The sequence below is a fragment of the Actinopolymorpha singaporensis genome (assembly GCF_900104745.1).
Lineage (GTDB): Bacteria > Actinomycetota > Actinomycetes > Propionibacteriales > Actinopolymorphaceae > Actinopolymorpha > Actinopolymorpha singaporensis.
Genome location: NZ_LT629732.1, coordinates 224,143 through 281,813 on the forward strand (window position 1 = coordinate 224,143; position 57,671 = coordinate 281,813).

The 57,671-nt window shown below is 72.1% G+C and carries 43 protein-coding genes and 1 riboswitch (2 of these 44 only partly in view); of the genes, 23 read left to right on the top strand and 20 right to left on the bottom strand.

The features are described from left to right. Positions 1-425: the 3' portion of a phosphotransferase enzyme family protein gene (locus tag BLU27_RS01110; RefSeq protein WP_241827714.1), read on the top strand. The gene continues 565 nt to the left of window position 1, outside the view; only the last 425 of its 990 coding nucleotides appear in the window; its start codon lies beyond the left edge, outside the window; it ends in the stop codon at positions 423-425. 121 nt (positions 426-546) lie between these two features. Continuing rightward, positions 547-1,326, top strand: a complete 780-nt coding sequence (locus tag BLU27_RS01115) for an SDR family oxidoreductase (RefSeq protein ID WP_092656978.1) — start codon at positions 547-549, stop codon at positions 1,324-1,326. Positions 1,327-1,328: 2 nt separating this feature from the next. Here BLU27_RS01115 and BLU27_RS01120 read toward each other — a convergent pair whose 3' ends face one another. The 4 genes from BLU27_RS01120 to BLU27_RS01135 form a co-directional block, all read right to left on the bottom strand. Next, positions 1,329-4,094 carry a helix-turn-helix transcriptional regulator gene (locus tag BLU27_RS01120; RefSeq protein WP_241827715.1) on the bottom strand — a complete coding sequence of 922 codons (2,766 nt, stop codon included), beginning with the start codon at positions 4,092-4,094 and terminating at the stop codon, positions 1,329-1,331. Continuing rightward, entirely contained in the window at positions 4,061-4,333 is a 273-nt protein-coding gene (locus tag BLU27_RS01125; RefSeq protein WP_157728135.1) for a hypothetical protein, read from the bottom strand. The genes BLU27_RS01120 and BLU27_RS01125 overlap by 34 nt, the downstream gene beginning before the upstream one ends. Before the next feature lie 230 nt (positions 4,334-4,563). Next, a complete protein-coding gene (locus tag BLU27_RS01130; protein ID WP_092649734.1) occupies positions 4,564-6,948 on the bottom strand; it encodes a glycoside hydrolase family 65 protein in 2,385 nt (794 codons plus the stop codon). Beyond that, positions 6,945-7,679 carry an HAD family hydrolase gene (locus tag BLU27_RS01135; protein WP_092649735.1) on the bottom strand — a complete coding sequence of 245 codons (735 nt, stop codon included), beginning with the start codon at positions 7,677-7,679 and terminating at the stop codon, positions 6,945-6,947. Before BLU27_RS01135 ends, BLU27_RS01130 begins: the two co-directional genes overlap by 4 nt. 140 nt (positions 7,680-7,819) lie before the next feature. Here BLU27_RS01135 and BLU27_RS01140 point away from each other — a divergent pair, with 140 nt between their 5' ends. Then, on the top strand, positions 7,820-8,869 hold the full coding sequence (locus BLU27_RS01140; protein WP_092649737.1) for a zinc-dependent alcohol dehydrogenase family protein: 1,050 nt from the start codon (positions 7,820-7,822) through the stop codon (positions 8,867-8,869). Positions 8,870-8,983: 114 nt separating this feature from the next. Here the strand turns inward: BLU27_RS01140 and BLU27_RS01145 are convergent, their stop codons facing one another. Further along, positions 8,984-12,307: a tetratricopeptide repeat protein gene (locus BLU27_RS01145; RefSeq protein ID WP_092649739.1), complete on the bottom strand. Its 3,324-nt coding sequence runs from the start codon at positions 12,305-12,307 to the stop codon at positions 8,984-8,986. 358 nt (positions 12,308-12,665) lie between these two features. Beyond that, a riboswitch (ZMP/ZTP riboswitch) is annotated at positions 12,666-12,757 on the top strand. 21 nt (positions 12,758-12,778) lie between these two features. On the opposite strand from BLU27_RS01145, the gene BLU27_RS01150 reads away from it, so the two are divergent. Then, positions 12,779-14,290 carry a glycine hydroxymethyltransferase gene (locus tag BLU27_RS01150; RefSeq protein WP_092649740.1) on the top strand — a complete coding sequence of 504 codons (1,512 nt, stop codon included), beginning with the start codon at positions 12,779-12,781 and terminating at the stop codon, positions 14,288-14,290. A gap of 90 nt (positions 14,291-14,380) precedes the next feature. Then, positions 14,381-16,996, top strand: coding sequence for a DEAD/DEAH box helicase (locus tag BLU27_RS01155; protein ID WP_092649742.1), 2,616 nt, complete (start codon positions 14,381-14,383; stop codon positions 16,994-16,996). A 31-nt stretch (positions 16,997-17,027) separates the two neighbouring features. Here BLU27_RS01155 and BLU27_RS01160 read toward each other — a convergent pair whose 3' ends face one another. Continuing rightward, positions 17,028-17,807 carry a 6-phosphogluconolactonase gene (locus BLU27_RS01160; protein WP_092649744.1) on the bottom strand — a complete coding sequence of 260 codons (780 nt, stop codon included), beginning with the start codon at positions 17,805-17,807 and terminating at the stop codon, positions 17,028-17,030. A 96-nt stretch (positions 17,808-17,903) separates the two neighbouring features. Further along, positions 17,904-18,422, bottom strand: a complete 519-nt coding sequence (locus BLU27_RS01165; protein WP_092649745.1) for a DUF6790 family protein — start codon at positions 18,420-18,422, stop codon at positions 17,904-17,906. 352 nt (positions 18,423-18,774) lie between these two features. On the opposite strand from BLU27_RS01165, the gene BLU27_RS01170 reads away from it, so the two are divergent. Next, positions 18,775-20,544 carry a PLL family lectin gene (locus tag BLU27_RS01170; protein WP_092649747.1) on the top strand — a complete coding sequence of 590 codons (1,770 nt, stop codon included), beginning with the start codon at positions 18,775-18,777 and terminating at the stop codon, positions 20,542-20,544. 33 nt (positions 20,545-20,577) lie between these two features. On the opposite strand, the gene BLU27_RS01175 is transcribed toward BLU27_RS01170, so the two are convergent. Next, a complete protein-coding gene (locus tag BLU27_RS01175; protein ID WP_092656980.1) occupies positions 20,578-21,219 on the bottom strand; it encodes an O-methyltransferase in 642 nt (213 codons plus the stop codon). Between the two features lie 294 nt (positions 21,220-21,513). Next, positions 21,514-24,732 (bottom strand): bifunctional cytochrome P450/NADPH--P450 reductase, encoded by a 3,219-nt coding sequence (locus tag BLU27_RS01180; protein WP_092656982.1) that lies wholly within the window; start codon positions 24,730-24,732, stop codon positions 21,514-21,516. A 100-nt stretch (positions 24,733-24,832) separates the two neighbouring features. Between BLU27_RS01180 and BLU27_RS01185 the strand changes: the two genes are divergently transcribed. Then, entirely contained in the window at positions 24,833-25,462 is a 630-nt protein-coding gene (locus tag BLU27_RS01185; RefSeq protein WP_172804841.1) for a TetR/AcrR family transcriptional regulator, read from the top strand. A 201-nt stretch (positions 25,463-25,663) separates the two neighbouring features. Here BLU27_RS01185 and BLU27_RS01190 read toward each other — a convergent pair whose 3' ends face one another. Beyond that, a complete protein-coding gene (locus BLU27_RS01190) occupies positions 25,664-27,157 on the bottom strand; it encodes an NAD(P)/FAD-dependent oxidoreductase (protein ID WP_157728137.1) in 1,494 nt (497 codons plus the stop codon). A gap of 211 nt (positions 27,158-27,368) precedes the next feature. On the opposite strand from BLU27_RS01190, the gene BLU27_RS28695 reads away from it, so the two are divergent. The 3 genes from BLU27_RS28695 (at position 27,369) to BLU27_RS01205 (ending at position 32,674) form a co-directional block, all read left to right on the top strand. Next, positions 27,369-28,139, top strand: coding sequence for a YoaK family protein (locus BLU27_RS28695; RefSeq protein WP_157728138.1), 771 nt, complete (start codon positions 27,369-27,371; stop codon positions 28,137-28,139). A 221-nt stretch (positions 28,140-28,360) separates the two neighbouring features. Next, positions 28,361-29,833 (top strand): glutamate synthase subunit beta, encoded by a 1,473-nt coding sequence (locus BLU27_RS01200; protein WP_092649755.1) that lies wholly within the window; start codon positions 28,361-28,363, stop codon positions 29,831-29,833. A gap of 210 nt (positions 29,834-30,043) precedes the next feature. Beyond that, positions 30,044-32,674, top strand: coding sequence for a Tex family protein (locus BLU27_RS01205; RefSeq protein WP_277869269.1), 2,631 nt, complete (start codon positions 30,044-30,046; stop codon positions 32,672-32,674). Between the two features lie 96 nt (positions 32,675-32,770). Here the strand turns inward: BLU27_RS01205 and BLU27_RS01210 are convergent, their stop codons facing one another. Next, complete coding sequence (locus BLU27_RS01210) at positions 32,771-33,442, bottom strand: ribonuclease FAU-1 family protein (RefSeq protein ID WP_157728139.1); 672 nt, start codon at positions 33,440-33,442, stop codon at positions 32,771-32,773. Positions 33,443-33,767: 325 nt separating this feature from the next. Here BLU27_RS01210 and BLU27_RS01215 point away from each other — a divergent pair, with 325 nt between their 5' ends. From BLU27_RS01215 to BLU27_RS01225, 3 genes are all read left to right on the top strand, one after another. Further along, the gene (locus BLU27_RS01215) at positions 33,768-35,579 is read left to right on the top strand and encodes a M15 family metallopeptidase (protein WP_092649759.1); all 1,812 of its coding nucleotides are present in this window, start codon (positions 33,768-33,770) and stop codon (positions 35,577-35,579) included. 3 nt (positions 35,580-35,582) lie between these two features. Next, entirely contained in the window at positions 35,583-36,359 is a 777-nt protein-coding gene (locus BLU27_RS01220) for a hypothetical protein (RefSeq protein WP_092649761.1), read from the top strand. A gap of 158 nt (positions 36,360-36,517) precedes the next feature. Next, entirely contained in the window at positions 36,518-37,981 is a 1,464-nt protein-coding gene (locus BLU27_RS01225; RefSeq protein WP_172804842.1) for a M15 family metallopeptidase, read from the top strand. A 78-nt stretch (positions 37,982-38,059) separates the two neighbouring features. On the opposite strand, the gene BLU27_RS01230 is transcribed toward BLU27_RS01225, so the two are convergent. Both BLU27_RS01230 and BLU27_RS01235 read right to left on the bottom strand, forming a co-directional pair. Beyond that, on the bottom strand, positions 38,060-40,189 hold the full coding sequence (locus tag BLU27_RS01230; RefSeq protein WP_092656986.1) for a prolyl oligopeptidase family serine peptidase: 2,130 nt from the start codon (positions 40,187-40,189) through the stop codon (positions 38,060-38,062). An 8-nt stretch (positions 40,190-40,197) separates the two neighbouring features. Further along, positions 40,198-40,983, bottom strand: coding sequence for a TetR/AcrR family transcriptional regulator (locus tag BLU27_RS01235; RefSeq protein ID WP_241827716.1), 786 nt, complete (start codon positions 40,981-40,983; stop codon positions 40,198-40,200). 179 nt (positions 40,984-41,162) lie between these two features. On the opposite strand from BLU27_RS01235, the gene BLU27_RS01240 reads away from it, so the two are divergent. After that, a complete protein-coding gene (locus tag BLU27_RS01240) occupies positions 41,163-41,594 on the top strand; it encodes a YrdB family protein (protein WP_092649766.1) in 432 nt (143 codons plus the stop codon). A gap of 9 nt (positions 41,595-41,603) precedes the next feature. Here BLU27_RS01240 and BLU27_RS01245 read toward each other — a convergent pair whose 3' ends face one another. The 7 genes from BLU27_RS01245 to BLU27_RS01275 all read right to left on the bottom strand — a co-directional run bounded on the left by BLU27_RS01245 (position 41,604) and on the right by BLU27_RS01275 (position 47,900). Beyond that, the gene (locus BLU27_RS01245; protein WP_157728140.1) at positions 41,604-42,395 is read right to left on the bottom strand and encodes a VOC family protein; all 792 of its coding nucleotides are present in this window, start codon (positions 42,393-42,395) and stop codon (positions 41,604-41,606) included. Between the two features lie 165 nt (positions 42,396-42,560). After that, positions 42,561-43,586 carry an aspartate-semialdehyde dehydrogenase gene (locus tag BLU27_RS01250; protein ID WP_092649770.1) on the bottom strand — a complete coding sequence of 342 codons (1,026 nt, stop codon included), beginning with the start codon at positions 43,584-43,586 and terminating at the stop codon, positions 42,561-42,563. A gap of 74 nt (positions 43,587-43,660) precedes the next feature. Beyond that, positions 43,661-44,239, bottom strand: coding sequence for a hypothetical protein (locus tag BLU27_RS01255; protein ID WP_092649772.1), 579 nt, complete (start codon positions 44,237-44,239; stop codon positions 43,661-43,663). Continuing rightward, on the bottom strand, positions 44,236-45,630 hold the full coding sequence (locus tag BLU27_RS01260) for a DUF58 domain-containing protein (protein WP_241827717.1): 1,395 nt from the start codon (positions 45,628-45,630) through the stop codon (positions 44,236-44,238). Before BLU27_RS01260 ends, BLU27_RS01255 begins: the two co-directional genes overlap by 4 nt. A gap of 10 nt (positions 45,631-45,640) precedes the next feature. After that, on the bottom strand, positions 45,641-46,627 hold the full coding sequence (locus tag BLU27_RS01265) for an AAA family ATPase (protein ID WP_092649774.1): 987 nt from the start codon (positions 46,625-46,627) through the stop codon (positions 45,641-45,643). Next, entirely contained in the window at positions 46,624-47,142 is a 519-nt protein-coding gene (locus BLU27_RS01270) for a hypothetical protein (protein ID WP_092649776.1), read from the bottom strand. The genes BLU27_RS01265 and BLU27_RS01270 overlap by 4 nt, the downstream gene beginning before the upstream one ends. Continuing rightward, entirely contained in the window at positions 47,139-47,900 is a 762-nt protein-coding gene (locus BLU27_RS01275; RefSeq protein WP_157728141.1) for a DUF4129 domain-containing protein, read from the bottom strand. The genes BLU27_RS01270 and BLU27_RS01275 overlap by 4 nt, the downstream gene beginning before the upstream one ends. 238 nt (positions 47,901-48,138) lie before the next feature. On the opposite strand from BLU27_RS01275, the gene BLU27_RS01280 reads away from it, so the two are divergent. The 9 genes from BLU27_RS01280 to BLU27_RS01315 all read left to right on the top strand — a co-directional run. Further along, positions 48,139-49,086, top strand: a complete 948-nt coding sequence (locus BLU27_RS01280; protein ID WP_092649778.1) for a carbohydrate kinase family protein — start codon at positions 48,139-48,141, stop codon at positions 49,084-49,086. A gap of 249 nt (positions 49,087-49,335) precedes the next feature. Further along, on the top strand, positions 49,336-51,129 hold the full coding sequence (locus BLU27_RS01285; protein ID WP_157728142.1) for an ABC transporter substrate-binding protein: 1,794 nt from the start codon (positions 49,336-49,338) through the stop codon (positions 51,127-51,129). 299 nt (positions 51,130-51,428) lie between these two features. Continuing rightward, positions 51,429-51,593 carry a hypothetical protein gene (locus BLU27_RS29460; protein WP_172804843.1) on the top strand — a complete coding sequence of 55 codons (165 nt, stop codon included), beginning with the start codon at positions 51,429-51,431 and terminating at the stop codon, positions 51,591-51,593. A gap of 32 nt (positions 51,594-51,625) precedes the next feature. After that, on the top strand, positions 51,626-52,864 hold the full coding sequence (locus BLU27_RS01290; protein WP_092649782.1) for an FAD-dependent oxidoreductase: 1,239 nt from the start codon (positions 51,626-51,628) through the stop codon (positions 52,862-52,864). A 112-nt stretch (positions 52,865-52,976) separates the two neighbouring features. Continuing rightward, the gene (locus BLU27_RS01295; RefSeq protein WP_092649784.1) at positions 52,977-53,774 is read left to right on the top strand and encodes an SDR family NAD(P)-dependent oxidoreductase; all 798 of its coding nucleotides are present in this window, start codon (positions 52,977-52,979) and stop codon (positions 53,772-53,774) included. Positions 53,775-53,776: 2 nt separating this feature from the next. Continuing rightward, positions 53,777-55,054, top strand: coding sequence for an enolase C-terminal domain-like protein (locus tag BLU27_RS01300; RefSeq protein ID WP_092649786.1), 1,278 nt, complete (start codon positions 53,777-53,779; stop codon positions 55,052-55,054). Positions 55,055-55,067: 13 nt separating this feature from the next. Then, positions 55,068-55,847, top strand: coding sequence for a Gfo/Idh/MocA family oxidoreductase (locus BLU27_RS01305; protein WP_092649788.1), 780 nt, complete (start codon positions 55,068-55,070; stop codon positions 55,845-55,847). An 87-nt stretch (positions 55,848-55,934) separates the two neighbouring features. After that, positions 55,935-57,431, top strand: coding sequence for a DNA-3-methyladenine glycosylase 2 (locus BLU27_RS01310; RefSeq protein WP_277869270.1), 1,497 nt, complete (start codon positions 55,935-55,937; stop codon positions 57,429-57,431). Continuing rightward, positions 57,428-57,671 carry the 5' portion of a methylated-DNA--[protein]-cysteine S-methyltransferase gene (locus BLU27_RS01315; RefSeq protein WP_092649792.1) on the top strand. It continues 266 nt past the right edge of the window, so only the first 244 of its 510 coding nucleotides appear in the window; its start codon is at positions 57,428-57,430; its stop codon lies off the right edge, out of view. The genes BLU27_RS01310 and BLU27_RS01315 overlap by 4 nt, the downstream gene beginning before the upstream one ends.

Below are 57,671 nucleotides of genomic sequence, written 5' to 3' on the forward strand. Positions count from 1 at the left end.
AGCGCACCCACGGCGACTGCAACACCGGCAACGTGCTGGTCCGCGACCGACAGGTGAGCGGGTTCATCGACATCGACCATCTCCCGCTGGGACCAAGGGTCCGGGATCTCAGTTACTACCTCGCCAGCCGGCTGCACACCCACGTCAACCACCGGCAGGATGCCGAACGCCACACGGCCGCGATGCTCGCGGTGCTGGGCGAGTACGTCGCCGGCTACCACGAGACGTACCCACTCTCCGACCGTGAGCTCGCCGCCGTCGTACCGCTCATGCTGCTGGTCGAGATCGGAAGCGCCTCGTGGGCACTGCACGGGTGGAACCCGGACCTGGCGACCTACCGACGAAGCGCCACCACCATCACCTGGATCACTGATCACCTCGACGAGCTCACCGACGCCGCCGCACTGCCGTCAACCGGTGCCTGACAAGCGTTCGGGCAGTAGGGCAGCCGAGTCGCGAGGGCAGGTGACACAGAAGGTGGCCGGCCTCGAACGCGACGTCCGAATGCCGCCGGACTCCGGGCCGGCGCGCGGCCAGGATCGACGCATGTCCTTCCGCAGCAGTTCCTCGATCCACACAGGCCAGATCGCCCCGCTGACCGGAAAGGTGGCACTCGTCACCGGCGGCAGCCGCGGCATCGGCGCGGCCGTCGCGACCCGGCTCGCCGCGGACGGCGCCGACGTCGTCCTCACCTACCAGCACCGTGCCGACCGGGCCGCGGACGTCGTGGCCGCCATCAAGTCGGCGGGCCGCCGGGCACTGGCCGTCCAGGCCGACAGTGCCGACGCGGATGCGGTCCGCACGTCGGTGGAGGCGGCGGTCGCGGAGTTCGGCCGGCTCGACATCCTGGTGAACAACGCAGGTCTCGGCGTACTCGCTCCGCTGGAGAAACTCACCCTCGACGACATCGACCGGAGCTTGGCCGTCAACGTCCGCGGGCCGCTGGTCGCAGCGCAGGCAGCAGTGCCGCACATGGTCGAGGGTGGGCGCATCATCACCATCGGCAGCTGTGTCGCCGAGCGGGTGGCCTTTCCCGGCTTCGCCGCGTACGCCACGAGCAAGTCGGCACTGCTCGGGCTGACCAGGGCGCTGGCCCGCGAACTCGGTGGGCGTGGCATCACCGCGACGCTCGTCCACCCGGGTCCGACCGACACCGACATGAACCCCGCCGACGGTCCGGGAGCCGAGGCGCAGAGCGCGCTCACCTCGCTGGGGACGTACGGCGAGGCCGTGGACGTGGCGGCGACCGTCGCTCACCTGGCCGGTGAGGGAGGCCGCTACGTGACGGGTACGGCCGTCGCGGTGGACGGCGGGTTCGCCGGCTGAGCTCAGCGGAGGGCGCCGGCGACCTCGGTGCGCGACGTCAACTCCAGCTTGCGCAGGATGTTGGACACGTGGATGGCGGCGGTCTTCGGCGAGATGTACAGCCGGCGGGCGACCTCGGCGTTCGTCAGCCCGTCGGCGACGAGGAGGGCGACCTCTCGTTCCCGCCGGGTAAGGGTGCCCACACCGGTGACGGCCTCCGGGGCCGCGTCGGCGGCTGCCGCCAGACCGAGCTGTTCGCGCAGCCGTTCCAGCTGAACCACTCGCCAGCCACTCCACCTGCGCAGCAGGTCGGTGGCCGTCGCGACGTGGCGCAGCACGGCGTCCCGGTCACCCTCCGAACCGCCGGTACCTGTCGCCAGCAGGCATCGTGCGGCGCCGACGTGGGCGGTGGCCCGGACGTACCCCGGAAGGACGGGCGAGTCGGTCACCGCGCGGTAGCCGGCCGACGCGGCCGGGAGGTCTCCGCGCGCCTCGGCGACCTGGGCGTCGACCAGCGTCCGACTGTCGTCCCACAGGTCGGCGTCGAGCAGGTCGTCGACCAGTTTCTCCAGCCGGGCAAGGGGAAGTCCCACCTGCACCGCGGCGGAGACCAGGTCGTGAGCCTGTGATCCACTGCGCCACGCCTGCTCGGCCAGCGCGGCGTGCACGTCGTCCACGATCTGCTCGGCTGCGGCCAGGTCGCCGCGCCGGCAGGTCAGGTGGAACGTCAGCGCGGGCACCGTCAGCGCACGGACACCAGCAGCGGTGCGGAGTTCGGCGATCAGCGCCTCGACCCGGTCCAGCTCGCCCGCCTCGAGGTACAGCCCGGCGAGGAAGACCGCGTGGTACTCCGCCCGCCGTCCGCGCAGCTCGTACCCGCGTTCGCGCTCACGGCCGTGCTCGAGCGCCGCGATCGCCGCACCGAGCTCGCCGGACCGCAGTGCCAACCGCGCCTTGCCCTGGTAGTACGCCGCGACCGCGAGCTTCTCGAATCCGGCCCGCTCGGCCGCGGCCCGCATGCGTTCCAGCATCTCGGTGTGCTGGACCGGCCCGGGTGGAGGCGCCTCCTGGACGAGGTTGTTCAGCGTCCGGGCGGCGAGCACCCACTCGCCGAGCTCCTCGGCCTGGTCGGCCAGGCCGGACAGCAGTAGCCAGCCTTCGTGGCTGGTGCTCGACCGCTCGGTCAGCGCCATGCCCTTCTCCACCAGGGCGGCCAGCCGGACGCGCGGCAGGTCGAACTCCTCAGCCAGCGCGGCCGCGCGGTCGGCCCACTTCACGGCGTCGTCGAAGCGGTCCCGCAGCGTGCACGACTGCGCCACCGCGATCATCGCCCGGGCCTGGTCCGCGCCCGGTTGCAGCCGGCCGATCAGGTGCTTCACCCCGTCGGTGAGCTCCTCCATCTCGGTGGGCTGGTCGATCTCCCAGGCCAGCCGGATCAGCAGATAGTGGGCGTCGGCGCTCTCCCGCGCGGTGGTGGCGTTGTCGCGCCAGCGGCGGGCGTACTTCAGTGCGTCCTCGACCAGCCCGGCCAGCCAGGCGGCCTGCGCGGCGGCGGCCAGCAGGGGCACGTCGTCGCAGGCCTCGTCCAGCCCCATCTCGGCCAGCCGCAGCGCCTGGTACGCCGAACCGATGGCGAGGTACGACGCGGCGCCTCGCCGGGCGGCGTCCAGCATCTCGTCGTACCGCCCGGCCGCCCGGGCGTGGGCGGCGACCATCGCCGGGTCGGAGCCACCGGCCGCGAGCAGCGCCTCCAGCGCGGCCTCGTGCAGGCGCCGCTGCTGCCGGCCGAGCAGCCGTCCGGCGATCGCCTCGCGCACCAGCGAGTGCCGGAACCGGAACTCGTCCTCGCCGGCCTCGACCAGGACGCCGCACACGACCAGCTCCCGCAGCGCGGCGATCAGATCGTTCTCGCTGGTTCCGGTGACGGCGGCGAGCAGGTCGAACGGCACTCGCAGGCCGAGCACGGCCGCGGCCTCGGCGATCGCGACGACGGACGGCTCGAGGTCGTCCACCTGCTGGCGGAGCACCTCGGCGAGGCTCCACGGCAGCGGCTGGTCGGCGAGGGTGTCCAGGCAGGCGTCCTCGTGGCCGCGCAGGAGCTCCTCGATGAAGAACGGGTTGCCGCCGGTGCGCTGGTGCAGGGCGGCGATCACCCGGAACGGCGCGGGCATCCCGATGATCGCGGCGACCAGGGCCGCGGTCTCGGACTCGCTGAGGCGTTCCAGGGAGACGTGGTGGACGGGCCGGCGGCGTTCCAGCCGGGCCAGCAGGCCGGCCACGGGGTGCCGGCTGGTGACCTCCTCGGGCCGGTAGGTGCCGACGAGCAGCCGGGGGCCGTCCTGGTCGGCGAGGCGTTCGAACAACGCCGCGCTCTCGGAATCGGCCCAGTGCAGGTCCTCGAACACCAGCACGGCCGGCCGGCCGCCCACCAGGTCGGCGACCAGGGCGAGGCCGGCATGCAGGCGTTCGACCGGGCTGCGGGTCGGATCGGCGACGACCGCCCGCAGCTTCTCGTCCGCCGGGCGTCCGGACGGCCGGCCGTCCAACGCGTCGAGGAGCACTTCGTACGGGCGGGACAGGGAGCCGGGGACGGCGTTGCCGACGAGGACCTCGACGTCGGGGCCCAGCGTCGCCAGGAACTCCTGGATCAGGCGGGTCTTGCCCAGCCCGGGCTCCCCGGCGACGAGGGCTACCTGGGCGTGGTGGGAGGTCGCGAGCTGCGACAGGGTGCGCAGCTCACGATCCCGTCCCACCATCACCTGGCTGGCTCCGCCCCGAACTTTGCGCACCCCGCCAAGTTACCCGCAGGCTGCGGCTTGCGTGGGGGGCCGGTGCGTATGCCGGGATGGCCGCCGGCACCGTCGGCTTCGTCCGGGCCGGACCCCGAGGCGCCGGCCGCGGAACGCCGGCGGGCGAGCGCCCGGCGGTAGCTGCGGGCGAGGGAACGCCGGTGGTGCCGCTCGGCCTGGCCCAGCAGGTCCTGCTGGTGCTGCCTGGCCAGCTCGAGGACGACGTAGGGGTTGTGCATGATGGTGTCCTTCCGAACCTTCCGGACCGTCCGGGCCGTTCCGGACCGGTGTGACACCATCCTCGTTCGGTAAGGGCCGCCGGCCATCGGCACCGATTACCTATCTTCGGGCGGCAGGGGTTACCTAGAGACCGGCCGGACCCACCTAGGTGGGCCACCCGGCCGGCCCGCGGACCTAGGTATCCCCGCCCGGGTCCCTACGCCGACCCCGGCGGCGACGCCTGGAGCACCTACGACCAGGTCTGGCGGCGGCGCACCGGTTCCCGGCCCGGTGGCTGGCGGGGCCGCCGGTGCGAGGGCGGCGGCGGGATCGGCAGGGTGCGGCGTTCACCCGCCCGCAGTACGAACGGCTCGCCGTGGTGGGAGGTCGCCAGCTCCTGACCCCGCAGCAGCTCGTACGTCACCTCCTCCGAGGTGATCCGTACGCCGATCTGGCCGCCGCGCACACACAGCCGGAACGCGATGCCGGTGAGCTCCTCCGGCAGCCGGGGCGCGAAGGTCAGCTGCCCGTCGTGGTCCCGCACCCCGCCGAAGCCCGCGACCGTCGCGATCCACGCGCCCGCCAGCGACGCGATGTGCAGGCCGTTGTGCACGTTGCCGTGCAGGTCGTGCAGGTCGGCCAGGGCCGCCTCGGCGAGGTAGTCGTAGGCGAGTTCCAGGTGGCCGCACTCGGCGGCGAGCACCGACTGGGTGCAGGCCGACAGCGAGGAGTCCCGGACGGTCAGCCGCTCGTAGTAGGCGAAGTTGCGGGCCTTCTCCTCGGGAGTGAACGCGTCACCGCGCAGGTGCAGCGCGAGCACCAGGTCGGCCTGCTTGACCACCTGCTTGCGGTAGAGATCGAAGTACGGGTAGTGCAGCAGCATCGGGTAGTGGTCGTGCGGAGTGTCGGCGAAGTCCCAGACGGCGTGGTCGGTGAACTCCTCCGACTGGGGGTGCACGTCGAGGGACTCGTCGTAGGGAACCACCATCCGGTGCGCGGCGTCGCGCCAGCGCGCGGTCTCCTCCTCGTCGACGTCGAGCGCCCGGGCGACGTCGGGATGACGCTCGCAGTGCTGGGCGGCCATCCGGAGGTTGCGCTGCGCCATGAGGTTGGTGAAGACGTTGTTGTCCGCGACCGCGCTGTACTCGTCCGGGCCGGTCACCCCGTCGATCCGGAAGCCGGCGTGCACGTCGTGGTGGCCGAGCGACATCCACAGCCGGGCCGTCTCCACCAGCAACTCGATGCCGTACGCGCGTTCGAACTCCTCGTCCCCGGTGACCGCGAGATAGCGCGCGACCGCGTCGGCGATGTCGGCGTTGACGTGGAACGCCGCGGTGCCGGCCGGCCAGTATCCCGAGCACTCCTGGCCGTCTATGGTCCGCCAGGGGAACGCGGCACCCGCCTGGCCGAGCTGGCGGGCCCGGGCGCACGCCTTGTCCAGCGTGGAGTGCCGCCAGACCAGCGCGTCGCGCGCGGCGTCCGGCTGGGTGTAGGTGAGGACGGGCAGCACGTACGTCTCGGTGTCCCAGAACGCGTGCCCGTCGTAACCCGGCCCGGTGAGCCCCTTGGCCGGGATCGCCCGGGTCTCACCGCGGGCCCCGGCCTGCAGCACGTGGAACAACGCGAACCGCACCGCCTGCTGGAGCTCGGCGTCCCCGTCGAGCTCGACGTCGGCGTGGGACCAGAAGTCGTCGAGGTAGGCACGCTGCTCGTCAAGCAGTCCTTGCCAGCCGGTACGCCGCGCACCCGCCAGGGCGGCGTCCACCTGGGCGCGCAGGGCGGGAGTGGACCGCTGGCTGGACCAGCCGTAGGCGACGTACTTGGTCATCCGCAGCACGGTGCCGGGCAAGATCTGGGTGGCGACCGTCAGCCGGGCGAGGTCCGCCTCGGCCTGGATCTCCCGGCGCAGGTCGCACTCGGTGTCGAACTCGTGCTCCATGGCCGCGGCCATCCGCAGCTCCGAGCGCCGGGTGTGGTGGGCGAGGACCGCGTGGTCGCCGTCGGCCGAGATGAAGTCGGACACCAGCGGCCGGTCCAGGGCGGCGGCCACCCGCGGGTCGCCGGAGGGCACCTCGACGGGTTCGTTGGCCAGCAGGTCCGACTGGAGTACGACGTTCAGCGGGCCGTCCAGCGCCTCCACCTCGTAGTGGATCGCGGCCACCGCGCGCTGGGTGAACGACACCAGCCGCTCGGAGCGGATGCGTACCCGCCGGCCGGTCGGCGAGACCCACTCGGTGACCCGGCGCAGCGTGCCGGACCGGAAGTCCAGCGTGCGTTCGTGAAAGGGCGCCGCGCCGTAGCGCATGTCCAGCGGCTCGTCCTCGACCAGCAGCCGGATGATCTTGCCGTCGGTGACGTTGACGACGGTCTGGCCGTCCTCGGGATAGCCGTAGCCGGCTTCGGCGTACGGCAGCGGCCGGCGCTCGTAGAAGCCGTTGAGGTAGGTGCCGGACAGCCCGTGCGGCTCGCCCTCCTCGAAGGAGCCGCGGATGCCGATGTGCCCGTTGGACAACGCGAACGTCGACTCGGTCCGCTTGAGTGCCTCGAGGTCCAGGCCGCTCCAGCGCAGCTGCCACGGCGACACCTCGTAGCTGGGCCGCGCCCGCTCGCCGTCGCGGCTGTCGGCGGCGCTCATGCGTCCTCCTCCAGTAGGTCGGCGAGGTCCTTCACCACGACGTCGGCGCCGTGGGCGCGAAGCTCGTCGGTCTGGTCGGCGCGGTCGACCCCGACGACGTGGCCGAAGCCGCCGGCCCGCCCGGCCTGGACGCCGGCCAGGGCATCCTCGAAGACCGCCGCCTGGCCGGGCCTGGCCCCGAGCGCCTGCGCACCGGCCAGGAACGAGTCCGGCGCCGGCTTGCCGTTCAGGCCGCGCTCGGCGATCACGTTTCCGTCCACCAGCGCCTGGTAGTAGTCGGTGAGCCCGGCGGCCTCCAGCACCGTCTCGCCGTTGCGGGAGGAGGTCACCACGGCGACTGCGAGCCCGGCGTCGCGGACGGCCCGGAGATATCGGACCGAGCCGGGAAAGGGCTGCACGCCGCGTTCGGCGATCACCTGGCCCAGGAACTCGTTCTTGCGGTTGCCGACGCCGTTGACGGTGAGCTCGGTCGGCGCGTCGTCCGGGGTGCCCTCGGGCAGGGTGATGTCACGCGAGCGGAGGAACTCGCGAACGCCGTCCGCACGAGGACGGCCATCGACGTACTCCGCGTAGTCGTGCTCGGTGAACGGTGTGAACCCCTCGCCGTCGCGTGCCCGCAGGAACTCGTCGAACGCCTTCTTCCACGCCTCCATGTGCAGCTCGGCCGTCGTGGTGAGCACGCCGTCCAGGTCGAACAGGCACGCGGTGATCGTGTCCGGTAGTCCCAACATTCCCCCGACGCTACAGGCGAACCGGGGCATCCGGGTGTCAACCGGGCGCTGCCCACGCCCACCGAGGCGACTGCGGCGCAGCTGTGCGACCCTCGCAGACGCGGGGACCACCTGACACGAGGCCCAGTTGGAGGAAGCGCATGCGAGCTGCCGTCATTCACGGTAAGGGCGACGTCCGGATGGAGGACCGCCCCGACCCGGCCGTCCGCAGCGCGTCCGACGCGATCGTCAGGGTGACGGCGAGTTGCGTGTGCGGCTCGGACCTGTGGCCCTACCGGGGCGTCGTGCCCACCGTCGAGCCGCACCCGATCGGCCACGAGTTCGTCGGCGTTGTGGAGGAGGCCGGCGCCGAGGTCACCTCCGTGCGGCCGGGCGACTTCGTCATCGCGCCGTTCGTCGCCAGTGACGGCACCTGCCCGGCGTGCCGCGACGGGATCACCACGTCCTGTGACCGGCTCGGCTCGTGGGGCGGCGAGGACGCCGACGGCCTGCCGGTGGACGGCGGGCAGGGCGAGTACGTCCGCGTGCCCGAGGCCGACGGCACCCTGGTGGCTCTCCCCGAGGCGCCCGACGAGGCGCTGCTGCCCGGCCTGCTCACGCTGTCCGACGTGATGAGCACCGGTCACCACGCGGCGCTGGCCGCCCGGGTCGCGCCCGGCCGAACGGTCGTCGTGGTCGGCGACGGCGCGGTCGGCCTGTGCGGGGTGATCGCGGCCCGCCGGCTCGGCGCGGAGCGCGTGATCGCGATGTCCCGGCACCGGTCCCGGCAGGACCTGGCGAAGGCGTTCGGGGCCACCGACATCGTGGCCGAACGCGGCGAGGAGGGGGCCGCGAAGGTACGCGAACTGCTCGGCGGGGTGCTCGCCGACTCGGTGCTGGAGGCCGTCGGCACCAAGGGCTCGATGGAGCAGGCGTTCGCGGTGACCCGGCCCGGCGGCCAGATCGGCTACGTCGGGGTGCCCGCCGGTGGCGCGGAGCTGCCCATCCGGGCGATGTTCTCCGGCAACCTCAACGTCGCGGGCGGCGTGGCGCCGGCTCGTACGTACATCCCCGACCTCCTCCCCGACGTGCTGTCCGGCGCGATCGAGCCCGGGCGGGTGTTCGACCTCACGCTGGATCTGGAGAAGACGCCCGAGGCGTACGCCGCGATGGACGAACGCCGAGCTGTCAAGGTGATGTTGCGCCCCTGAGACCTCCTACCCGGTAGGGGAACCTCGCCCGCGGGCCCGGATGGGTGCCTGGTGTTGCCCGCGGGCGAGGCGAACCGGTCGGTCGGCTGTCAAGGCGAGTTTGCCCGGGCCTTCCTAGCGGCGCCCGTTCGGCCCTTCGTCCTCGCCGAGCCCCTCCTCCATGGCCTCGATGGTTCCCAGGTTGTTGTCGGTGCCCTCGACGTCGATGTCCGGCCCGGGTTCGCCTGCCCGGGCGCCGAGCGCCGCGGTCTCGCGCACCCGGTCGGCGCCGATCCGGGCCGCCGGGCGGGCGTTCACCGCACCACCCTGCCCGGCCAGTAACACCCGCAGGTGGCCGGCCGACACCGGTGCGATGTCGACGAACCCCGAGTCGATCGCCAGGTGGAACGCCGACCGCGCACCGGCCACATCGCCCTGGTCTCGCAGCAGCGTGCCCAGGTTGACCGCGGCCACCGACACCACGTCGGCGTGCCCGGAGTCCACCGCCAGCTCGTACGCCGACCGCGCGCCGGCCACGTCACCCTGCGCGTCCAGCAGCAGGCCGAGGTTCAGTGCCGCCATCGGCGCGACGTCGGCGTGCCCGGAGTCCACCGCCACCTGGTAGGCGGCCCGGGCGTCGTCGACCTCGGCCTCCTCGGTCAGCAGCACACCGAGGTTGTTCGCCGCCATCGGCGCCACGTCGGCGTGCCCGGACCGCACGGCCAGCTCGTACGCCGCGCGGGCGCCGCCCACGTCGGCCTCCTCGGTCAGCAGCACACCGAGGTTGTTCGCCGCCATCGGCGCGACGTCGGGGTGGCCGGAGTCGACCGCCCGCTGGAACGCCGTCTCCGCACCCACCAGGTCGCCCTGGTCCTTCAGCAGCGAACCCCGGTAGAGCGCCGCCATCGGCACCACGTCCACGTCACCGGAGTCGACGGCCCGCTGGTACGCAGCCTCCGCGCCCTCGGGGTCGCCCTGGTCCTTCAGCAACATGCCGAGGTTCAGCGCGGCGACCGGCATCACGCCCGGGTGGCCGGAGTCGACCGCCCGCTGGTACGCCGTCCGCGCACCCGCCATGTCGCCCTGCTCACGCAGCAGCGAACCCAGGTTCAACGCGGCCACCGGCACCACCTCGGCGTGGCCGGAGTCGACCGCCCGCTGGTACGCCGTCCGCGCACCCGCCATGTCGCCCTGCTCACGCAGCAGCGAACCCAGGTTCAACGCGGCCACCGGCACCACCTGGGGGTGGCCGGATCCCATCGCCCGTTCGTACGCCGTCTCCGCACCGGCGACGTCGCCCTGGTCCTTCAGCAACATGCCGAGGTTCAGCGCCGCCGACGGCACCACGTCGGTGTGCCCTGAGTCGACCGCCCGCTGGTACGCCGTCCGCGCACCCGCCACGTCGCCCTGGCCCCGCAGCAGCGAACCCAGGTCGTTCGCCGCCCGGGGCACCACGTCGGTGTGCCCGGAGTCGATCGCCTTCTGGTACGCACCGCGGGCACCGCTCACGTCGCCCTGCTGGCGCAGCAGCGCACCCAGGTTGTTCGCCGCCCGCGGCATCACGTCCGGGTGACCGGAGTCGATCGCCTTCTGGAACGCCGCCCGCGCGCCGGCCACGTCACCGCGCTCGCGCAGCAGCAGGCCGAGGTTGTTCGCCGCCCGCGGCGCCTCCTCGGCATGGTCGAGGTCGAGCACCTTGCGGAACGCGAGTTCGGCGGCGGACTGGTTGCCGCGCAGGCTCGCGCCGATGCCGATGTTGAACGCGTCATCGGGCGGAACAGCGGCGATGAGCTCCTGCCACATCGCGTCGAAGACCGGCCTGGCCTCCTGGCCGTGGCGGCCCTCCTCGACCGCGACCACGTAGTCCAGGATCTCCAGGGCACCGTCGGCGCTCTCCGGCGCCGGCTTTCCTCGCGCACCGATCCCCGCGCCGGCCGCCCCGCCGAACGACGTACCGGCCCCCGCACCGATGCCCGCACCGATCCCCGTGCCGATCCCCGGGATGGCACCGGGCGCCGCCCCGGCACCGCCACCGACGTAACTCAGCAGCGAGACCTCGGAGGCGACAGGTTCGGTGGCCCATGCCATGCCCTCCTCGAACAACGCGGTGGTCGGGTCGAGGTCGATGCGCACCCGGCGCAGGTACAGCGGGTAGAGACCGCGGAGTTCGGACTCGGTGAGCGGCCGGTTCAGCCCGGCCCGCCGCGCGTCCACCGCCGCCTGCACGATCGTGTAGCCGGCGGGTTCCCCGTCCCGGCCGGCGCGGAACTTCGCCACCAGCTGGTCCCCGCCGATCAGCGCCTCGCCGATGCTGGCGTTGATCTGCAGCTGCGGGTACAGCTGCTCGGCCTCCGCGCGCTCGCGTACGGTCAGCTCGAAGTCCAGCGGCACCTTCGTCGCCCGGCGCAACGCCGCCTTGGCGGTGGCCGCCACGTCGCCGGTGCTGTCCAGCACCTGGTCCCAGCGTTCGTCGGTCATGCTCGCCACGATCATCGCGTGCCGGGCAGCACGGTCCAGTGTGTCCGCGGACAGGTGGACCAGGTCGGCCGCGGTGACGTCGTCCAGCCACACCACCCACGGCTGACGGCCGCGGGGTAGCGCCTCCTCCTCGCGCAGGGCCTCGGCGAGTTCCTCGCCGCTGCCGGGTACGAACACGGCCGGGTCCCGGCCGCCGAGCACCGACCGCACGGCCTCGACCACCGTGCGCGACTTGCCGGCCTTCGAAGGACCGACCACGACCACGAACGGGAACGGCGGACCGTCGGAGTTCAGCAGTGCGGCCAGCCGGCCGTCCGCGGCCGGACGGCGTACGTACGGCGCCTGGCCGCGGTGGGCGTAGTGCGTCGGCGTCGGTCCCAGCACCGCCTCGGACAGCTCCGACAGCCGGGGGAACGTCCGCTCGGGAACCTGCGGCGCCTTACGTCCGCGCTCCCGCCGCTGGCCGGGCACTCGGGTGGCCGGCTGGGTCTGGGTGCGGGCACCGGAGCGGGCTCCGGGCGGCTCGCCCTGCCAGCCGCCGGAACGCTCGGCCGGTGCGCTGGGCTCGCCGCGCTCGCTCCACGGCCCCTCGCCCTCGTTCCAGCCGCCTTCGCCTTCACCGCCCTCCCGGCCCTCCTCCTGCCAGGGCCCCTCGGCGTCCTCCCGCCACGGAGCGTCGTCCTCCTGCCAGGGTCCGGTCCGTTCACCGGAGTCCGCCGGCCCGTCCGCGGCCTGCGCCCGGGCGGCGCGCACGCTCTCCGGCTCGGTCAGCCGCCCCACCCCGGCTATCACGAACGCGGCGACGGCGAGCAGGGCGAGCCCGCCCACCACCGGACGCTGCGTACCGGCCGTGATCGTCTCGATCAGGGCCGCCAGCACCAGGAAGACCAAACCGATCATTCCCAGCGAGCGGACCCACGTCCGCCCCTGCGACTCCTCCGGCTTGCCCGAGTCGCCGTGCTGTCCCTTCTGCGCCGCCACAACCTCACCCCCCGACGCTCGGAGCCTTCGGCCCCGCGGTCGGCGTACCGCCTCTGACCTGCGGAAACGGTTCCGCCCAGAGAAGTCCCTGAGACATTCCTCATCCCAGTGTCCACACAGGCGGGTGGATGAGGGCACAAACGCCGGAGAGGGCGCCGCCCAACCCGGGCCGAAGCGCATCCGGCCGTGGCGGACCGTCCCGGTCCGGGCGGGCACGGCCGTACATGGGGGCCTTGGAGGACATGGCCCGCCCGGGCGGATCGTCGCGACGTTGGTGGGCCAGCCAGCCTCGGCGCGGCCTGTACCCCTGTGTCCGGGTACGGGTGGCTGCACGCGGACGACCGGCCACGGTAGCCTCGGTGCAGGCCGTGACTGGCGCGTTGGGATGGGATCGACCATCGGGAAGCGGCCTCGTCGAAGGACGGAGTGCCGTGCGCCTGGGCCCCCTTCCGTACGCCACAGGAGGTCCCCATGAGCCCCGCGTCCGCCCCGGACAGCCCGAAGGACAGCCCCCAGAAGAGCCCGGCGAACAGCCCGGCGAACAGCCCGGCGAACAGCACCGAGTCGACCGCGTTCCGGAGCGCACTGGACGTGATCGCCCGGGTCGAGCCCCGGGTCGCCGCCGCGATCGGCGCCGAACTGCACGACCAGCGCGAGTCCCTGAAGCTGATCGCGAGTGAGAACTACGCCTCGCCGGCGGTCCTGCTGGCGATGGGCAACTGGCTCAGCGACAAGTACGCCGAGGGCACCATCGGGCGCCGCTTCTACGCCGGCTGCCAGAATGTCGACACCGTGGAGGCGCTGGCAGCCGAGCACGCCCGCGAGCTCTTCGGCGCCCCGCACGCCTACGCCCAGCCGCACTCGGGGATCGACGCCAACCTGGTGGCGTTCTGGGCGGTGCTGGCCAACCGGGTCGAGGCGCCCGCGCTGGAGAAGGCGCAGGTCCGCCAGGTCAACGACCTGTCCGAGCAGGACTGGTTCGAGCTGCGCCGCGAGCTCGGCAACCAGCGGATGCTCGGCATGTCCCTCGACGCGGGCGGCCACCTCACCCACGGGTTCCGGCCGAACATCTCCGGCAAGATGTTCGACCAGAGGAGCTACGGCACCGACCCGCGGACCGGCCTGATCGACTACGACGAGGTGCGCCGGGCGGCGCAGGAGTTCCGCCCGTTGATCCTGGTCGCCGGCTACTCGGCGTACCCCCGGCTGATCAACTTCGCGACGATGCGCGAGATCGCCGACGAGGTCGGTGCGACGTTCATGGTCGACATGGCCCACTTCGCCGGCCTGGTCGCGGGCAAGGTGCTCACCGGCGACTACGACCCGGTGCCGCACGCCCACATCACCACCACCACGACGCACAAGTCGCTGCGCGGCCCGCGCGGCGGGATGGTCCTGTGCCAGCCCGAGCTCGCCGACCAGGTCGACCGCGGCTGCCCGATGGTGCTCGGCGGCCCGCTGCCGCACGTGATGGCGGCGAAGGCGGTCGCGCTGGCCGAGGCCCGGCAGCCGGACTTCCGCGACTACGCCCAGCGGATCGTGGACAACGCGAAGGCGCTGGCCGAGGGGCTCACCAGGCGCGGGGCGAAGCTGGTCACCGGGGGCACCGACAACCACCTCGTCCTGCTGGACGTGTCGTCGTACGGCCTCACCGGCCGGCAGGCCGAGGCGGCGCTGCTGGAGTCGGGCATCGTCACCAACCGCAACGCCGTCCCGCAGGACCCCAACGGCGCGTGGTACACCTCCGGCATCCGGCTCGGCACCCCCGCGCTCACCACCCGCGGCCTCGGCACCGCCGAACTGGACGAGGTGGCCGGACTGATCGACACGGTGCTCGCCCAGACCAAGCCGGGCACCACCAAACAGGGTGCCCCGTCGAAGGCCTCGCACGTGCTCGACGAGGCGGTGGCCACCCGGGTCTCCCAGCAGGCCGCCGACCTGCTGTCGAACCACCCGCTGTACCCCACGGTCGACCTCGGCTGAGGCGCCGACCTCGGCCGGGGCCCGTGGCGGCCCACCCGCGCCCGGCGCGGGTGGGCCGCCACGCACGGCGTAGGGCACGATGGAAGCGCCATGTCGCTCACTGATCCGTTGTCCCCGCCGTCCACGTCCGCCCTTCCCACCCCCTCGCTGGCCGCCACGCAGCTGACGCGGCTGCACCCGCCGGCCGACCCTGCCGACACCGATCCGGACTCCCTCTACGAGGCCTTCGCCAGCTGGGCCGGCGAACGCGGGTTCACCCTCTATCCCCACCAGGAAGAGGCGCTGATCGAGATCGTCTCCGGCGCCAACGTGATCCTTGCCACCCCGACCGGGTCCGGCAAGAGCCTGGTCGCCGCCGGTGCCCACTTCGCCGCGATGGCACAGGGCAGACGGACCTACTACACCGCACCGATCAAGGCGCTGGTGTCGGAGAAGTTCTTCGCGCTGTGCGAGATGTTCGGCGCCGACAAGGTCGGCATGCAGACCGGGGACGCAAGCGTCAACGCCGACGCACCGATCATCTGCTGCACGGCGGAGATCCTCGCCAACATCGCGTTGCGCGACGGGCCGGACGCCGACGTCGGCCAGGTGGTGATGGACGAGTTCCACTTCTACGCCGAGCCCGACCGGGGCTGGGCCTGGCAGGTGCCGCTGATCGAGTTGCCGCACGCGCAGTTCGTGCTGATGTCGGCGACGCTGGGCGACGTCAGCAGGTTCGAGGAGGATCTGACCCGGCGGACCGGGCGGCCGACCACCCTGGTGCACGCGTCCGAGCGCCCGGTGCCGCTGGTGTTCTCCTACGTCACCACTCCCCTGCACGAGACGCTGGAGGACCTCCTCGGCACCCACCAGGCGCCGGTCTACGTCGTCCACTTCACCCAGGCGGCCGCGCTGGAACGCGCGCAGGCGCTGATGAGCGTCAACATGTGCACCCGGGCGGAGAAGGACGCGATCGCGGCGATGATCGGTCACTTCCGGTTCACCGCCGGCTTCGGCCGTACGCTGTCCCGGCTGGTCCGGCACGGCATCGGCGTCCACCACGCCGGCATGCTGCCCCGCTACCGCCGGCTGGTGGAGACGCTCGCCCAGGCCGGGCTGCTGAAGGTGATCTGCGGCACCGACACCCTCGGTGTGGGCATCAACGTGCCGATCCGCACGGTGCTGTTCACCGGCCTGTCGAAGTACGACGGGCAGAAGGTGCGGCTGCTCAAGGCGCGGGAGTTCCACCAGATCGCCGGGCGGGCCGGGCGCGCCGGCTACGACACGCTCGGCACCGTCGTCGTGCAGGCGCCCGAACACGTGGTGGAGAACGAGAAGGCGCTCGCCAAGGCCGGCGACGACCCGAAGAAGCGCCGCAAGGTCGTACGCAAGAAGCCGCCGGAGGGCACGATCGGCTGGGGCAGGCCGACGTTCGAGCGGCTGGTCGCAGCCGAACCCGAGCCGCTCACGTCCAGCTTCGCGGTCAGCCACGCGATGCTGCTGAACGTCATCGGCCGGCCCGGTGACGCGTTCGCGGCGATGCGCCACCTGCTCACCGACAACCACGAGGAGCCGGCCGCGCAACGCCGGCACATCCGCCGGGCGATCGCGATCTACCGCGCGCTGCTCGCCGGTGGCGTGGTGGAGCAGCTGGACGAACCCGACGAGACCGGACGGCGGGTCCGGCTGACCGTCGACCTGCAGTGGGACTTCGCCCTCAACCAGCCGCTGTCGCCGTTCGCGCTGGCCGCGATCGAGCTGCTGGACAAGGAGTCACCGACGTACGCACTGGACGTCGTGTCCGTGATCGAGTCCACGCTGGACGACCCGCGGCAGGTGCTGTCCGCCCAGCGCCAGAAGGCTCGGGGTGAGGCGGTCGCGGCGATGAAGGCGGAGGGCATCGAGTACGACGAGCGCATGGAGCTGCTGGAGGACGTCACCCACCCGCAGCCGCTGGCCGACCTGCTCGACGCGGCGTACGAGATGTACCGGCGCGGGCATCCCTGGGTCGCCGACCACGAGCTCTCGCCGAAGTCGGTCGTGCGCGACATGTACGAGCGGGCGATGACGTTCGTGGAGTACGTCGGGCTGTACGGCCTGACCCGCTCGGAGGGACTGGTGCTGCGCTACCTCGCCGACGCGTACAAGGCGCTGCGGCAGACCGTGCCCGAGGACGCCCGGACCGAGGAGCTGACCGACCTGATCGAGTGGCTGGGCGAGCTGGTCCGCCAGGTCGACTCCAGCCTGCTGGACGAGTGGGAACGTCTGCGCAACCCGTCCGAGGAGGAGCTGTCGGCCGGCGCTCCGGGCATCGGCGTCAAGGAGCCGTTGACGGTGACGTCGAACGCCCGGGCGTTCCGGGTGCTCGTCCGCAACGCGCTGTTCCGCCGGGTCGAGCTGGCGGCCCTGCGCCGCTCCGACGAGCTCGGCGAGCTCGACGCCGAGTCCGGGTGGGACGCCGGCGCGTGGGCCGCGGCCTTGGGGGAGTACTTCGCGGAGTACGACTCGATCGGAACCGGTCCGGACGCGCGCGGCCCGGCGTTCCTCGTCGTGGACACCACGACCGAGCCCGGCCGGTGGCTGGTCCGGCAGATCTTCGACGACCCGAACGGCGACCGCGACTGGGGCATCACCGCGGAGGTCGACCTGGCCGCCTCCGACGAGGCGGGCACGGCCGTGCTCACCGTGACCGCCGTCGGTCCCGCCACCGAACCGAACCGCGCCTGAACCGCGCCCGAACCGCGCCTGACCGCCCGGGTCAGCCGACCTGGTCGCGCAACGTCCCGGCCGACTCCTCGTCGAGGAAGAGCTGCGCGTGGCCGACGGTGCGCAGGATCGACGCCGGGCAGTCGGGCGTGACCGGGCCCTCCAGTGCACTGCGGACGGCGTCCGCCTTGCGTGCCTCCGGCGTCACCACCAGAACCGTCCGCGGACGGATCAGGGCGGGCACGGTCAGCGACAGCGCCCGCGTCGGCGTCTGCGCCAGCGACGGGAAGTGGCCCTCACCGACCTGCTGGCGCCGGCACGCCTCGTCCAGCTCCACCAGGTGGACCAGTTCGGTGGTGCCGAAGTCGGCGGGCGGGTCGTTGAACGCCAGGTGGCCGTTCTCGCCGATGCCCATCACGCACACGGCCGGGTCGAGGTCGGCGAGCAGCCCGGAATACCGGGCCAGCTCCTCCTCGACCGGCTCGTGGTCACCGCGGATGCCGTGGAACTCCCGCGGCGTGACGTACGGCAGCAACTGGTCGGCGAACCACCGTCGGAAACTCGCCGAATGGTCCGCGGACATACCGGCGTACTCGTCCATGTGCAACACGACCACCCGCGACCAGTCGATGTCGTCGCGTTCGCGCACGGCGCGCACGAAGCCGAACTGCGAGTTGCCGGTGGCCAGGATCACCGCCACCGCGTCCCCTGGTTCGACGGTGGCGAGTTCGGCGCGTACGGCCGCCGCGAAGCGTTCAGCAGCGGCGGCTCCGGCCGCCTCCGCAGTCGGAGCGACTGACACGGTGAGTTCGTCGTAGCGCAGCTGGCGCATGGTTTCCTTCCGGGCGTGGGGCTGCTCTCCGCGGGACCAAGGGCGCGTTCGGCACCTCCAAGATCCGCGAACCGGTCGCCCGCCGAGTCTGCCACGTCAGTCGGCGACCTTGGGGCCGGTCGTGGTCCGTCCGGCGGCCGGTTGGTGCCGTCGGTACTCGACGAGCAGCACCACCGCGACCAACGGCTGCAGCACGTCGACCGGAATGGCTCCCACGTTGGCCGTCGCGGTGTTGTCGTGCGCGATCAGCTGCATGACGTGCCCCACCGCGTCGCCCCAGTACACAACCGTGAGCGCGACGACGGCCGCGGTGAGCCAGCTGTCCCGCTTCCGGACGCAGCCCACGCCGAGCACACCGACCGCGATGTCGGCCCAGCCCACCCTCCACTGGAAGAAGCTCCGGGCGTACCCGACCGACGCCGCGACCTCGCCGGAGTTGGGACCGAGGTGGCTGAGTCCGCCGAAGATCGACCACACGCCGCCGCCCACCACGAACCACAGCAGCCACAGCTCGATCACCCGGGGGCGGGTGCGCCGCTGGGGCGAATGGTCCACCAGGGTGTGTACGAGGGCACCCACCACGATCGCGGCCATGGTGAACGTGAAGTACGCCATGCTCCGACCCTAGGAACTGCGCGCCCTGCGGCTGCCGACGTTCGCGCGTGCCGGGTGTCGGCCGGTCGGCGGTTGCCCGACTTCGCCATCAGGCCGGGCCTGACGTTCGGTTCACCAGGTTCGACAGGTTCGACAGGTTTGACAGGGTCGACGGGTTCGGCAGGTCGGCAAGATCGAGAGGTTCGGCCGTTCCGCCGTCTTTCTGCCGCGCGAGGCGTTACTGTCCGACTGTCCGGGATCGGACGGTTCACAGGGGTCGGTTTCGCCTCGTTCCGGTGTGGGCGCGGCGGTGTCGGAGAGTCGGTGCGAAGCCATGATGCGTGCGGTACGCGGATCTCTGCCAGGAGTGGGCGTGCGGGCCCGGGTCGCCGGTACGGCGGCCCTGCTGCTCGCGGGGGCGCTGAGCGTGGCCGCGGCAGGTACGCCCGCCGCGGCCGCGGGCTCGCCCCCGGCGTCGGCGGGTTCGTCCGTCACGGCGGCGGCGATTCCGCTTCCGTCGGCCGAACGCACCAGCCCGGCGGTCACGTCGAACGGTCCCGGCCGCACGGACCTGTTCAACACCTCGTCCGGTGGCGACCTACTGCAGCAGATCCGGTATCCGGGTGGCTCGTGGACGCGAACCCTCAATCTCGGCGGCGACCTCGCATCCCAGCCGGCGGCCGTCTCGTGGGCGCCCGGACGCATGGACGTCTTCGCCCGCGGCACGGACAACGCCCTGTGGCACCGCGCGTACACCTCCGGCGGCTGGCAGAGCTGGGAACGCCTGGGCGGCATCCTCACCTCGGCGCCTGCCGTCGCGTCCCAGGGTCCCGGCCTGCTGGACGTGTTCGTCCGCAACGTCGACAACGGCCTGTCCCACAAGGCGTTCGCGGCCGGCAGGTGGTCGGCGTGGGAACGCCTGGGCGGCGTCATGTCGTCCAGCCCGGCGGCCACCTCGTGGGGCCCGGGTCGAGTGGACGTGTTCGTCCGCAACGTCGACAACACCCTGTCGCAGAAGTGGTTCGGCGGCGGGCGGTGGCACTCCTGGGTGCGGGTCGGCGGTACCACCACCCTGCTGAACTCCCAGCCCGCGGCGGCCTCCCCGGGCACGGACCTGCTGGACGTCGCGGCGCGCGGCAGCGGCAACAGCATGCGGCTGCTGCGGTGGACGGGATCGGCATGGACGTCGTGGACGGCGTTGGGCGGCACGTTCTCCTCCGGTCCGACCGCGACCGACGGGGACGCGGCGGTGCGGGTCCTCGGATGGTCGCCGAACGGCTTCCAGTACGAGTCGGTACGGCCGAGGCCGACCGGCACCTGGAGCGCGTGGACCTCCGTGGACGCCTACGCCGCGTTCCGCAGGCTCGGCACCTGGGTGGACACCCTGGACTACGCCACCCTCGATCCGGCGTCGTCGGTGGCCGACATGCGCGCGCGTGACGTACGGACGCTCTACCTCGGCACCGCGCGGTTCAACAGCGCACGGGACTTCTTCGACGAGACCGAGATGGGCCAGTGGCTGGACGCCGCACACGCGGCCGGCATCCGGGTCGTCGGGTGGTACGTCCCCGGCTACGGCGACCTCGAACGCGACGTACGCCGCACCGTGGCGATCGGCTCCTACGTCAGCCCGGCCGGGCAGCGGTTCGACGCGGTGGGCGTCGACATCGAACGGTTCGGCTCCGACGGCGAGGTCACCCACGCCCAGTTCAACCAGCGGCTGGTCACCCACCTGCAGCAGGTGCGTACCCGTACGCCCGCGGTGATCGGGGCGATCGTGCCCTCGCCCTTCGGCACCGATCCCGGGAACCGCTGGGAGGGTTTCCCCTGGGCATCGATCGGGCCGAACAGCGAGGCCGTCGTACCCATGGCGCTGTGGTCGTTCAGGTCGAACTTCTCCGCGTCGCAGGTCTACACCTGGGTGAAGGACCAGACGACGAGGACGAGAGCGCTCACCGGCCGCCGGGTACACGTCGAGGGCGGAGTCATCGGCGAGGGCAGTACGCCGGTGACGCCGGCCCGCGTGCAGGCGTTCGTCGACGCGGTGCGCGACGGCGGCGCGGTAGGCGGGAGCCAGTACGACTACGCCACCATGACCGGCCACGAGGACCTCTGGCCGATCCTCGACCAGGTGAACGGCTAGTTCTGTCCTCGAGCCGGTGAGGCGGACTGTTGGTTATGTCCCCAGCCGGGTGGCGAGCAACAAGCCCTTGCCGACGGGCACCACCGTCGACTCCAGTTCGGCGGAGCGTTCCACCAGCGCACGGAACTCCGCCACCTCCTCGGGGTGGGAGAGCACGTTGTCGACGGCGAGCAGGCCTCCGGGGCGCAGCACCCGCACCGGATGCGGCCACCAGTGCGGGTACTCCGGGCGCTCGGAGTCGAGGAACAACACGTCGAGGCCCGCGTCGGGTAGCTCGGCCAGGACGGCGCCACCGTCGGCGGTCCTGAGTTCGACGGTCGCGGCCAGCCCGGCGGCCTCCAGGTTGGTGCGCGCCTGCGCCTGCACGGAGGCGTCGACGTCCACGCTCAGCAACCGGCCGTTTCGCCGGGCCAGCGCGGAGGCGAACCAGATCGCGGAGTATCCGTTCGACGTGCCGATCTCCGCCATCGAGGTGGCGCCCATCGACTGGAGCACCACGGACAGCAGGGTGGCTGCCTCGGGCTCGAGATTGCGGCGGCGGAGCAGTCGGTCCTCCTGCGCGGCGTCGTGGGCGAGCCCGTCCCGGTAGAGGGCGTCGAGCAGTTGCCTGGTGTCTGTGCCGGCGTCGGTGCCGGCGTTGGTGCCGGCGTGTGTATCCGCGTTGGTGTCCGACATCGCGCCATCCTCGATCTCGTCGTTCGGGGCTTTCCGACTGTCGGTGGCCAGGTCGTCCGCCCGCTTCGACAGTCCTCCGGTCAACAGTCACGTCCGGCAGGTCTCCCGTGACAGTTCGGGAGTGGCCGGGGCAGGACAGCTGTCATCGGCGGCAGCTCCGCAGCGCCGCGTCCTCCGCCCATAAGGACAGGGATCCGAACGCCGGAAGACCCGACAGTGAGCGGCCGAGGGCGCCGCATGACGCAACCGTTCACAGTTGCCACCTCGACGCCTCTCGGCGTGACTCACGTCTACTCAGGCGAAGACGTCCTGCTGGTAGCGGCCTGCCCGCTCGAGGTCGGCCAGCCACTCCTCGGCGCCCGCAGCGGCTTCGCCCGTGTTCCGGCAGAAGATCTCCAGCAGCGCCGCACGCACCGCCGGCGCCATCCGCGCTCCGTCGCCGCACACGTAGAAGTGACCGCCCTCCGCTAGCGCCGCCCACACCGCGTCGCCCTGTGCCAGCAGGGCATCCTGCACGAAGCGGTACGGATGATCGGGCACCGCCGAGTACGCCGAGTGGACGGTCACCACACCGGCCCGCTCCCACTCCGCGAACTCCGAGCCGTACAACCAGTCGTGCTCGGGGTGCCGGCAGCCGTAGAACAGCAACGCCGGGCCGACCAGTTCACCCGCCGCCGCCAAGGCGGCCCGCTCCTCGACGAAGCCGCGCAGCGGCGCGATGCCGGTCCCCGGGCCGACCAGCACCATCGGCGTGGCCGGATCGGCCGGGGGCTCGAACGCCGGAGCCGGGGTACGCACGTAGCCGTAGATCACGTCGCCGGGCTCCAGCCGCGCGAGGTACTGGGAGCACAGCCCGCGGTACTCGCCCGTTCCCGCCCAGGCCGGACCCTCCACCAGACCGACCGTCAACCTGGGCCGGCGCGGGTCGACCGCCGGCGAGGAGGAGATGGAGTAGAACCGCGGCCGGATCGGGCCTGCCAGCTCCAGAAACGCCGCGAGCGGCAACTCGACCGCGGGAAAGCGTTCCAGCATGCCGAGCACCGACACCCGCTTGGCGAGGATCTCGTCGGCGTACCGCTGCTGCGCCTCCGGCTCCTCACCGCACAGCGCCTCGATCTCGCGGGTCGTCCAGGGGCAACCGGTGTACCGGAGCAGGGTGCGCAGCTGCGCCCTGGTAGCCACCTCCTGCAGTTCGACGAACTCCGTGAGCAGCAGTTCGGCCGACACCGGTACGTCCACCGGCAGGTGCGTGCGCCGGCCATCCTCCTGGGACAGCCGGACCACCTGGTCGTGGCGTAGGCGCAGCTGACGCATCGCCCAGGCCACCAGCTCGGGATCGTTCTTCGCGAACACCGCCAGGTGGTTTCCGGTCCGGTACGTCATTCCCTCGGGGAGCTCGAGCACCACCGACCGGGCCGCCGGACGCGGCGCCTCCAGGGCGAAGTCCCACAGGCCGGTCGCGTCGCCGACCAGGTCCTCGCTGCTCACGACCGTGAGTGGGACGGCCTGCTCGGACACCACCGCCGGCCGGATGTCGGCCTCGGTGAGCACCTCCAGCCGGTAGCGTGGTCCGTCCGCGGCGCTGGCGTCCGCGCCGTACTCCTGTGCCAGCGCAGTCCACAGCTCACCCAGCCAGGCCTCCGCCATCCCGTCGAAGTCACCGGCCGCGTCGGCCTCACCGCGTGGCACCACCGCGGTCGCACCGGCGGCGAGCAGTCCGGCCTCCACCCGCCTGGGGAACGCCTGGTAGGTCGCCCACTGGGTGTTGCCGGCACCCAGGACGGCGAACCTCAACCCGGCAAGGGAATCCGGCGCCAGCACGCCGTCCTCCAGCAGCCGGTCGAAGCGCTGCGCGTTGTCGGGCGCCTTGCCGTTGTAGCTCGCGGTCACCACCACGAGCAGGCCGTCGGTGGGTATGTCGGCAGCGAGTTCGTCCAGCGTCGTCAGCGTGGTCTCGAACCCGGACTGGCGGGCCCGCTCGGCCACCAGGTGCGCGAGGTCCTCGGTGCTGCCGAGGTTGGAGCCGTACGCCACCCGCAGCGAGACGCCCACCGCCCGCACGTCCAGCGCGGACGCGGCAGCCGCAGCACCGGACTCGCGGGAGTCGCCGGCAGTCGCACCCGGCAACGCCCGCTCGTGCGGTCGGCGCTCCCGTACCCGTACGGTGAAGCCCTCCGGCTTGATTGTCAAGGTCTGCTTGACATGCATGTGATACGAGTGCGGGTCGGACAGCGCGAACTTCTGCAGCAGCAGCGCGAGGGCCAGCCGGGCCTCGGTGAGCGCGAACTGCCGGCCGATGCAGGCCCGCTCGCCGTTCCCGAACGGCTTGTACGCGTGCGGGTGGTGTTCGGCCTTACGTTCGGGCAGCCACCGGTCGATGTCGAACTCGTCCGGTCGCTCCCACGCACCCGGGTGCGTGTGCAGCGGCGCGAGCAGGACGCTGATCTTCTGCCCCTTGGCGACCGGATAGCGCCCGCCGAGCACGGTGTCCTCGTACGCCGTGAGCCCGATACTCGGGATCGGCGACCACAGGCGCAGCGTCTCGTCGAGAACGCGTGGGATGACGTCCAGCCTCATCACCGTCTCGTACGTGGGAACGCTGTCACCCGGCAGCAGCCGGTCGACCTCGGCGTAGGCCTGGGCAAGCACGTGCGGGTTGCGCAGCAGCAGATACAGCGCGAACGACAACAGCCCGCTGGTGGTCTCGTGACCGGCGATGAGGAATGTCAACACCTGGTTGCGGATGTTCTCGTCGCTCAGGCGCTCGCCGGTGGTGGGGTCGGAGGCGTCCAGCATCAGGCCGAGCAGGTCGCTGCCGCCGGTCCGTCCCTCCGCGCGGCGTGCGCGGATGACCTCGTCGACGAGGCTCTGCATGGTCTGGATGTCGTTGCGGTACGCACGCTCCTGCCCCCGGCGCATGCTGGTGACGAACGGCAGTTGCCGCATTCGCATCATCGCCTCGACCAGCGCGTTGCCCATCGCCTGCAGGAACGGGTGGAGTTCCTCTGCTTCGAAGGAGTTGAAGCGGTGGCCGAAGCCGGTGAGGGAGATCGTGTCCAGGGTGAGCCGGGTCATGTCCTCGGCCACCTCGAGGTCGGTGCCCTGCCGGTCGTGCCACTTGCCGAGGAGTTGCTGGGCGACCTCCAGCATCTGCGGGAAGTACGCCTTCATCGAACGCTGACTGAACGCCGGCATCAGGATCCGGTGCGCCTGACCCCAGGCCGGCTCGTCCGACCGGGCGGTGAACAAGCCGTCACCGCCGAAGTCGCGAACGTGGCTGAGCGGCGGGTCGATCGGCTTGTAGAAGCGTGACTCGTCAGACACCTCGGTCACGAGGTCGGGGTCGTAGACGAAGATCACCTGCCGGCCGGCGAACTCCAGCCGGAAGATCCCCTCGGGGTACTCCCGCGCCAGGTCGGCGAAGTGGGCACTCGGTCCGTCGGCAGGCACCTGGAGGGTGTTGCCGAGCACCGGGACGCCGCGCGGGCCGGGTATGGGGAGCAGGTCGGCCATGATCGTCACTTCCTCGTCGGGTCCGGGCCACCCGAGGTGGGGGCAGCCATACACCGTATGACTGGCTACCATACACCGTATGGCTGATACTGTACGAGCCATGGTCACCAGGTCAGGCCGGACGCGGCAGGCGCGACCGGCGCGGAAGGAGCGGAAGGAGCCGCCGCATCTCACGCCCGAGCTCATCCACGCCACGGCGCTCGCGATGGTCGATGCAGACGGCATCGACGGCCTGAGCATGCGCAAGCTCGCCGCGGCCCTGGACGTCAACCCGATGTCGCTGTACCACCACGTGCCCAACAAGGCGGCGCTGCTGCAGGGCATCTCCCGGCTGGCCGTGGCCGACCTGAGGATCGCCTCCGCCGACGACGACACACCGTGGCCGGAGCAGCTGCGCCAGATCGGGCACAGCTTCCGCACGCTCGCCCACCAGCACAGCAAGCTGATCGTCTACCTGCTGGCGCACCCCGGGTTCATCCAGCGCGAGGGGCCACTGTGGGGAGCGCTGTGCCACACGTTGCGGCGCGCCGGTCTCCCCGACGCCGAGGTGGGCCGGATCGGCAACGTGCTGTTGACGTTCGTCTCCGGGTTCGTCCTCGCCGAGATCAACGGCTCACTGGGCGACCTGCTCGACGCAGCGGACGCGGCGGAGATCGACCGCGACTTCGAGGCCGGCCTGGACATCCTCATCGCCGGGCTGGGGTCCGTCCAGCGGATCAGGGCCGAGTAGAGAGCGAGTCATCCGCGCCCGTCCGGCAGGGCGGAGAAGAAATCGCGTAGCGGTGTCCTACGCGCGACGACGACGCGGCCGGGCGGGATGCGGGGGCACGCGAACCGGCCATGATCCGCTGGACCGCCCCTGACCGTGCGCAGCGCCTCACCCGCGACCTGACTCGAGCCGGTGGGCAAGGCGTCTTTGTCTTCGTACGCCCTATCCCGCCGCCAGCGCCGCGGCGAGTTCGTCGTCAGACGGGTCCGGCAGCGGCGGCCGGCCGACGCTGCCCAGGATCTCCCGAACCCGGCGTACGACCGCCGGATCGGCCAGGACCTCCTCGGCCGGGGTGAGCATGCCGAGCAGCCGGACGTGGGCGCGGAAGAGTTCGGGATCGAAGCCGGCCGCCTGACGCAACGAGGTGAGATCGACCCGCCCGTCGGCCCCTTCGACCGCCCCAGCCGCCCACTCCGACTCGGCCGACTCGGCCGACTCGGCCGGCCCAGCCGGCCCAGCCGGCCCAGCCGGCCCAGCCGGCCCAGCTGGTGTACCTCGAAGCTCTCGCCGCAACGCGGCCAGCCGGGCGGCGTCGATCGCCGCCTGGTCGGCGAACCACGGCTCGATCCGGGTCGAGGTCAGCTCGTCCATCACCTTGGTGAGCTCCTCGACCGGGTACTCCCCCACCGCGCCCGCCAGGTGGATCACCTCCTGCAGGGCGAACGCGATCCCGCGGGCGAAGGTCGGGTTGGTGGTGCACAACGAGTCACCGACGGCGAGGATCCCTGACGCGACGGGCGTGCCGTCCACCACCAACCGGCGCAGCGTGTTGTGCAGGTCGCCCATCGGGTAGACGTCGGTCTCCGGGTCCATCACGTCCAGCCAGGCGGCGGCCTGCGGCACGGTGCGCGCGACGGCCGTGAACGCCGCGGGGTCCCGCACCGCCTTGAACGCGCGGTCCTCAGCCGGTGGCACCAGGCACAGCCCCACCGTGTCGTGGTCACAGCCGAACATCGCCAGCATGAACCTCCGCATCGGGAGGTTCACCACCGTCGCCGGCGGGCCGGGCAACGTGGCCGCGGGCCGCAGCCGGTAGTAACGGGTGTAGTAGGAGACGCCGCACTCGGCGGCGGTGACCTCGGTGGGCCGCGCGCCGATCCCCCGCAGCCAGTGGTCGATCCGGGTACGCCGGCCGGACGCGTCCAGAACCAGGTCGGCCCCGACGGGCCCGACGTCGGTGGTCACCCCGGTCACCCGTGGCGGGTCCCCGGCGGTCGCCGTCAGGCCGGTGACCCGTACGCCCGAACGCACGGTGACATCGGGCTCCGCGGCGACCGTCCGCCGAATCACCCAGTCGATGGTCGAACGCCGGAACAACAACATGGCGAGCTCGTCGTCGCCCGGCCGCGGCGACCGGTCGGCCAGGGTGGGCGGCATTTGCTGGACGAGGGAGTGCTCCACGACGCCGGCGTCCAGCCAGCCCGCGTACACGTCCGGAAGATGTTCGCGCACGGGCAACCGGCCAAGTGGCCGGAGAACGTGCAACTGGACGATCTGGGGTGCGCCCGCGCGGAACGCCGTCGCCGCGGCGGCTTCCGGGTCGCCCGCCGGCGCCACGTCGTCGCGGTCGAGCACGATCACCTCGTGCCCGCGCCTGCCGAGAAGCGTCGCCGCGAGCAGCCCCGACAGGCTGCCACCGACCACCGCGATCCGCATGGCGGACCTCCCGCTCGAACACCGCCCGGGCGTGCGGCCCCGTACCGCCGACCATGGCGGGCGGTGTGTCCATGGGGAACGTACATACCGGGCGACGACCCCGCAACGACCAACGGGAAACGATGCCGACTCGGCGGGCCGAACTCCTCCGGCGCGCCGCCGAACCTCCCCGGCGCGCCTGGATCCGCCCTGTGAAATCGTCGGTGGGGCTATGACCGAACCGCCCGATCTGCCCCGCCCGCCCGGTACGCCACCGGCCTCGCCGACACCCGCATCTCCGCCTGCGCACCGGCCGCCGCCTCCGCCGACGACGGCGCTCACCCTGCTGGCGCTGGGCTCCGGCGCGACCGACGCGCTCAGCTTCGCCGCCCTGGGTGGCGCGTTCACCAGCGTGATGACCGGCAACCTCGTGCTCACCGGACTCGCCGCCGGGAAGGCCCAGCCGGTACCGGATCTCCTGCCGTCGGCGTTCGCCATCGCGGCGTTCGTCGCCGGCGTGTTCTTCGTGTCCCGCCTGCTGCGCACCGCGCGTTCCAACCCACAGGATCCGTGGCCGCCGCGGATCACCGTGGCGCTGTCGATCACTGCGGTCGCCCAGGTCGCCGTACTCACCGGCTGGCTGGTCACCGCCGGGGACCCGGCGCCGGTGGCGCGGGCCGGGCTCATCGTGCTCGCCGGACTGGCCATGGGGTCGCAGAGCGCGGCGGTCAACGCGCTGTGCCTGCCCGCGGCGGCGTCGACGTACCTCACCGGCACACTCGCCATGCTCACCAGCGAGCTCGCGACCCACGGGACCCGCGAGACCGTCCTCCGCCGGCTGGCCCTGCTGCTGGCGGTGGTGGTCGGCGCGGCCGGGGAGGCTCTGCTGCTGGACCACGCGCACCGGCTCGCTCCGGTGCTTCAGGTGAGCGCCGCCGTCGTGGTGGTCGTCCTCGGCCTGGTGCGCGACCTCCGTCACCGCAGGTCGGTGCGTACCGGCTGAATCCCTTGTGGATCACGCGAAACGCCCGAACCCGGACGGGTCGCGATCGGTAGCCAGGACCGTCGCCGAAAGGACCGGCCGACCGGCGGCCCGCGCTAGCATCGACATGGCCGTACGCCTGTCAGCTCGCTCCGTCGGCAACTGTCAACGCCGGCTTTGCGCGCCGGTCGGCCATCGGTCCGACCCAGCCCGTCCAGACCAGCCCAGACCTCGCCCGGACCATGCCTGCCGAACCCTGGGGATTCCTGCACCACGCGCGCGTGGAGTTCCGCAAGCGGCCGATCGCCGAACGCCTGCGGGACTGGCGGGCCGTGCTCCAGCCGCCGTTGACCGAGACCGCCCGCACCCAGGCGGCTCGGTGCATGGACTGCGGAGTGCCGTTCTGCCACGCCGGCTGTCCGCTCGGCAACCTCATCCCGGAGTGGAACGAGTACGTCGCCCGCGGAGAGTGGCACCGCGCCCTGGACTCCCTGCACGCGACCAACAACTTCCCGGAGTTCACCGGCTGGCTGTGCCCCGCGCCGTGCGAACCCGCCTGCGTCCTCGCCATCAACGCCGCACCGGTCAGCATCAAACAGGTCGAGCTGGCGATCATCGAACACGCCTGGGCGCGGGACTGGGTAGCCCCGTGCCCGGCGCCGGTCCGCACCGGCCGGCGGATCGCGGTGGTGGGTTCGGGACCGGCGGGACTGGCCGCCGCGCAGCAACTCGCCCGCGCCGGGCACGACGTCCACGTGTTCGAACGCGACGACCGGATCGGTGGGCTGCTGCGGTACGGCATCCCGGACTTCAAGTTGGAGAAGCGGGTCGTCGACCGGCGGCTCGGCCAGCTCGCCGCGGAGGGTGTGCGCTTCCGCCCGGGAGTCGACGCGGGGAAGGACGTGTCGGGTGAGTGGCTTCGCGCGCGCTACGACGCCGTCGTCCTCGCGGTCGGCGCGCTGCGACCACGCGAGCTGGACCTGCCCGGACGCGGGCTCGCCGGGATTCATCAGGCGATGGACTACCTCCCGCAGGCCAACCGGGTCGAGGCCGGGGACCTGCGCACGCCCGCGATCGACGCGAACGGGTCCCACGTCGTCATCATCGGCGGTGGGGACACCGCGGCCGACTGCCTGGGTACGGCCAACCGGCAGGGCGCGGTCGAGGTCCGTCAGCTCGACCACAACCCCCGGCCTCCGGAGCTCCGCGACGAGGAGAGCAATCCCTGGCCGCAGTGGCCGCGGGTGCACCGGGTCTCCCCCGCGCACGAGGAGGGCGTGGTCGAGGACTGGTCCCGCGAGGTGGTCGCCTTCGAGGGCGACGAGCTGGGCCACGTACGCCAGGTGCGGACGGCTGTGGTCGAGCGGCGGTTCGACGCGCGCGGCCACCGGTGGTTCCACGTCGTACGCGACAGCGAGGAGGACCTGCCCGCGGATCTCGTACTGCTGGCGGCGGGCTTCGTCGGTCCCGACTCTGCGCCGTTGCTGGACCAGCTCGACGTCGAGCTCGACCCGCGCACCGGCACCGTCCTGGTCGACGACGGCTGGGAGACGACCACCCCGGGTGTCTTCTGCTGCGGCGACGCGCAGCGAGGCGCCAGCCTGGTGGTGTGGGCGATCGCCGAGGGACGGGCCTGCGCGGCGCGGGTGGACCACGACCTCACCGGCCGCGGCGTACTGCCCGATCCGGTGGCACCATCCAGTCGACCTCTCTGAGCTGCCGCCGTTGCGGGCCCGCCCTGGGTCCGGCGACTTCGCGGGCCCGCCCCGTGTCCCGCCGACTTCGCAGAGCGGGGCTGTGGACGGCCGGCCGCGGCTGGGGGTGGCACCTGGCACGATGCTCAGGACAAGTCCCAGGCCGGCACCGATGACCAGCGTCCCGATGCCGGCCGTACGACCGTCGTGCATGCGAAGTGGAGCCAGACCGTGACCGAAGCCATCGAGGCAGCCCCCACACCGGCCCAGTCGTCGGCCCAGGCGGCCGCCGCCCTCCACCAGCGGATCGCCGAGGAGCTCGGCGTCCGCGAGGGGCAGGTCAGGGCCGCGGTGGAGCTGCTCGACGGCGGAGCCACCGTGCCGTTCATCGCGAGATACCGCAAGGAGGTCACCGGCACGCTCGACGACGCGCAGCTGCGCACACTGGAGGAGCGCCTGCGTTACCTCCGTGAGCTGGAGGAACGCCGCGCCGCGGTCCTCGACTCGATCCGCGAGCAGGGCAAGCTGGACGCGGGGCTGGAGGCCCGGATCCTGGCCGCCGACTCCAAGGCCCGGCTGGAGGACATCTATCTCCCCTACCGGCCCAAGCGGCGGACCAAGGCGCAGATCGCCCGCGAGGCCGGGCTCGAGCCACTCGCCGACGCCCTGCTCGCCGACCCGTCGCTGGATCCGCGGGAGACGGCTGCCGGTTACGTCGCCCCGGACCGTGGCGTCGCCGACGCTGGCGCCGCACTGGACGGCGCCCGGTCGATCCTGGTCGAGCGGTTCGCCGAGGACGCCGACCTGATCGGCGAGCTCCGCGAGCTGGTGTGGTCCCGCGGGCGGCTGGTGACGAAGGTGCGCGCCGGCCGGGAGGAGGCCGGGGCGAAGTTCGCCGACTACTTCGACTTCGCCGAGCGCTTCACCTCGCTGCCGTCCCACCGCGTGCTGGCCGCCTTCCGCGGCGAGAAGGAGGAGGTCCTCGACCTCACCCTGGAGCCGGAGGAGCCGACTTTGTCAGCCGGCGACGGGCCGGCCGACGTCGCGGCGGGCCGCACCGACTTCGAGGCCCGGATCGCCGACAGGTACGCCATCACCCACCAGGGTCGCCCCGCCGACGGCTGGCTGGCCGACACAGTGCGGTGGGCGTGGCGTACGCGAATCCTCGTCCACATCGGCATCGACCTTCGGATGCGGCTGCGCCAGGCCGCCGAGGACGAGGCGGTGCGGGTGTTCGCAGCCAACCTCCGTGACCTGCTGCTCGCCGCGCCGGCAGGCGCCCGGCCGACCATGGGTCTCGACCCGGGCTTCCGTACCGGCGTGAAGGTCGCGGTCGTCGACGGCACCGGCAAGGTGGTGGCGACCGACACCATCTATCCGCACGTGCCCGCCCGGCGGTGGGACGACTCCCTGGCCACCCTCGCCCGGCTGGCGCGGGAGCACCACGTCGAGCTGATCGCGATCGGCAACGGCACCGCTTCGCGGGAGACCGACAAACTGGCCGAGGATCTCATCCGCCGGCAACCGGAGCTCAAGCTCACCAAGGCGGTGGTGTCCGAGGCCGGCGCGTCCGTCTACTCCGCCTCCGCGTACGCCTCGGCCGAGCTTCCCGGAATGGACGTCTCACTGCGCGGCGCGGTGTCCATCGCCCGCCGGCTGCAGGACCCGCTCGCGGAGCTGGTGAAGATCGACCCGAAGTCGATAGGGGTCGGGCAGTACCAACACGATGTGTCGGAGACCAAGCTGTCCCGCTCCCTCGACGCGGTGGTCGAGGACTGCGTCAACGCCGTGGGCGTCGACGTCAACACCGCATCCGCGCCGCTGCTGACCCGGGTGTCCGGAATCACCGAGACCCTCGCGGCCAACCTCGTGGCCCACCGCGACGCCAAGGGGCCGTTCCGCTCCCGGCGGGCACTGAAGGACGTTCCCCGCCTCGGGCCGAAGGCGTTCGAGCAGTGCGCGGGCTTCCTGCGCATTCCGCAGGGCGACGATCCGATCGACTCCTCCAGCGTGCACCCGGAGGCCTACCCCGTCGTACGCCGGATCCTGGCCTCGGTCGGTGGCGACCTGAAGAGCCTGATCGGCAACACCTCGACCCTGCGTGGGCTGAAGCCGTCGGACTTCGTGGACGAGACGTTCGGACTGCCGACCGTCACCGACATCCTTGCCGAGCTGGAGAAACCGGGCCGCGACCCGCGGCCGGGGTTCCGCACCGCGACGTTCGCCGAGGGGGTGGAGGAACTCACCGACCTCGCGCCCGGGATGGTGCTCGAAGGTGTGGTGACCAACGTCGCGGCGTTCGGTGCGTTCGTCGACGTGGGCGTCCACCAGGACGGGCTGGTGCACGTGTCGGCGATGTCGAAGAACTACGTGAAGGATCCGCGCGAGGTCGTCAAGCCCGGCGACATCGTGAAGGTGAAGGTTCTCGAGGTCGACGTCGCCCGTAAGCGGGTGTCGCTGACCCTGCGGCTCGACGACGAGGTCGGCGGCGCGCCTTCCGGTGGCCGGGGTGGTTCGCGGTCCGGCTCGTCGAAGTCGGATGGGCCGAAATCCGGCTCATCGAGGTCGGATGGGCCGAAGCCTGGTGGTGACGCACGTTCGGGCCGCGGCCGGCGGCCCGGCCCCGCTGACGGCCGCGGCGGGTCCGGCCAACGCGGCGGGTCCGGCCAACGCGGCGGGTCCGGCCAACGCGGCGGGTCCGATCAGCGCGGTGACTCCGGCCAGCGTGGCCGGGGCCAGCGCAACGACCGCGGCTCTGGCCGGCGCGACGACTCCGGTCAGCGTGCCGGCACCGACACCGCGCTGGCGGACGCACTGCGCCGCGCCGGCCTGGTCGGTGACGACCAGCGCGGCAAGCGGTAAGTACGCCCGGTCACTGCCACCCTCCGCAGGTGGGAATCGCGTTCCTCCGCGGAAGAATCGTCCGTTCAGTGCAGCGGGGGCTCCAGCCGGGCGCCCTCACCCATGTCGCCGGGCAGACCACGCCACCCCGGTCGCCCGGTAAGCGGCCGGAAGAGTTGGGCGCTCCCACGTCGGATCCGGCTGCCACTCCAGCCACCTCGCCTCGAACGGACCGGTGCGGGCCTTCGCCTGCGCGAGCACGGCGTGCGCGTGGTCTTCCAGGGTGCCGAGCAGTTGGCCGTCGAGTACACCCCGGCGGACCGCGTCGTCGAAGTCCTCACGGTCCTTCCAGGCCCACGAACCGTCCGGCCGTACCTGAACGTCGAGCACGAGGTCCATCGTCTGAATGCCGTCAGGCTTCCGCGTCAGCGGTAGTTCCAGGTTGACGTACCACCCGAGGAAGTCTCCCGTCTCGGTCCACCCGAGAATGACCCGCGCCCAGGTGCCGGGCGAGAAGAAGTGCAGCGTGCACAGGCCGATCGGCCGCTCGACGACCTCGTAGACAAGGGTCTGCATCGCGAGCAGCTTGCGTTCCGAACGTGGGAGGCACTCGCGCCCGGGGACGCCGACGCTGCTCGCGTAGGCGCCGGTCGTACCGGCGGGCACGTGGGTGACGCACCAGAGGCCGTCCTCGACGACCACGTGCGGCACAGCGCTCCACAGATGACCGTGCCAGCGTTCCTCCACGATCAGCGGCGTTCCGGGCCGCCAGGTGTCCTGGAGAGTCATCGCACCAGTCCTCCGATTCTTCCGCGGAAGAATCCGCGCCTCGTTCTTCCGCGGAAGAATCCGCGCCATGCCAGGACTCCGGAGATCGCGCCGGTGTTCCTGGACGACCGGCGGCCTTTCCGGGGTTCCGGCTGTCGTGGCCGAGCACTACACTTCGATCTCCCCAAGCCGCTGCGAGTTCTTCCGCGGAAGAACTCGCTCGCTCGCAACGGTCTTCGCGGCCCGGGAGTTCTACTTTGCACGACCGGGCCAGTGTGCGCACTTGCCCTCCTGGGGTCCGCCGGTGTCGCGGCGTGGCCCGACGAGCTTTGCTGAAGGGGAGCACATGAACGCCGTTCGCGTCCGAGCGCGGCTGCGCGCCAAGGCGGTTGCCGCACTCACCGGTGCGGTCCTGGTCGGGGCCGGCGCACTCGCGCCGTCGGCCGGGGCGACACCCGTCGCGCCGACACCGACGCCGACCGCCACCCCGACGGCGTCGCCGACACCAACGGCGCCGACGCCCACCGGGACCACAACCCCGACGCCCGAGCCCGGGACGCCCACCCCGAAGCCAACCCCGACTGCCGACAAGCCGCCCGCGCCGACGGACCCGGCCACCGCGGCCGACGCCGCCACCGCGATCGAGGCGCGCTACCAGGAACTCGGCGGCAGCACCGGCATCCTGGGAGTGGCGACCTCGGCGGTCACCGCGATCACCGGCGGTTACGTCCGCAGGTTCGAGAACGGCAGCATCTACTACTCGGCGTCGACCGGCGCCTGGGACGTGCGCACCGGCCCGATGCAGAACTACTACGACTTCCTTGGCGCGCAGGAGAGCAAGCTCGGCTTCCCGACCGGCGCCCAGTACACCGGCGCGTTGGCCGGAGTTCTGATCCAGCGCTTCACCGGCGGCCGCATCTACTACTCGGTGGCCACCGGGGCGCGCGGCGTGTACGGCCCCCTGCTGGCCCGCTACCTCGCCCTCGGCGGCGAGGCGGGAAAGCTCGGCCTGCCCACCAACGGCGAGGGTTCGGCACAGCCCACCGGCGCACGGCTCAGCGCGTTCGAACACGGCCGCATCTACTGGTCGTCGACGACCGGCGCCTGGGACCTGACCGGCGTGATGCTCGACTACTACGTCAAGCTCGGTGGCTCGGCTAGCCCGCTCGGCCTGCCCACCAGTGCGGCGTACTCGGCCGCGGGTGGCGTCACCGTGCAGAACTTCGTCAAGGGCCGGGTCTACCACAGCAGCACGACCGGCGCGCAGGGCGTCTACGGCGCGACCCTGGACCGCTACCTCCAGCTCGGCGGATCGGGCGGCGTGCTCGGCCCGCCCACCGTGGCCGAGAGGGCGGGCAAGAAGGCCGGCTCCCGGGTCACGGTGTTCAAGAATGGTCGAATCTGGTACTCCAGCAAGACCGGTGCCCGTGAGGTTCGCGGCGTGACCCTGGCGCGGTACCTCTCCATCGGGGCCGAGGCGTCGCGGATCGGCCTGCCGAACACCTACCACAAGCAGACGTCGTACGGCGACTGGCAGGGCTTCGAGTACGCCGTGATGAAGTACTACTCCTCGACGAAGAAGGCCTACGTCCGGATGGCGTTCACCGTGACGTCGAAGACGCCGACGGCAGCCGACATCCCCTACACCTACCGCAGTGGCTGCCCGGTCGGGCCGTCGTCGCTGCGGATGCTGAAGGTGGTTTTCCGGAACTTCTACAACGACGACCAGTACGGCACGATCGTGGTGCGTTCCACCGTCGTCGACGACATCACCGCGATGTACCGCGCGGCGTACGACCACGGCTGGCCGTTCCGCCGGGTCAACCCGGTCGACGTGTACCAGGGCGACGACATCAAGGCGATGGCCGCCGACAACACCTCGGCGTTCAACTGCCGCAAGGTCACCGGCAACCCGTACAAGCTTTCCCAGCATTCTTATGGAAATGCCATCGACATCAACACCTACGAGAATCCCTACGTCACCGCCAGCAACGTCTACCCTGAGGGTTCGGACACCTATCTCAACCGCGGCAACAAGCGCAAGGGAATGATCCTGCGGGGCGACCCGGTCGAGTCCACGCTGCGAGGCAGGGGCTGGCCGTGGGGCGCGCGCTGGAGCTACCCCGACTACCAGCATTTCTCCGAGAACGGCGGCTGAGCAGTGCAGCGAACTCGTCAACTCCTCGCCGGCCTGGCGATCGGCGGGCTGGCCCTGGCAACCGGCGCGTGCGGGTCCCCTGTGACGGACACCAGCAACGCCGCCGACAGCACCAGGACAGCCCGGCCCACCGCGGGCACGGACCAGACAGGCGCCAAGGCCGGCGACCCGCCCATGCCGAAGCCGCCCGCCACCACGGCCGGGCCGCTCACCAGGAAGAACCTCCCCGCAGCCGACCGGCTCGGCGCGGGGTTCAAGCCCTACACCGAGCCGGACCAGCCCGAGGAGGGGTTCGTCTCCAACGGCCAACCGGTCCGTCAGCGTGACCCGGTGGAGGTCGCCGCGTCGATCGTCCCGCTCGGGTGTCCCGGCGTCGAGCGGCTGTCGCCGCTGCCGGTCCCGGCGAACGCGCTGGAGCAGACCTACCGGGCCCCCGGGCGCCAGGCCGCGGTGGCGCTGGTCCTCGACTATCGCTCCGAGGAGGCGGCGGCACGACTGGTCGACGGCCTGGCCGACATGCTGGCCCGGTGTAAGCAGCCGTCGGCCAAGGCCAAACTGCCCACCGCACGGACGGTCGCGCTGGTGAAGCGCCCGGACGCCGGCACGTTGCTCGACTCCCGGCACGACGTCGGCCCCGGTGCCACGCCGGGCTGGTGGGACGAGACCGTCGTACGGGACGGCCGGCGGGTCGGGCTGGCCATCGTCCAGCGCGGGACCCGTGAGGCGAAACTCGACCACGGCGCGCTCGCGGACTACCTGAGGACGCTCATCACCCGCTGACCCACCACACCTCGACGCGGCGTCACGACCGGGAGCTTTCCCGAGCGAGGCGCCGCGTTTGGGTTTCCTCCTTTTGCCGTCCGACGTGCGCAAGCCGTGTCAACCTCCGGATGACACCTGACACCCAGGTGCCGCGTCGCGCGTCGGGGGGACAGGCGATGAACCAGAGGACAACGGGTGCCGGCTGCCCGTCGCGACCGGGCAGGAGACGCCCGAGGCCGGCCCGTGGGACGGCTCCGACCCTGCTGCTGGCGGCCGGGGTGCTGAGTCTGCTCCTGCCACAGGGTTCGGCGCTCGCAGGGAAAGCGCCGAACCCGGAGTACGCGGGGAACGCGGCGCTCACGGCGACCGCTGCTCCCGCGGGGATCACGGCGACCGCTGCTCCCGCGGCGCTCACGGCGACCGCCCCGGCGGTGGACCCGGTGGCGGCGATCGAGGCCCGATACCAGCAACTCGGCGGACCCGCGGGTGTGCTCGGCCCGCCCGCGTCGCCGGTGGTGGCGGTCCCGCATGGGTACCGCCGGGTCTACGCCCACGGCCACATCTACTACTCCCCGGCCACCGGGGCCTGGGAGGTGCTCGAACCCTTCCTCGCCTACTACCTCGGGCTCGGCGCCTCGGCCAGCGCCCTCGGCCTCCCGACCAGCGCGGCGTACACCTCCGGACGCGGCGCCAGGGTGCAGAACTTCGACGACAGCAGGGTCTACTGGACGCCCGCAACCGGCGCGCACAGCGTCTACGGGCCGACGCTGGCGCGGTACCTCGCCCTCGGCGGCTCTGCGGGGTCGATGGGGATTCCGACGATCTCCGAGCACGCCGGCAAGCGACCAGGGGTACGGGTGACGGGCTTCTCCAGCGGCCGGATCTGGTACTCCCCGAGCACCGGCGCACGCGAGATCCGCGGCGCGATCCTGGCGAAGTACCTCCGGATGGGCGCCGAGGCGTCGTGGATCGGCGTACCCACCGGCTACATGTGGCGCACGGTCTACGGCTACCGGCAGGACTTCCAGCACGCGTCCCTGCAGGACATCCACGAACGCAGAGGGGTCTACGTCCGGCTTCCCTTCTCGACTTCGGTACGCACGCCGCGGGCCAGCGACCTTCCCTACACCTACCGCAGCGGCTGCCCGGTGCCGCCGTCCGGGCTGCGGATGATCAGTGTGCCGTTCCGCCGTTTCGACGGCGACGACCACTGGGGCCTGATCGTCGTCCGGGCAGACGTGGTTCCCCAGATCACCCTGGTGTTCAAGCACGCCCACGCCAACTGGTGGGTGATCCGGCAGGTTCGCCGGGTGGACAAGTTCCGCGGCAGCGACGAAGCGTCGATGGCCGCCGACAACACCTCGGCGTTCAACTGCCGCAAGGTCACCGGCAACCCGTACAGGCTTTCCCAGCACTCTTACGGGAACGCGATCGACATCAACACGTTCGAGAACCCCTATGTCACGCCGAGCCGGGTCTACCCGCCCGGCTCGGCCACCTACCTCGACCGCGGCAACGTGCGCCCGGGGATGATCGTGCGCGGCGACCCGGTGGAGAGCACCATGCGCAGGCTGGGCTGGCCGTGGGGTGCGCGCTGGGCCTACCCCGACTACCAGCACTTCTCCTCCAACGGCCGCTGACGGCCGCCGTCGGCGCTGCCGTGGGCCTCAGCGCCGGCGGCGTCGGCGGCGCTGTCAACCCAGCCTTGCGCCGGTGCGTCAGGACTTCGTGAGCTGCCGCCACAGGAACTCGTACGCGAGCGCGTTGCGGAACGCCAGCTGCTCGTTGTCGGCAGCCGCGCCGTGGCCGCCCTCGATGTTCTCGTACGACGCAACGTCATAACCGAGGTCACGCATCCGGGCCACCATCTTGCGGGCGTGCCCCGGATGCACCCGGTCGTCGCGGGTCGAGGTCATGAACAGCGCCGGCGGGTACGGCTGTCCGGCACGGACGTTCTGGTACGGCGAGTACTTCGAGATGAACGCCCAGTCGGCCTCGTCGTCGGGATCGCCGTACTCCGCCATCCAGGAGGCGCCGGCCAGCAGCCGGTGGTAGCGCTTCATGTCCAGCAGCGGCACCTGGCACACGATCGCGCCGAAGAGTTCGGGGTAGCGGGTGAGCATGACGCCCATCAGCAGGCCGCCGTTGCTGCCGCCCTGGGTGCCCAGCCGGGACGGCTCGGTGATGCCGCGGGCCACCAGGTCGCGCGCGACGGCGGCGAAGTCCTCGTACGCACGCAGGCGGTTCTCCCGCAGGGCGGCCCGGTGCCAGCGCGGACCGTACTCCCCGCCACCGCGGATGTTGGCGACGACGTAGGTGCCGCCGCGGGCCAGCCAGGCACGGCCGGTCGCCGCCTGGTAGCCGGGGAGGTTGGAGATCTCGAAGCCGCCGTAGCCGTAGAGGAGTGTCGGCGCGTCGGCGGCGGGTCGCTCCGGGCCGACCACGAAGTAAGGGACCTGGGTGCCGTCGTCGGAGGTGGCGAACAACTGCCGTACCCGCAGGCCGTCGGTGTCGAACATCGCCGGAGCCTGCTTCACGGGTTCGAGGTCACCGTCGACCGTGCCGTACCGCAGCGTGGCCGGCTCGGTGTAGCCGCTGGTCTGCAGGAAGAACTCGTCGTCCGCGTGCGGGTCGGCACCGATCTGCCCGACGCTGCCGAACTCGGGTACGCCCGCCAGCGGGCGGCGTGTCCATCCGGAGTTGACAGCCTGGCCGTCGGCCGCCGAAGCCGGCGGCGTGAACACCTCCAGCCGGCTCTTGACGTCGGACAGCGTGTTGACGATCAGGTGGTGGCGGGTCCAGACGGAGCCGACCAGGGACGTGTGCTCGTCGGGCTCGAACAACACTGTCAACGTGCGCCTGCCTGCACGGAAGTCCTCGAACGGCGCGGCCAGCAGGGCGCCCGCGGGATAGGTGGCGCCGTCGACGGTCCACGGTGTGCGGGTGACGACCGTCAGCCACTCACGCTGGACGTCGACCTCGGCGTCGTTGGGTACGTCGATCCGCTCCAGATCAGCAGCACCGTCGCCGGTGCGCAGGTAGGTCTCGCCGCTGTAGAACTCGATCCGGCGCTGAACGAAGTCGCGTTCGAAGCCCTCGGTCGAGTCGTGGCCGCCGTAGGCCAGCACGTCGTCGGGCTTGCCCTCGAAGATGGTCTCCGCCTCCGCCAGCGGGGTGCCGCGCCGCCATTCCTTCACGATGCGCGGGTATCCGGACGAGGTCAGCGAACCGGGACCGAAGTCGGTGCCGACGTAGATGCGGTCGGCGTCGATCCAGCCGACGAAGCTCTTCGCCTCCGGTAGCTGGAAGCCGTCCTCGACGAAGGTGCGCGTCTGCAGGTCGAACTCCCGGACGACGGTCGCGTCCGCACCTCCACGGGACAGCTCCACCAGCGCCAGCCGGAACTCGGGGCGCAGCACCGGCGCGCCCTTCCACACCCAGCTCTCACCCTCGTCGGCGGCGAGCTGGTCGACGTCGAGGAGCACCTCCCACTCGGGATGGTCGGTGCGGTAGGACTCGAGCGTGGTCCGCCGCCACAGGCCGCGCGGGTGCTCGGCGTCCTGCCAGAAGTTGTAGAGCAGGCCGCCGCGGCGGGCGACGTAAGGGATCCGGTCGTCGGAGTCGAGCACCTCGCGGATCTGCGTACGCAACTCCTCGAACCGCTCTCCGGTGGCGAGGCCGGCGAGGGTCTCGTCGTTGCGTTCACGCACCCAGTCCAGAGCCTCCTCGCCGGTGACGTCCTCCAGCCAGAGGTAGGGGTCGGCGGCTTCCTCCCCGGACGCAGGAGTCGCGGAGGAGGCGGAGGACGTGGGCTGCTGGTCGGCGGCGGGCCGGGCGGCGTCAGTCATACCGGCCATTATGTCCGGGCCCGCAGCCCCACGGCGTGGGCCATCAGGTCGACCGAAGTGGCGAAGAACGGCGCATTGTCGGCGAATCCGCCCACGAGATGGCCGAAGAGTTCGAGGCTCACCGCGCCGAAGACCTGCGTCCAGGCGATCACGGCGCGCACCAGCACCACGTCCGGCAGATCCTCCAGCCCGGTCGCCGTGGCGAGGTACCTGGCCTGCTCGGCCATCTGCGCGGACAGCGCCGGGGTCTCCGCATCGGCCGGCTCGCCGAGAGCGCCGGCCGCCCAGGCGTCCCGGACCACGCCGAGCAGGAGGTACGGAAACCTTCCGGCCGCCTCGGTCGTCTCCTGCGGCGCGGCGTAGCCGGGCACGGGCGACCCGTAGACCAGGGCGTACTCGTGCGGACTGTCGCGGGCCCAGTCACGGACGGCATGGCACACGGCCTGCCAGCGGCCGAGGAAGTCGTCCGCAGGAACCCGCGCGTGGGCTGCTTGTGCCCGGTCGGCAAGCGCGGAGTAGGCGTCGATGATCAACGCCGTCAGCAGCGCGTCGCGGCTCGGGAAGTAGCGGTAGAGCGCCGAGGACGCGACCTCGAGCTCGCGGGCGACTGCCCGCATGGAAAGAGCAGCGGCGCCGGACTCGGCGATCTGCCGGCGAGCGATGTCCAGGATGTCGCGGGTGAACGCGGCCCGGGCACGCTCGCGCGGAGTGGACCTGACCCCTGGCGCGGTGGTCGTAGTCTCGGTGGTCCTGGTCCCGGTGGTACTGGTCGTGTTGGTCCTGGTCGAGGGCACGGCAGGAGTCTGCCACATTCGGGAGCGGCGTTCACATCCGAGAGCGGCGCTCTTGACATTGCCTGCCCGGAAGAGGACAGTGCTCTCAGGCGAGAGCGCCGCTCACGTCGCAGTTTGGACGCTCATCCAGATCGGGCTCGAACCCGAGACCGGACTCGTACGAGAAGACGAGGATCACCATGGCCGGCGGCATCGCAACGAACGGCATCACCACGGCAGTCGCCTGGGTCAACCTGGCCGCCGTCTTCGCGCTGGAACTCTGCGCGCTCGGCGCCCTCGGCTACGTGGCGTCGCGCGGTGCGGCCCCCCTGGTGGTGCGCGTCGCCCTCGGCGTCGGCGTGCCCCTGGCCGCGGCGGTGTTGTGGGGACTGTTCGCGGCGCCGAACGCCACGCTCCAGAACACCGCGGCGATGATCGCGGTGAAGGTGCTGGTGTTCGGCGGCGCCGCGGTCGGTCTGGTCCTCACCGGCCATCGCTCCCTCGGCGTGGCGTTGGCGCTGACGGTCGTCCTCACCGCCGTACTGGTGCAGGTTCTGCCGTCGCCCGACGCGACGAGCGCGGCCGCGACGGGCGGGACCCACTCGGTGCCCGCCGCAACCCCGAACCGGTGACGCCGAGGTTCAGGCTCCGGGCACCGGACCGGCCAGCCGGAACGAGATCCCGGCCGGGTCGGCCACACACGCCAGCCGCCCGTACGGGCTGTCCCAGGGTTCGCGCTCGACCCGGCCGCCCTGCCTGCGCACCTTCCCGACCGCCTCGTCGGTGTCGGCGACCGCGAAGTACGTGATCCACTGGGCCGCCACCTCGGTGGTCTCCCGCCGGCTGCACACCTCGTGCCCGCCCGCCTTCCAGACGGTGACGCCGGAGTCGGCGGGCGCCTGTTCGTCGTAGTCGAACACCGCCCGGTAGAAGGCGTCGGCGACGGCGCCGTCGGGGGTGGCGAGTTCGTTCCAGGTCACCGCGCCGGGGTCGCCCCACAGCCCGGCGCCGACGTGGCCGCGCCCTTGCCACAGGCCGAAGGTCGCGCCGGTCGGGTCCGCCACGAACGCCATCCGCCCGCTGTCGGCGATGTCGACCGGCTGAACGATCAGCTTGCCGTCGTGCTGGCCGGCCACCCGGGCCGCGGCGTCGACGTCCGGGGTGGCGAGGTAGACGTTCCACATCGGTGGCGCGCCGTCATCCGGCCGCGGCGGCATCAGCGCCGCCACCGGAATGTCGTTCAGCAGGCACATCGTGTAGTGGCCGTAGTCGCGGCCCTGGTCGGCGAACGCCCAGCCGAAGACCAAACCGTAGAAACGGCGCGCCACCTCCATGTCGGGCACCGTCGCGTCCACCCAGCAGGGGCTGCCCACGGCGAAACTGCTCGGCCTGATCACGGTCTCCCCCTCGACCGGCCCCGTGGTGGCCCGCACGGCTGTGCGGCCACCCACCAGCGTCGCACCGAAGCGGAATCCTCACGCCCGGAACGTGAGCCGTCACCCCGTAGGGAGGACGGGCGTTTCCGGGCGGACCCACCCGAACGCGGACCTACCCGAACGCGACCCAGCCGAACGCGACCCAGCCGAGCGAGGGCGGGCTCAGCCGACCCGGGCCGCCAGCAGCTCCGCGATCTGCACGGTGTTGAGGGCGGCACCCTTGCGCAGGTTGTCGTTGGAGACGAACAGCGCCAGGCCGTGCTCGACCGTGGGGTCGCGGCGAACCCGGCCGACGTACGACGGGTCCTGACCGGCGGCGAGCAGCGGGGTGGGCACGTCGACCACCGCCACACCGGGTGCCGCCGCGAGCAGCTCCAGCGCCCGGGCCGGGGTCAGCTCGCGCTCGAACTCGGCGTTGATCGACAGCGAGTGGCCGGTGAACACCGGGACCCGGACGCAGGTGCCGGAGACCGGCAGGTCCGGGATGTCCAGGATCTTCCGGCTCTCGTTGCGCAGCTTCTGTTCCTCGCCGGTCTCGTCGCTGCCGTCGTCGACGATGCTGCCGGCCAGCGGCAGGACGTTGAAGGCGATCGGCTGGGCGAACTGCGACGGCGGCGGGAAGTCGACCGCGGCGCCGTCGAAGGTGAGAGCCGCGGCGTTGCCGGCGGTCTTGCGTACCTGCTCGTCGAGCTCGGTGACGCCGCTGCCGCCCGCGCCGGAGACCGCCTGGTAGGTGCTGACGATGAGCCTGCGCAGCCCGGCCGCCTGGTGCAGCGGCGACAGAACGGGCATGGCGGCCATCGTGGTGCAGTTGGGGTTGGCGACGATGCCCTTCGGGATTGACTCCAGGGCGTGCGGGTTGACCTCGGAGACGACCAGCGGCACCTCGGGGTCCATCCGCCAGGCCGAGGAGTTGTCCACCACGACCGCGCCGTCGGCGGCGACCTTCGGCGCCAGCTGCTTGGACGTGGTGGCTCCGGCGGAGAACAGCACGACGTCCAGACCGGCGTACGACGCGGTCTCGGCGTCCTCCACGATCACCTCGCCGCCCAGCCACGGGAGCGCCCGCCCCGCCGACCGGGCGGAGGCGAAGAAGCGCACCTCCTCGACCGGGAAGCTCGCCTCGGCCAGCAACTGCCGCATGACTCCACCGACCTGGCCGGTGGCACCCACTACTCCAACGCGCATAGTCGAAAGGCTACGAGGTCGCGCCAACGCCCCGCACGGCGGTTTCGCACAGTGGGATCAGGCACGCCCCGCTGTCACTCACCGGATCGCGGTGCGCGGGCGTAGGCGACCACACCCACCACGAGCAGCGCGAGGAGTACGCCGAACACCGGGACCGCCACCGTCGGCGCGACCGGAAGACGGCCCGCGACCCCCAGGGCGAGGGCGGCGACCACCGCGGTGCCGGCGATCACCGTCGCCGACCGTGCCAGCCAGCGGCGCAGCACCGACCCGGCGACCACCGCGTCCAGCGGGAGGACGGCCGCGAGCGCGCTGCCGGTGTGGTGGAGGTACGCCGCGGCGGCCAGTACGACCAGCGCCCACCAGGACCCCGAGGAGCCGTACGCCGTCGTGCGCACCAGCCAGCCCGCCATGGCGAGGAGTTCCAGGGCCAGCACGGTCCACGTTCCCGGGAGTACGGCGGGCACCAACGCCAGTGCCGCGCAGACCAACAGCGACAGCGGCCCGAGGACTGTCGTGGGCACGACGAGCACCAGCGCCACGAATCCGGTCACCGCGACCACCGCCCGCACCAGCAGGGCGCCCCGCCGTACCTGGCGGATTGCGTCGCCGGCACCGGACAGCGCGTCCCGCAGCATCCCGGCGTAGCTCATCGCGGTGCCGCCGCTCGCCGGGACACGTCGCGCAGCGCCTGGTCGAGAGAACCGGCACCGGCCCAGGTGACGGTGGGTACCCCGTGTTCCAGCAGCTGGGCGACGGTGTTGCGCCGCTCCAGCCGCCACAGCCCGAACGCCACCGGCGTCCAGGGGTTCTCCCGGTCGGGGCGGGCGGAGTCGGGCAGCGTGTCGACGGCGAGCACCGTCCGGCCGCTGCGGGCCAGCCGGGCCAGCAGCGCCACGCTGCGCCGGTCGAGCAACGGCGTGAGGACCACCAGCAGGGCCTGCTGCGGCAGGATCTGCCGGGCGAAGATGCCGGCCGCCGGATCGTGCGGCCCCTCCCCCGCCCGGATCGCCAGCAGCCACTCCAGCGCGGCGACGAAGTGCCGGCGGCCGGAGCCGACGCGCAGGGCACGGTTGCGGCCGCCGTACTCCAGCAGTCGCACCCGGTCTCCGCGGCCGAGGTAGTGCTGGGCGATCCCGGCCGCGGCGCGCACCGTCGTGTCGAGCACGCTCGGCGCGCCGTCGATGCCCTCCGACCGGCCGGCCTCGTGCAGTACGTCGAGCACCAGCACGAGTTCGGCGTCCCGGTCGGACAGGGTCTGCGCGACGTGGAGTTCGCCGGTACGCAGCGAGGCCCGCCAGTCGATCCGCCGCAGCCGGTCACCGGGTGCGAAGTGGCGGATGCCGGCGAGCTCGCCGCCCTCGCCGAACCGCCGGGACCGGTGTACGCCCACGAGGCCGGCGGCGTTCGGCATCGCCTCGTCGGCGGCGAAGGGCTCGGTGCGGGGGAACACGCGTATCGCAACCGAGTCCGAGGTCACCGGCGCGCAGGTCAGCAGGGCGTCACAGGCCGCCGCGCGCACCCGCACGGGAGGTACGACGTAGCGGCCCCAGCGGGCCAGTTGTCCGGTGAGGGTGAACCGCGTGCCCGCGTCGGCCGGCACCGCGGCCGCGAGGGTGCGAGCCCGGGTACGGTCGCGCAGCCACGGCGGCTGCTCGCGTTGCACCAGGGCGACGTCGTAGGCGGCGTCGGCAGCCCGGACGTCCACCAGCACGTGCAGGTCCGAGCCCTCCACCAGGTCGTTGGCCCCGCCCGGGTTCGAGCCGCCCGCCGGGTCCTGGCCCTCGGCGGCGCCCACCCGGACCGTGGGCAGCCCGCGCGGCCGGCGCAGCAGCGCCGCCGACGTACCCACCGCGAACGGCGTGGCGAGCACCACCAGGTCCACCCTGCCGGTGAGCACGGCGGCGACGAGCAGCGCGAGCGTGACCACCAGCGCCCGGCGCAGCGCCGGCGTCGGCGACCAGCCCGGGGAGGCGCCACCACCCGCCGGCCGGAGACGGTTCCGAACGTGGCCCGGCAGGCGATCCGTAAGGCGAGTCCGCACGTCGTCCCGTTCAGCCTGTGTAGGTCGGCAGGGCCGCACTCGCCGGCGCCGGCACGGTCGCCAACGCCTCTGCCACCACCTGGGCCGGGTCGATCCGCTGCAGCCACATCTCCGGCCGCAGCGTGATCCGATGCGCGAGGGCTGGTACGACGACGTCCTTCACGTCCTCGGGCACCACGAAGTCCCGGCCGGCGAGCACCGCCTTCGCCCGGGCCAGCAGCAACAAAGCCAGCGAACCGCGCGGCGAGGCACCCACCAGCACCCGCTGGTCGGCCCGGGTCGCTCGGACCACCTCGACGACGTACCGGCCGATGGAGTCCTCGACCGCGACGTCCTCCAGCGAACGCTGCATGGCGACCAGCGTCGGCGGGTCGACCACGGCGGCGACCTGCGCCTCCTCCTGCCGGCGCGACATCCGTCGGCGCAGGACGTCGAACTCCTCCTCCGACTCGGGGTAGCCGAACGACACCCGCAGCAGGAACCGGTCCAGCTGCGCCTCGGGAAGCGGGTAGGTGCCCTCGTACTCGATCGGGTTCGCGGTGGCCAGCACGTGGAACGGCGTGGGCAGCAGGTGGGTGTCGCCCTCGACCGAGACCTGCCGCTCCTGCATCGCCTCCAGCAGAGCGGCCTGGGTCTTCGGCGGCGTGCGGTTGATCTCGTCGGCCAGCAGCAGGTTGGTGAACACCGGGCCGCGCCGGAACGTGAAGTCGTGGCTGCGCTGGTCGTACAGCGAGGAGCCGGTCACGTCCGCCGGCAGCAGGTCGGGAGTGAACTGGATGCGCCGGAACTCCACGCCCAGCGCCTGCGCGAACGTCCGGGCGGTGAGGGTTTTTCCCAACCCTGGAAGGTCTTCCAGCAGCACGTGCCCACCGGCCAGGATGCCGGCGAGGACGAGTTCGAGGGCCGCCCGCTTGCCGACCACGACACCGGACACGGCGTCAAGTACTTGTTGACAGCGCTCGCTGACCGTCGGAATCGGCAACTCTGGTTGGCTCACAGGTCCTCCACCTCGGCGATTACGTCGGCCAGCTCTCCGGGCGAGGGCGGCCGGCGGGGTTGGGTGGTGGTGAGGAGGTCCCACACCCGGGCGCCCACCAACTCCCGGCTGCGTTCGGGTTGTTCGTCCCGGGTCACACCGTGTCCGACGCGCAGCCGCTCGTCGACCACCGCGGCGATCGCCGGCCGGACGACGCGTTCGTAATAGTCGCGGTCGCCGCGCATCAGGTCCAGCCGCTCCTCCCAGCGGCGGACGTCGGCGAACGGCCGGTCCGGTACGCCGTACACCGTTGCGGAGGTGTCCTCGCGCACCAGCGCCCGCCCGGCCGGCGGCGGGGTGAAGGCGCGGGTGAACTGCCGTCCGAGGACGACCACGAGCACCACGGCGAAACACAGCGGGTACGGCACCCGGGCGTGGAAGACCAGCACGAGCAGGGCGTACGCCACGCCGGCCGCCACCGCCGTCACCGCGAGCCCACGCAGCACGCCCGGGACCCGCCGCGCCCACCCGTTCACCGGGCCACGCCTTCTTCGGCGGACTCAGGCGCCGGTGCGGCGGTCCCGCTCGCGGCGAGTTCGGTCCGCAGCCGGCCCAGCGCCTCGCGCGCCTGGGTACGCATCGACTCCTCGACCTCGCCCGGTGCGTACCGCGCCTGCCGGTACAGGTCCGCGCACCCGCGCAGCACCGGCGCGCTGACCTGGTGCGCGGCCAGCATCCTGGCCACCAGGTCACCGGGAGTGTCGGCCGGTGCCCGCGGCGTGCCGGCGGCCGCGGCCGCCGCCTCCAGCCGCAGCCAGCACGCGATCACGGCCCGGCGCGGGTCGGTTCCGTCGTCGTCCAGTTCCTCGATGCCCGCGTCCACCGCCGCCCGCAACCGCTGCCCGGCCTCGTCCTGGACCTCCACCGGCAGCGGGGCAACGTCCACGTCCTCGCGGTCGCGCGGACGACGGTTCCGCAGGTAGAGCCGGACGAGGTGGACGACCAGCACGAGCAGGGCGGCCAGCAGGAGTACGCCGAAGACGGCCGGCACCCAGGCCAGCCATCCCGGAACGGACACCGACGGGGGTGCCGTGCTGACCGTCGGTGTCGGTGCCGCGGTCGGTCCCGCCGCCGGCGCGGGTGGCGGAGTCACCACCCGCCGGCCGCGGCCTGGCAGCGGCAGCCCGGTGACCTCCGGTCCGGACATCGCGGCCACCACGACCAGCACGCCGAGCAAACCGACGACGGCGATCACCGGCAGGAGACGGCGTACGGTCGCGCCGACGTCGCTCACCACCGTTCGCCTCGTCCCTTCCGCCCGGCCTCCGCCGCGCCGGCGGCTCCCCGTCCTGAGCCTGCCGATCCCCCCGACCCTAGGCTCTGAACACAGCGGGGACGAGGAGTGCCCGCGTGCCGGGTCCGCCATCGGCCGCGCGCACACCTCGCCCGGGAGCCGACCCGACCGCCCGGTGCTCGCCGGGCGTGGCCCCGTGCGAGATGCTGGCCCTCCCCCGAACCGCAGGAGACGACACGTGATCACGGTCATCGGCGAGGCTCTCATCGACCTGGTGGGCGACGACCAGGGCGTCTTCCGCGCCAAGCCCGGCGGCGCACCGTTCAACGTCGCGATCGGCCTCGCCCGGCTCGGCGTGCCCACAGCGCTGCTGGCCCGGCTGTCGCAGGACTCCTTCGGCGCCCAACTGCGCGCCCACCTCGCCGACAACGGCGTGTCGACCCGGTACGCCGTGACCGCGAGTGAGCCGACCACGCTCGCGTTCGTGTTCCTGGACCCGCACGGCTCGCCGCGGTTCGAGTTCTACTGCAACGGGACGGCCGACTGGCAGTGGACCGCGCAGGAGCTGCCCGACCCGTTCCCCGACGAGGTGACCGCTGTGCACACCGGCTCGCTCGCCCTCGCCCTTGAGCCTGGGGCCGGCGTACTGGAGAAGCGGCTCGCCCGCGAACACGACCGCGGCACGGTGACGATCAGCCTCGACCCCAACGTCCGGCCGCACCTGCAACCGGACCGGGACGCCGCCCGCGACCGGGTCGAGGCCCAGCTGGGTTCCGCGCACCTGGTGAAGGTCAGCGCGGACGACCTCGGCTACCTCTATCCGGGCACCGCTCCGGCCGACGTCGTACACCGGTGGTGTGAACGCGGACCCGCGCTGGTGGTGGTGACGCTCGGCGCGGACGGTGCGTTCGCCATGGGCCCGGCACAGCCGCGAGTGGACGTGACCGCCCCGGTGGTGCCGGTCGTGGACGCGGTGGGTGCCGGCGACGCGTTCAGCGCCGCGCTGCTCGCGGGCCTGCACGACAACGACCTGCTCGCGGCACTTCGGCAGCCACACCCGCCGACGCTGCCGGAGGACACCCTGCGCGGACTGCTCACCCGAGCCGGCACCGCTGCCGCGCTCACCTGCACCCGGCCGGGCGCGGACCCGCCGCGCGCCGACGAGCTCGCCGACGTCATTCTCTGAACGCAGCTTCTCCCGACGCGGCATTCTCCCCACGCAGCTTGAAGGCTGCCGCCCACGAGTGGCCCCGCGTACGCCATCACATCGATGGACAAGCGTGCCCGATTCGTGACCGCTGATCGGCTGCGCGCCCCTATCGTTCCAACCGGCTTGGTCAAAAGGCCTACAGCATCGGCATCTCCACATCGACGGGTGAGCGACGTCCGCGACCGCGACGGCTCGGCAGCGACCGCGGGCAGGGAGTGGGTTGGCATGCGATACAGGAGGTTGGTGGCGGTCGCCGGGGCACTCGCTCTGGGCCTGACCGCCTGTGGCGGCGGAGCGTCTCCGTCTCAGCGAGCAGCGCAGCAGGACAAGCAGAAGCAGAAGGAGTCGCCCGCGGCTCCGAAGGGTGCCGGGTTCCAGGTGGTGGAGGACGCCAACGCCAAGGGGCCGGCCAAGGACCTGGCCGGCGCGCGGAAGGGCGGGACGGTCACCATCCTGACGGCCGCGGCGCCGGAGACGTTCGACCCCACGCGCTCGTACTACATCGACACCGGTTCGGTGCTCCGCCTGACCGCCCGGACCCTCACGGCGCTGGAACTCCGCCCGGACGGGAAGTACTACCTGGTCCCCGACCTGGCCACCGACCTGGGTGAGCACAACGCGGACTACACCCGGTGGACGTTCCACCTCAAGGACGGGCTGAAGTACGAGGACGGCTCGCCGGTGACCGCGCAGGACCTCGCCTACTCGGTGAAGCGGTCCTTCGCCACCGAGGAGCTTCCCGGCGGCCCGACGTACCAGCAGAGCTACTTCCTGGACGGCACGACGTACAAGGGTCCGTTCAAGTCCAAGGCGAAGGGCGGTGGACTGGACTACGCCGGGGTGGAGACGCCCGACGACAAGACGGTCGTGATGAAGATGGCCAAGCCCTTCCCTGACCTGCCGTACTACACGACGTTCCCCGTCTTCACGCCGATTCCGCAGGCCAAGGACACCAAGGACGCCTACGGCAACCACCCGCTGGCCACCGGCCCGTACAAGTTCTCCTCCTACCAGAAGGGCAAGCGGCTCGTTCTTGTCAAGAACGACCAGTGGGACCCGAAGACGGACCCGGAACGGCACCAGTACGCCGACTCCTACGACTTCAAGTACAGCCAGAACCCCATCAAGCTGCAGGAGCAACTGATCGCCGACAACGGCCCGGACCAGACCGCGATCACCTACGACGGTGTCGACTCCTCGCTCCTGCCGAAGATCCAGGGCAAGGAGCCGGAGAAGCGGATGATGACCGGTGACGGCACCTGCACCGACTTCATCTACCTCGACACCAGGCGGATCCCGCTCGAGGTGCGCCGGGCACTGATCACCGCGTGGCCGTTCGACTCGCTGCACAAGGCCGGCGGCGACAACCCGTTCACCTACAGTCCCGCCACCACCATCCTGCCGAGGGTCACGCCGGGCTTCGTCAAGTACGACCTGTTCGGCAACGGCGGCAAGGGTGACGGCAACCCCGCCAAGGCCAGGCAGATGCTGGAGAAGGCGGGCAAGCTCGGCTTCGACGTCGTGTGGGCGTACTCCAACGACAACGACATCTCCGCGCAGGTATCGGCCGTCCGGGCGCAGAAGCTGAAGGCGGCCGGGTTCAGGACCACCGCGATCCCGATGCCGCGCGACCAGGTGCGGGCGGAGTTCGAGAACCCGAAGTCCAAGATCAACATCAGGCCGCTGGGCTGGTGCCTCGACTGGCCGTCGGGCACCACGGTGTTCCCGGCCATCTTCGACGGACGGCTCATCGCGCTCAACCCGAACTCCGCGCCGAACAAGTCGTTCCTCGACGCGAAGGACGTCAACGCAGAGATCGACCGCATCTCCGCACTGCCGGTCAAGGAACAGGCGGCGGAGTGGCCCAAGCTCGACAAGATGATGATGCAGAAGTACGCGCCGGTCATCCCGGTCGACTACGGCAAGACGAACTTCCTGTTCGGCTCCAAGCTCGGCGGTGTCGTCCTCGACCCGTTCAGCGGCGGGCCCGACTTCACCAAGCTGTTCGTCAAGCAGTAGTAGCGGTTCCTCGGCGAACGCGGGTGGCGGCGAGCCGACGGGCTCGCCACCACCGCGTCGCATGGATACGCATCGCACGGATACGCAACGGCCACCCACGTCGTACGAGTCGAACACCGGCGAGGACTTCTTGCAACAGGGTATTGACAGTGTGCAGGAGTCGTGAAGCGTTCACCCTCGGCGTGTGTTCGATCTGTCTCCGAGGGATGCCTTTTGGTAACGTCCTGCACAGTCATCGCATTGCTGGCATCGTTTCTGTCGAGAACCGGCGATCAGCACCGGCGGCGATCGGGGACAGCATGGACTGGAAAGTGGTCGTGGCGATAGTCGTCACCGGACTCGTCTGCCTGATGATCCTGTCGATGATCATCGGGGCTGTGCGCAGCACCCGGGGCGGCCTCGACTGGGACCACACCGCCGACAGCGGTTTCCGTCCGTGGGACGAGCAGAACCGCGACGACTGACGAGACCTCGAGAGAGCACGAGCGGACCGACCATGCAGGATCCCACTGTCTGCGTCGCCGGTGGCGGGCCCGCCGGGGTGATGCTGGGACTGTTGCTGGCCAGGGCTGGCATCCGGGTGACGGTGCTGGAGAAGCACGCCGACTTCCTCCGCGACTTCCGGGGCGACACCGTGCACCCGTCCACGCTGGAGGTGCTCGACGAACTCTGCCTCGCCGACCAGCTGGACCGGATACCGCACCAACAGGTCGTGCGGGCCGGGTTCGAGAGCGCCGGCCGCCGGGTCGACATCCTGGACCTTCGCCACCTGCGGGTCCGGCACCCCTACATCGCGTTGGTGCCGCAGTGGGACTTCCTGGAACTCCTGGCGGCAGCGGCCTCGGCCTGTCCGGAGTTCGAGCTGCGCCGTGAGGCCGAGGCGTACGACCTGGTGGTCGAGCACGGCCGGGTGGTCGGCGTACGGGTCCGCGACCGCAGCGGCGACCACGGTGCCGACTACACCCTGCGCGCGGCCCTCACGGTGGCCGCCGACGGCCGGCACTCCACGCTGCGGCGGGCGGCGGGCCTGAAGTCCCGCACGTTCGGCGCGCCGATGGATGTCGTGTGGTTCCGGCTGCCCTGGGCGGAGGGCGACTCCGCCGCGCAGGCGCTGACGTTCCGGTTCGGCCCCGGCCGGGCGGTGGTCACCATCCCCAGGCGGACGTACTGGCAGATCGCCTACCTCATCCGCAAGGACGGGTTCGACGACCTGCACGCCCAGGGAATCGAGGCGCTGCGCCGCGGCGTGGCGGGCACGGCGCCGTTCCTCGCCGACCGGGTGGGAGAGCTGACGAGCTTCGACGACACCAGCGTGCTCGAGGTCCGGATGGACCGGCTGCGGCGGTGGTACCGGCCCGGCATGCTGGCGATCGGTGACGCCGCGCACGCGATGTCGCCCGTGGCCGGGGTGGGCATCAACCTCGCCGTCCAGGACGCCGTGGCGGCCGCGAACCTGCTCGTCCCGTCGTTGCGGGAGTCCCAGCGGTCCGGCGCTCCGGTGCCCGACCGGGCACTGGCCGCCGTCCAGCGCCGCCGGCAGGTGCCGACCGCCGTCACCCAGGCGTTCCAGCGGGCGGTGCAGACGCTCGGGCTCAACCGTGCCCTGCGCGCGGACCCGAACGCCTCCATGTCGGCACCCGTACCGGGCTGGCTGGCGCCGGTGCTGCGGCGGCCGATGAGCCGGTTCGTCGGTCTCGGCGTACGACCAGAACACGTCCGGACCTGGCCGGACTGAACTCGCGGGCCCCGTCGCACCCGTTCCGTCCGTCCGCGCGCGGTTAGGGTCGGTCCGCAGGGTCGGCCCTCGGCCACCCTGCGGGATCAGGGTCGACGGCGGGAGGACGGGCATGGGTGAGTTCACGGGCAAGGTGGCCCTGGTCGCGGGCGGCGGCTCGGGCATCGGCCGGGCGGTGACCGAACTCCTCGCCGCCGAAGGCGCCACGGTGGTCGTCGCCACGAACGTCGAGGACCACGTCCGCGCGCTGCGCGAGGAGCTCACCGGGACGCCGGGCGAGGTCAGCGCGGTGGTCGCCGACCTGACCCGCGCCGAGGAGGTCCGGAGGTACGTCGACGAGGCGGCCGAGCGGCACGGCGGGATCGACGTCCTGGTCAACTCCGCCGGCGTGCAGCGGTACGGCACCGTCGAGGAGACCTCGGAGGAGCTGTGGGACGAGGTGCTCGCGGTCAACCTCAAGGCGATGTACCTCACCGCCAGGTTCGCCGTACCCCACCTGCGAGCCCGTGGCGGCGGGGCGATCGTGAACGTCGCGTCGGTGCAGGCCTACGTCACCCAGGACCGGGTGGCCGCCTACGCGGCGTCCAAGGGCGGCATCCTCGCGCTGACGCGGGCGATGGCCGTCGACCACGCCCGCGACGGCATCCGGGTCAACGCGGTCTGCCCCGGCTCGGTCGACACCCCGATGCTGCGCTGGTCGGCCGACCTGTTCCGCGGCGACCGGGACGCCGAGGACGTGCTCGCCGACTGGGGCCGCAGCCACCCGATCGGCCGGATCGCCAAGCCGGCCGAGGTGGCCGAACTGGTGGCGTTCCTCGCCGGCGACCGGTCGTCGTTCGTCACCGGCGCCGACTACCGCGTCGACGGCGGCCTGCTGGCCATGGCCCCCGTCGTCCTCCCGGAGAAGTAGCCATGAGGATCACCGACCTGCGTGCCACCACCGTGACCGTTCCGCTGGAGGCGCCGCTGCGGCACTCCAACGGCGCGCACTGGGGACGGTTCGTCCGCACGATCGTCGAGGTGGACACCGACGAGGGCATCACCGGCCTGGGCGAGATGGGCGGCGGCGGACAGGGCGCCGCGCTGGCGTTCGCGGGGTTGCGGCCCTACCTCCTCGGGCACGACCCGTTCGCGCTGGAGGAGCTTCGGTTCAAGATCGCCAATCCCACCGCGTCCCTCTACAACAACCGCGCCCAGCTGCTGGCGGCGATCGAGTTCGCGTGCCTGGACATCGTGGGCAAGGCGCTCGGCACTCCGGTGTACAACCTGCTCGGCGGCAGGGTTCGTGACCGGGTGCCGTTCGCGAGTTACCTGTTCTTCCGGTACGCCGACGCCGCGAGCGGGACCGGCGAGGTGCGTACGCCGGACCAGCTGGTCGAGCACGCCCTTGCGCTGAAGGCTGCGCACGGTTTCACCACCCACAAGCTGAAGGGTGGCGTCTACCCACCGGCGTACGAGCTGGAGTGTTACCGCGCGCTGGCCGCTGCGCTGCCCGGCGACCGGTTCCGCCACGACCCCAACTGCGCGCTGTCGGTGGAGGACGCGATCCGGTTCGGCCGGGCGATCGAGGACCTCGACAACGACTACTACGAGGACCCGACCTGGGGCCTTTCCGGCATGCGCCGCGTACGCGAGGCGGTGCGCATCCCGCTGGCCACCAACACCGTCGTGGTCAACCCCGAGCAGCTCGCCACCAACCTGCGCGACCCCGCGGTCGACACGATCCTGCTGGACACGACGTTCTGGGGCGGGATCCGGGCCTGCGTGAAGGCGGCGAACGTGTGCGAGACCTTCCAGCAGTCGGTGGCCGTGCACTCCTCCGGCGAGCTCGGCATCCAGCTGGCGACGATGCTGCACCTCGGAGCCGTACTCCCCGCGCTGACGCTGGCCGCGGACGCGCACTACCACCACCTCACCGACGACGTGCTGGCCGGAGGGAAGCTGGCGTACGCCGGCGGCTCGATCGCCGTGCCGGACGGGCCGGGACTCGGCGTCACCCTCGATCGCGACCGGCTGGAACGCTACGCCGAGCTGTACCGCGAGCTCGGCGACTACCCGTACGACCGCGACCCGGGCCGGCCGGACTGGTATCCGCTGGTGCCGAACGACCGCTGGGCGGACCCTCACCGGGCAGACCTCGACCGGGCAAACCTCGACCGGGCAAACCTCGACCGGGCAAACCCCACGTAGGGCAGGAGACCTGATGCGGCGACGACGTGCGGCCATCGTCGGAACGGGCGGCATCGCGGGTACCCACGCCCGTGCACTGCGCGCGTATGCCGACCAGGTGGAGATCGTGGCCGCCACCGACCTCGACGCCGGGCGGCTGGCGGCGTTCACCTCCCAGTGGGAGATTCCCGGCCGGTACCCCTCGCTGGGGGACCTGCTCGCGGCCGAACAGCCCGACCTGGTGCACCTGTGCACTCCGCCGGGCGCGCACGCGGCCGCCGTGCCTGACGCTCGCGGAGTTCGACGCATCAGCGCACAGGCACCGCGGCTGGCCCGTGACGTGGAGACCGAGGACGTGTCGTTCGCGCATCTGACGTTCGCCAACGGCGCCGTCGCCAGCATTGTCAACAGCGTCTTGTCACCGCGCGAGGAAAGCTACCTCCGCTTCGACTTCGCCGGCGCCACGCTGGAGTTGTCGCATCTGTACGGGCACCGGCTGGACTCCTGGACCTACACGCCGGCACCGGGGTTCGAGCAGGACGCGCCGCCGTGGCCGCCCAGCGGTGAGGAGGTGCCGAGCGGCCACCAGGCGCAGTTCGGCGAGTTGTTCGCGAGCCTGCGCGACGGCCGCCGTCCGGCCGCCACCGGTGCCGGGCTGCGGCGCACGCTGGAGAGCGTCACCGGCATCTACGCCTCGGCGTTCACCGGCAGGCGCGTCACCCGGGACGGGCTCACCGCGGACAGCCCGTTCTACCACCGGCTGAACGGCTCACCCGCCAGCCGAGCTCGGACCGTCATCCGGCGGCGGTCGTGACGCGGTGTCACCGTTGACACGCCCGGTACGCTCAGGTCCGATTCCCGCTAGCCCGAGCCGGGGATCCGTGTAAGTGTCGTACTCGTGATGCCGTCCTTCGAGCAGTGCTACCGAGCCGTGGAGTCACGTGATCCCCGCTTCGACGGCTGGATCTACATCGCGGTCACCTCCACCGGGATCTACTGCCGGCCGAGTTGTCCCGCTACCACCCCGAGGCGGCGGAACGCGCGGTTCTTCCCGACCGCCGCGGCCGCCCAGGACGCGGGGTTCCGCGCCTGCCGGCGGTGCCGCCCCGACGCCGTGCCGGGTTCGCCGGAGTGGGACCTGCGGGCCGACGTGGCCGCCCGGGCCATGCGGCTGGTCGACGACGGGCTGGTCGAACGCGAAGGGGTCGCGGGTCTGGCCGCCCGGCTCGGCTACACCACCCGCCACCTCGGCCGGCTGTTGTCCGCCGAGCTCGGCGCCGGCCCGCTCGCGCTGGCCCGCGCCCGCCGCGCACACACCGCCCGGCTGCTGCTGGAGACGACCGACCTGCCGATCACCGACGTCGCGTTCGCCGCGGGGTTCGGCAGCGTACGCCAGTTCAACGACACGATCCGCGCGGTGTTCGCGGCCACGCCCGGGGAGGTCCGCCGCGCCGGCCGGCGACAGGTGCCCACCAACGGCGCGGTCACCCTGCGGCTCCCCTACCGGCCGCCGTACGACGCCGAGTCCGGCTGGCGTTACCTCGCCGACCGCCTGGTCCCCGGGCTGGAGGAACTCGACGGCACCACCTACCGCCGGGCGGTCCGCCTGCACCACGGCGCGGGAGTTCTGGCGCTCACGCCCGCCGACGGTTACGTCCGCTGCGAGCTCCACCTGGACGACCTGCGCGACCTCGGGCCTGCCGCAGCCCGGTGCCGGCGGCTGCTGCACCTGGACGCCGACCCGGCCGGCATCACCGACGCGCTCGGCGACGACCCGCTGATCGGCCCGCTGGTCCGCGCCCGCCCGGGCCTGCGGGTGCCGGGCAGCGTGGACGCGTTCGAGACCGCCGTCCGCGCGGTCGTCGGCCAGCAGGTGTCGGTCTCCGCGGCACGTACGGTCGTCGGCCGGATGGTCGCGGCGTACGCCGATCCGCTGCCCCACCCCGTCGGCACACTGACCCACAGCTTCCCCGCCCCCGCCGCTCTTGCCGAGGCGGGCACCCTGCCGATGCCGGCGGCCCGGACCCGCACCGTCACCGCGCTGGCCGGCGCGGTCGCCGGCGGCTCCCTCGACCTCGCGCCCGGCGCGGACCGGGCCGAGGTGGAGGCCGGGCTTCTGGCGCTGCCCGGGGTGGGGCCCTGGACCGCCGCGTACGTCGCGCTGCGCGGGCTCGGCGACCCGGACGCGTTCCCCGGCACCGACCTCGGCATCCGCCGCTCGCTGGTCGCCCTCGGCGTACCCGACCGGCCCGCTGAGATCGCCGCCGTCGCCGACCGGTGGCGGCCCCTTCGCAGCTACGCCGCACAGCACCTGTGGACCGTCGTGCCGGCGGCCACCCGCACGGCCACACGTACGGCCACACGTACGGCCACACGTACGGAAGGACGAGCCGCATGACCTCGCAGACCAGCGCCACCACGACCCACACCTGCACGATCGGCTCCCCCGTCGGCGCGCTCACCCTCCGCTCGAACGGCACCCACCTGACCCAGCTGCACTTCACCGGCGACGCTCCGCTGGACCGGGGCGACCTGAACGACGACCCCGTGCTGACCGCCGCGGTCGAGCAGCTCGACGCCTACTTCGCCGGCGAACGCACCGAGTTCGACCTGCCGCTGGACCCCGGTGGTACGGCGT

Bases quoted from the DNA above. Each gene is read 5' to 3' on its own strand.
- BLU27_RS01150 (WP_092649740.1), top strand. From the start codon at position 12,779: ATGAGCCCCGCGTCCGCCCCGGACAGCCCGAAGGACAGCCCCCAGAAG.
- BLU27_RS01240 (WP_092649766.1), top strand. From the start codon at position 41,163: ATGGCCGGCGGCATCGCAACGAACGGCATCACCACGGCAGTCGCCTGG.
- BLU27_RS01250 (WP_092649770.1), bottom strand. From the start codon at position 43,586: ATGCGCGTTGGAGTAGTGGGTGCCACCGGCCAGGTCGGTGGAGTCATG.
- BLU27_RS01300 (WP_092649786.1), top strand. From the start codon at position 53,777: ATGAGGATCACCGACCTGCGTGCCACCACCGTGACCGTTCCGCTGGAG.
- BLU27_RS01160 (WP_092649744.1), bottom strand. From the start codon at position 17,807: ATGCGCCAGCTGCGCTACGACGAACTCACCGTGTCAGTCGCTCCGACT.
- BLU27_RS01230 (WP_092656986.1), bottom strand. From the start codon at position 40,189: ATGACTGACGCCGCCCGGCCCGCCGCCGACCAGCAGCCCACGTCCTCC.
- BLU27_RS01255 (WP_092649772.1), bottom strand. From the start codon at position 44,239: ATGAGCTACGCCGGGATGCTGCGGGACGCGCTGTCCGGTGCCGGCGAC.
- BLU27_RS01165 (WP_092649745.1), bottom strand. From the start codon at position 18,422: ATGGCGTACTTCACGTTCACCATGGCCGCGATCGTGGTGGGTGCCCTC.
- BLU27_RS01190 (WP_157728137.1), bottom strand. From the start codon at position 27,157: ATGCGGATCGCGGTGGTCGGTGGCAGCCTGTCGGGGCTGCTCGCGGCG.
- BLU27_RS01305 (WP_092649788.1), top strand. From the start codon at position 55,068: ATGCGGCGACGACGTGCGGCCATCGTCGGAACGGGCGGCATCGCGGGT.
- BLU27_RS01210 (WP_157728139.1), bottom strand. From the start codon at position 33,442: ATGACTCTCCAGGACACCTGGCGGCCCGGAACGCCGCTGATCGTGGAG.
- BLU27_RS29460 (WP_172804843.1), top strand. From the start codon at position 51,429: ATGGACTGGAAAGTGGTCGTGGCGATAGTCGTCACCGGACTCGTCTGC.
- BLU27_RS01200 (WP_092649755.1), top strand. From the start codon at position 28,361: ATGCCTGCCGAACCCTGGGGATTCCTGCACCACGCGCGCGTGGAGTTC.
- BLU27_RS01285 (WP_157728142.1), top strand. From the start codon at position 49,336: ATGCGATACAGGAGGTTGGTGGCGGTCGCCGGGGCACTCGCTCTGGGC.
- BLU27_RS01140 (WP_092649737.1), top strand. From the start codon at position 7,820: ATGCGAGCTGCCGTCATTCACGGTAAGGGCGACGTCCGGATGGAGGAC.
- BLU27_RS01115 (WP_092656978.1), top strand. From the start codon at position 547: ATGTCCTTCCGCAGCAGTTCCTCGATCCACACAGGCCAGATCGCCCCG.
- BLU27_RS01290 (WP_092649782.1), top strand. From the start codon at position 51,626: ATGCAGGATCCCACTGTCTGCGTCGCCGGTGGCGGGCCCGCCGGGGTG.
- BLU27_RS01135 (WP_092649735.1), bottom strand. From the start codon at position 7,679: ATGTTGGGACTACCGGACACGATCACCGCGTGCCTGTTCGACCTGGAC.
- BLU27_RS01185 (WP_172804841.1), top strand. From the start codon at position 24,833: ATGGTCACCAGGTCAGGCCGGACGCGGCAGGCGCGACCGGCGCGGAAG.
- BLU27_RS01155 (WP_092649742.1), top strand. From the start codon at position 14,381: ATGTCGCTCACTGATCCGTTGTCCCCGCCGTCCACGTCCGCCCTTCCC.
- BLU27_RS01225 (WP_172804842.1), top strand. From the start codon at position 36,518: ATGAACCAGAGGACAACGGGTGCCGGCTGCCCGTCGCGACCGGGCAGG.
- BLU27_RS01215 (WP_092649759.1), top strand. From the start codon at position 33,768: ATGAACGCCGTTCGCGTCCGAGCGCGGCTGCGCGCCAAGGCGGTTGCC.
- BLU27_RS01125 (WP_157728135.1), bottom strand. From the start codon at position 4,333: ATGCACAACCCCTACGTCGTCCTCGAGCTGGCCAGGCAGCACCAGCAG.
- BLU27_RS01180 (WP_092656982.1), bottom strand. From the start codon at position 24,732: ATGGCCGACCTGCTCCCCATACCCGGCCCGCGCGGCGTCCCGGTGCTC.
- BLU27_RS28695 (WP_157728138.1), top strand. From the start codon at position 27,369: ATGACCGAACCGCCCGATCTGCCCCGCCCGCCCGGTACGCCACCGGCC.
- BLU27_RS01295 (WP_092649784.1), top strand. From the start codon at position 52,977: ATGGGTGAGTTCACGGGCAAGGTGGCCCTGGTCGCGGGCGGCGGCTCG.
- BLU27_RS01175 (WP_092656980.1), bottom strand. From the start codon at position 21,219: ATGTCGGACACCAACGCGGATACACACGCCGGCACCAACGCCGGCACC.
- BLU27_RS01310 (WP_277869270.1), top strand. From the start codon at position 55,935: ATGCCGTCCTTCGAGCAGTGCTACCGAGCCGTGGAGTCACGTGATCCC.
- BLU27_RS01130 (WP_092649734.1), bottom strand. From the start codon at position 6,948: ATGAGCGCCGCCGACAGCCGCGACGGCGAGCGGGCGCGGCCCAGCTAC.